At 65.1% G+C, this 57,671-nt stretch carries 45 protein-coding genes; 14 read left to right on the forward strand and 31 right to left on the reverse strand.

Annotated features, from left to right (window positions below):
- The coding region (locus F6X51_RS21380; protein WP_191970200.1) for a transposase at window positions 1–254 on the forward strand (254 nt) is incomplete at its 5' end.
- A gap of 351 nt (window positions 255–605) precedes the next feature.
- Here the strand turns inward: F6X51_RS21380 and F6X51_RS21385 are convergent.
- The 6 genes from F6X51_RS21385 to F6X51_RS21410 form a co-directional block, all read right to left on the reverse strand.
- Window positions 606–2,204 (reverse strand): nuclease domain-containing protein, encoded by a 1,599-nt coding sequence (locus tag F6X51_RS21385; protein WP_150965708.1) that lies wholly within the window; start codon window positions 2,202–2,204, stop codon window positions 606–608.
- Window positions 2,201–4,510: an McrB family protein gene (locus tag F6X51_RS21390; RefSeq protein ID WP_150965709.1), complete on the reverse strand. Its 2,310-nt coding sequence runs from the start codon at window positions 4,508–4,510 to the stop codon at window positions 2,201–2,203. Before F6X51_RS21390 ends, F6X51_RS21385 begins: the two co-directional genes overlap by 4 nt.
- Before the next feature lie 24 nt (window positions 4,511–4,534).
- Window positions 4,535–7,951, reverse strand: a complete 3,417-nt coding sequence (locus F6X51_RS21395; RefSeq protein ID WP_191970201.1) for a TM0106 family RecB-like putative nuclease — start codon at window positions 7,949–7,951, stop codon at window positions 4,535–4,537.
- A gap of 1,324 nt (window positions 7,952–9,275) precedes the next feature.
- Entirely contained in the window at window positions 9,276–10,511 is a 1,236-nt protein-coding gene (locus tag F6X51_RS21400) for an MBL fold metallo-hydrolase (RefSeq protein ID WP_150965711.1), read from the reverse strand.
- Complete coding sequence (locus F6X51_RS21405) at window positions 10,511–11,422, reverse strand: hypothetical protein (protein ID WP_150965712.1); 912 nt, start codon at window positions 11,420–11,422, stop codon at window positions 10,511–10,513. The genes F6X51_RS21400 and F6X51_RS21405 overlap by 1 nt, the downstream gene beginning before the upstream one ends.
- A gap of 54 nt (window positions 11,423–11,476) precedes the next feature.
- Window positions 11,477–12,919 carry an ADP-ribosylglycohydrolase family protein gene (locus F6X51_RS21410; RefSeq protein ID WP_150965713.1) on the reverse strand — a complete coding sequence of 481 codons (1,443 nt, stop codon included), beginning with the start codon at window positions 12,917–12,919 and terminating at the stop codon, window positions 11,477–11,479.
- Between the two features lie 100 nt (window positions 12,920–13,019).
- Between F6X51_RS21410 and F6X51_RS21415 the strand changes: the two genes are divergently transcribed.
- Window positions 13,020–13,670, forward strand: coding sequence for a hypothetical protein (locus F6X51_RS21415; RefSeq protein WP_150965714.1), 651 nt, complete (start codon window positions 13,020–13,022; stop codon window positions 13,668–13,670).
- A 125-nt stretch (window positions 13,671–13,795) separates the two neighbouring features.
- A complete protein-coding gene (locus F6X51_RS21420) occupies window positions 13,796–14,908 on the forward strand; it encodes an IS110 family RNA-guided transposase (RefSeq protein ID WP_150965715.1) in 1,113 nt (370 codons plus the stop codon).
- A 763-nt stretch (window positions 14,909–15,671) separates the two neighbouring features.
- Here F6X51_RS21420 and F6X51_RS29075 read toward each other — a convergent pair.
- Genes F6X51_RS29075 through F6X51_RS21435 form a run of 3 tightly spaced genes read right to left on the reverse strand, consistent with a single transcriptional unit; the run spans window position 15,672 to window position 17,951 of the window.
- Entirely contained in the window at window positions 15,672–16,130 is a 459-nt protein-coding gene (locus tag F6X51_RS29075) for a DUF6527 family protein (protein ID WP_407658660.1), read from the reverse strand.
- A complete protein-coding gene (locus tag F6X51_RS21430) occupies window positions 16,127–17,308 on the reverse strand; it encodes a ThiF family adenylyltransferase (protein WP_150965716.1) in 1,182 nt (393 codons plus the stop codon). The genes F6X51_RS29075 and F6X51_RS21430 overlap by 4 nt, the downstream gene beginning before the upstream one ends.
- The gene (locus F6X51_RS21435) at window positions 17,283–17,951 is read right to left on the reverse strand and encodes a multiubiquitin domain-containing protein (protein ID WP_150965717.1); all 669 of its coding nucleotides are present in this window, start codon (window positions 17,949–17,951) and stop codon (window positions 17,283–17,285) included. Before F6X51_RS21435 ends, F6X51_RS21430 begins: the two co-directional genes overlap by 26 nt.
- Before the next feature lie 157 nt (window positions 17,952–18,108).
- Between F6X51_RS21435 and F6X51_RS21440 the strand changes: the two genes are divergently transcribed.
- Window positions 18,109–18,498: an antitoxin Xre-like helix-turn-helix domain-containing protein gene (locus F6X51_RS21440; RefSeq protein ID WP_210250330.1), complete on the forward strand. Its 390-nt coding sequence runs from the start codon at window positions 18,109–18,111 to the stop codon at window positions 18,496–18,498.
- Window positions 18,479–19,192 carry an RES family NAD+ phosphorylase gene (locus tag F6X51_RS21445; protein ID WP_150965718.1) on the forward strand — a complete coding sequence of 238 codons (714 nt, stop codon included), beginning with the start codon at window positions 18,479–18,481 and terminating at the stop codon, window positions 19,190–19,192. The genes F6X51_RS21440 and F6X51_RS21445 overlap by 20 nt, the downstream gene beginning before the upstream one ends.
- Window positions 19,193–20,097: 905 nt before the next feature.
- Here the strand turns inward: F6X51_RS21445 and F6X51_RS21450 are convergent.
- From F6X51_RS21450 to F6X51_RS21480, 8 genes are all read right to left on the reverse strand, one after another.
- Window positions 20,098–21,306, reverse strand: coding sequence for an endo alpha-1,4 polygalactosaminidase (locus F6X51_RS21450; protein WP_150965719.1), 1,209 nt, complete (start codon window positions 21,304–21,306; stop codon window positions 20,098–20,100).
- A gap of 390 nt (window positions 21,307–21,696) precedes the next feature.
- Window positions 21,697–22,698 carry a hypothetical protein gene (locus F6X51_RS21455; RefSeq protein ID WP_150965720.1) on the reverse strand — a complete coding sequence of 334 codons (1,002 nt, stop codon included), beginning with the start codon at window positions 22,696–22,698 and terminating at the stop codon, window positions 21,697–21,699.
- A gap of 246 nt (window positions 22,699–22,944) precedes the next feature.
- Window positions 22,945–23,277: a hypothetical protein gene (locus F6X51_RS21460; RefSeq protein ID WP_246696936.1), complete on the reverse strand. Its 333-nt coding sequence runs from the start codon at window positions 23,275–23,277 to the stop codon at window positions 22,945–22,947.
- The gene (locus tag F6X51_RS21465; RefSeq protein ID WP_150965721.1) at window positions 23,225–23,953 is read right to left on the reverse strand and encodes a hypothetical protein; all 729 of its coding nucleotides are present in this window, start codon (window positions 23,951–23,953) and stop codon (window positions 23,225–23,227) included. The genes F6X51_RS21460 and F6X51_RS21465 overlap by 53 nt, the downstream gene beginning before the upstream one ends.
- Before the next feature lie 7 nt (window positions 23,954–23,960).
- A complete protein-coding gene (locus F6X51_RS21470) occupies window positions 23,961–25,418 on the reverse strand; it encodes an APC family permease (protein WP_246696937.1) in 1,458 nt (485 codons plus the stop codon).
- A complete protein-coding gene (locus tag F6X51_RS28100; protein WP_191970202.1) occupies window positions 25,418–25,588 on the reverse strand; it encodes a hypothetical protein in 171 nt (56 codons plus the stop codon). Before F6X51_RS28100 ends, F6X51_RS21470 begins: the two co-directional genes overlap by 1 nt.
- Before the next feature lie 115 nt (window positions 25,589–25,703).
- A complete protein-coding gene (locus tag F6X51_RS21475) occupies window positions 25,704–26,039 on the reverse strand; it encodes a hypothetical protein (RefSeq protein WP_246696940.1) in 336 nt (111 codons plus the stop codon).
- A gap of 62 nt (window positions 26,040–26,101) precedes the next feature.
- A complete protein-coding gene (locus F6X51_RS21480; RefSeq protein WP_150965723.1) occupies window positions 26,102–26,407 on the reverse strand; it encodes a hypothetical protein in 306 nt (101 codons plus the stop codon).
- A 728-nt stretch (window positions 26,408–27,135) separates the two neighbouring features.
- On the opposite strand from F6X51_RS21480, the gene F6X51_RS21485 reads away from it, so the two are divergent.
- The 4 genes from F6X51_RS21485 to glnT all read left to right on the forward strand — a co-directional run bounded on the left by F6X51_RS21485 (window position 27,136) and on the right by glnT (window position 31,457).
- Entirely contained in the window at window positions 27,136–28,029 is an 894-nt protein-coding gene (locus tag F6X51_RS21485; RefSeq protein ID WP_150965724.1) for a class II glutamine amidotransferase, read from the forward strand.
- The gene (locus F6X51_RS21490) at window positions 28,029–28,718 is read left to right on the forward strand and encodes a GltB/FmdC/FwdC-like GXGXG domain-containing protein (RefSeq protein WP_150965725.1); all 690 of its coding nucleotides are present in this window, start codon (window positions 28,029–28,031) and stop codon (window positions 28,716–28,718) included. The genes F6X51_RS21485 and F6X51_RS21490 overlap by 1 nt, the downstream gene beginning before the upstream one ends.
- Entirely contained in the window at window positions 28,718–30,064 is a 1,347-nt protein-coding gene (locus F6X51_RS21495) for an FMN-binding glutamate synthase family protein (protein ID WP_150965726.1), read from the forward strand. The genes F6X51_RS21490 and F6X51_RS21495 overlap by 1 nt, the downstream gene beginning before the upstream one ends.
- A gap of 94 nt (window positions 30,065–30,158) precedes the next feature.
- Entirely contained in the window at window positions 30,159–31,457 is a 1,299-nt protein-coding gene (gene glnT / locus F6X51_RS21500) for a type III glutamate--ammonia ligase (RefSeq protein ID WP_150965727.1), read from the forward strand.
- 347 nt (window positions 31,458–31,804) lie between these two features.
- On the opposite strand, the gene F6X51_RS21505 is transcribed toward glnT, so the two are convergent.
- Genes F6X51_RS21505 through F6X51_RS21520 form a run of 4 tightly spaced genes read right to left on the reverse strand, consistent with a single transcriptional unit; the run spans window position 31,805 to window position 37,003 of the window.
- The gene (locus F6X51_RS21505) at window positions 31,805–32,413 is read right to left on the reverse strand and encodes a sarcosine oxidase subunit gamma (protein ID WP_407658661.1); all 609 of its coding nucleotides are present in this window, start codon (window positions 32,411–32,413) and stop codon (window positions 31,805–31,807) included.
- A 7-nt stretch (window positions 32,414–32,420) separates the two neighbouring features.
- Entirely contained in the window at window positions 32,421–35,456 is a 3,036-nt protein-coding gene (locus F6X51_RS21510; protein ID WP_150965729.1) for a sarcosine oxidase subunit alpha family protein, read from the reverse strand.
- Window positions 35,453–35,740 carry a sarcosine oxidase subunit delta gene (locus F6X51_RS21515; RefSeq protein ID WP_150965730.1) on the reverse strand — a complete coding sequence of 96 codons (288 nt, stop codon included), beginning with the start codon at window positions 35,738–35,740 and terminating at the stop codon, window positions 35,453–35,455. The genes F6X51_RS21510 and F6X51_RS21515 overlap by 4 nt, the downstream gene beginning before the upstream one ends.
- Before the next feature lie 12 nt (window positions 35,741–35,752).
- Window positions 35,753–37,003, reverse strand: a complete 1,251-nt coding sequence (locus F6X51_RS21520) for a sarcosine oxidase subunit beta family protein (RefSeq protein ID WP_150965731.1) — start codon at window positions 37,001–37,003, stop codon at window positions 35,753–35,755.
- Window positions 37,004–37,110: 107 nt separating this feature from the next.
- Between F6X51_RS21520 and F6X51_RS21525 the strand changes: the two genes are divergently transcribed.
- The 4 genes from F6X51_RS21525 to F6X51_RS21540 all read left to right on the forward strand — a co-directional run bounded on the left by F6X51_RS21525 (window position 37,111) and on the right by F6X51_RS21540 (window position 43,446).
- Window positions 37,111–38,115 (forward strand): GlxA family transcriptional regulator, encoded by a 1,005-nt coding sequence (locus F6X51_RS21525; RefSeq protein ID WP_150965732.1) that lies wholly within the window; start codon window positions 37,111–37,113, stop codon window positions 38,113–38,115.
- 959 nt (window positions 38,116–39,074) lie between these two features.
- Entirely contained in the window at window positions 39,075–40,355 is a 1,281-nt protein-coding gene (locus F6X51_RS21530) for a polysaccharide biosynthesis/export family protein (protein ID WP_150965733.1), read from the forward strand.
- Between the two features lie 58 nt (window positions 40,356–40,413).
- Complete coding sequence (locus F6X51_RS21535; protein WP_150965734.1) at window positions 40,414–42,699, forward strand: nucleotide-binding protein; 2,286 nt, start codon at window positions 40,414–40,416, stop codon at window positions 42,697–42,699.
- Between the two features lie 27 nt (window positions 42,700–42,726).
- Window positions 42,727–43,446, forward strand: coding sequence for a class I SAM-dependent methyltransferase (locus F6X51_RS21540; protein WP_150965735.1), 720 nt, complete (start codon window positions 42,727–42,729; stop codon window positions 43,444–43,446).
- On the opposite strand, the gene asnB is transcribed toward F6X51_RS21540, so the two are convergent.
- The 8 genes from asnB to F6X51_RS21580 all read right to left on the reverse strand — a co-directional run bounded on the left by asnB (window position 43,443) and on the right by F6X51_RS21580 (window position 53,084).
- The gene (asnB, locus tag F6X51_RS21545; RefSeq protein WP_150965736.1) at window positions 43,443–45,365 is read right to left on the reverse strand and encodes an asparagine synthase (glutamine-hydrolyzing); all 1,923 of its coding nucleotides are present in this window, start codon (window positions 45,363–45,365) and stop codon (window positions 43,443–43,445) included. The genes F6X51_RS21540 and asnB overlap by 4 nt on opposite strands.
- Complete coding sequence (locus F6X51_RS21550; RefSeq protein WP_150965737.1) at window positions 45,365–46,537, reverse strand: glycosyltransferase; 1,173 nt, start codon at window positions 46,535–46,537, stop codon at window positions 45,365–45,367. Before F6X51_RS21550 ends, asnB begins: the two co-directional genes overlap by 1 nt.
- Window positions 46,534–47,772: an O-antigen ligase family protein gene (locus F6X51_RS21555; protein ID WP_191970203.1), complete on the reverse strand. Its 1,239-nt coding sequence runs from the start codon at window positions 47,770–47,772 to the stop codon at window positions 46,534–46,536. The genes F6X51_RS21550 and F6X51_RS21555 overlap by 4 nt, the downstream gene beginning before the upstream one ends.
- Entirely contained in the window at window positions 47,769–48,866 is a 1,098-nt protein-coding gene (locus tag F6X51_RS21560) for a glycosyltransferase (RefSeq protein ID WP_150965739.1), read from the reverse strand. Before F6X51_RS21560 ends, F6X51_RS21555 begins: the two co-directional genes overlap by 4 nt.
- Window positions 48,863–49,987, reverse strand: coding sequence for a glycosyltransferase family 4 protein (locus F6X51_RS21565; protein WP_150965740.1), 1,125 nt, complete (start codon window positions 49,985–49,987; stop codon window positions 48,863–48,865). The genes F6X51_RS21560 and F6X51_RS21565 overlap by 4 nt, the downstream gene beginning before the upstream one ends.
- A gap of 3 nt (window positions 49,988–49,990) precedes the next feature.
- A complete protein-coding gene (locus F6X51_RS21570; RefSeq protein ID WP_150965741.1) occupies window positions 49,991–50,683 on the reverse strand; it encodes a lipopolysaccharide biosynthesis protein in 693 nt (230 codons plus the stop codon).
- A gap of 224 nt (window positions 50,684–50,907) precedes the next feature.
- Window positions 50,908–51,648, reverse strand: coding sequence for a sugar phosphate nucleotidyltransferase (locus tag F6X51_RS21575; RefSeq protein WP_150965742.1), 741 nt, complete (start codon window positions 51,646–51,648; stop codon window positions 50,908–50,910).
- A gap of 350 nt (window positions 51,649–51,998) precedes the next feature.
- Window positions 51,999–53,084, reverse strand: coding sequence for a hypothetical protein (locus F6X51_RS21580; protein ID WP_150965743.1), 1,086 nt, complete (start codon window positions 53,082–53,084; stop codon window positions 51,999–52,001).
- Window positions 53,085–53,750: 666 nt separating this feature from the next.
- On the opposite strand from F6X51_RS21580, the gene F6X51_RS28105 reads away from it, so the two are divergent.
- A complete protein-coding gene (locus F6X51_RS28105) occupies window positions 53,751–54,464 on the forward strand; it encodes a metallophosphoesterase family protein (protein WP_191970204.1) in 714 nt (237 codons plus the stop codon).
- Between the two features lie 289 nt (window positions 54,465–54,753).
- On the opposite strand, the gene F6X51_RS21590 is transcribed toward F6X51_RS28105, so the two are convergent.
- Complete coding sequence (locus F6X51_RS21590; RefSeq protein WP_150965745.1) at window positions 54,754–56,082, reverse strand: oligosaccharide flippase family protein; 1,329 nt, start codon at window positions 56,080–56,082, stop codon at window positions 54,754–54,756.
- 441 nt (window positions 56,083–56,523) lie between these two features.
- Entirely contained in the window at window positions 56,524–57,342 is an 819-nt protein-coding gene (locus tag F6X51_RS21595; RefSeq protein ID WP_150965746.1) for a class I SAM-dependent methyltransferase, read from the reverse strand.
- Window positions 57,343–57,671: the final 329 nt, after the last annotated feature.

Consider the following 57,671-nt stretch of genomic DNA (forward strand, 5'->3'; position numbering starts at 1 on the left):
AGGCCGGCTGGCACATGACCAGGAAGCTCGTGATCCCGGCCAACATCACCCTGCTGCCGCTGCCAGCGGGCTCTCCCGAACTGAACCCGGTCGAGAACCTCTGGCAATTCCTGCGCGAGAACTGGCTCGGCAACCGGATCTTCGCCTCATACGAGGCCATTCTCGACCAAAGCTGCGATGCCTGGAACAGACTCATCGACCAGCCCTGGCGCATCATGTCCATCGGCCTACGCGCATGGGCTCATGAGTTCTGATCAGTGAGAGTTGGTATCAGAAGGGCGATCGCAAAGCCCATGAGCAGGGTTCAGCTTGTGGACCGGCGTCGAAGCATGTTCCTATGAGAAGCTTCGCAAAGCCTTTGACAAATCTACAAGATCCGAGATTCAGGTGGGGTTACGATCGGCGCCGATCGTGTCCCCACCTCATGTGAAGCTCACCTGATATAGCAATGACCTAGACAGAGTTGTAGGAAAGGTAATGCTTCAACGCTGATCCACGATTATAGAGATCGGGAGTCTTTCCGGTTGCGCTCTATGGGAGGACGCAGCGGTTAACTGAAGGCACCTTGTGATTTGTTTTGCTAAAAAAGTCATTTGGGCATGCGGCTATGAAGATGTGGCCCGAAACCAGCTAAAAACTGGCGCAGCCCAATCGTCCGCGTACAAGACAAGGGCGCCAAATTGATGAGCTGCAAGGTAATAAGCCTCGCTATATAAGGCAGCATCGTCCTGTAGATGGGGAACGATGATGTAGGCACCAGCCGCTGGCGTTCCGCCCATCCGCAAGCTATCCCGGTAACGGTGGATATCGCCAAGAGCGTCGTGCACAGGCTTCCGCCCTGACCGGTACTTGGCGTCAAGGATGAGCCAGGACACGATATTGTCGCCCTTCCAGAGGGCAAGCACGTAATCGGGAACGGCTTGTGCACTGAGGCTCGTTTGGGGAAACGATGCGTTCGCAGACTTGGCAGAATGGAATAGAGCTTGGTATGTGAGCTCCAGACGCTGGTCATGTGGTCCCTGCCATACCCATCTCGTCCGATCTTCCGGGCGGTCTTCGAGATCGTATTCCTTGATGGTGGCCACTTTGCAGGGAGCCCAGTCCGCTGAAAGATGGCTGCCAAGCTGAGCTGCGAGACGATAGAGAACGATGATTTCAAATAAATCGTAGCTGTTTTTTAGAGCGGCGTAAATGGTTTGTCCTGGCGCATAAGCCAAACCGGGATTCAGAAGGCGCTGTCCGCATCGATGGATTGCCAGAAATAGAGGCTGGTCTGGCAATGCCTGCAGGACAGCGTCACTCATTGGTTCCGGAGGCACCGAACGAAACAGTGGCACCTTTAGAACCACCCCGATCCTGGTGTTCGCCTGCTCGACGCGCAACGCCAGCTCTTTCGCGTAGGCTTTGACGGCATCGTCAGGAATGCCGTGCTGGCGCGGTGATGCAAGCGTTCTGGCAGTTGCGCCCAAGCGTGCCTGCACCCGACGGAGCAGATGCACGATGTAGCGGGTGAGGGGGTGATCGGTGATGGTCAGAGTTTCTGGCTGGTCAGCCATCGCGCGGGGATTGGGTAACGCGTCAGCAGGGGCTTCGCCTCTCACGCCTGCCAGCTCAAGCGGACGCCGCGCCAGCCAGCGAACGGTCCTGAGATCAGCGCCACGGCTGAGATTCAGGGGGCCCACTGTCCTGACGCGTCTTACGAGCGTCGGGGGAACGGCCAGCAGCCGCATCAGCAGCCTTTCCAGCAGCGGTAGCTGATGTTCGATGATAGCCGGGTGTACCGCGACCAAGCCATCATCAACCAGCCTGCCGGCGGCCGCTCCCGGTGACATGCCCCAGGGTAGCGCCTGTGAGATGTCACTGAGCTCCCTGATCAGCGCGTCCCAACCGCCCGGCGCTAACTTCTCTTGATGCGGACCGACGTCGAGCGTGATGTCGTGACGCACCAGCCCGTCAGATAGAGAAAACGATGTGCGCCCAGCCCAGCTGTCGATCCAATAAACGAATCGGGCTTCGAAGTCTCCGTCCGCCTGCTGTAAGCTCTCCGGTACGAGACGCTTGCCGCGGAGCTGAAGCTGCGGCAGGGCGGCCGTGCGGCTCGCCACAACCACGCAGTCCCCTTCCGAACAAAGAAAACCCTCGGGACCTTCATCCAGAGGCACCTCGACCCCGCCGACCAGCCGGGAGAGGCTGGGCGCACTCAATACCAAAACCTCACTGCACCCATCTCCTGCAGCGTCGCCCGCATCTGGGTGAGCTTGTCGGTGCAGCGCGTTAGATTGGCAGCCTTGGTCACCTCGAGCACCTTATCGATCGCCTTGGGTAGCTCGCCGCCGCTGTCGCCGCGCACCTTGGGAAGCACCTTCGCTAGGATGGCGACATCGAGCGCGATATCTCGCTCGGCTTCCGCATAAGTCATGACAAAGCCGAGCACCTCGTCGCAGGTGCGGTAGCCGAAGTGACGACGGGCTGGCTTAAGGGCCTCCGCCAGCTGCTTCAGCACGGGCTGCACGAAGTCAACTGCGGTCTTTGCGTTCTCTCTCGCTGCCGCAACCTGGGACCAGCGCTCCAGATCAACGTCCCAAAACTCGAAGGTGAATGCCCGATCCAGAACCTTGTCCGAGAACGGATACGTCGTCTCGTCCATGTTGACTGTGCCCATGACGAAGAGGTTGCTCGGCCACGCGATCGAAGATGGAATGGCATCAACAGCATCGCGATTGGCGTGGATAGTCAGACGGCCGTTGCGGCCTTCCATAGCGGATAGGAATGGCGCGAAATAATGCTCGACGCGCGCTAGGTTCATCTCATCGAGGCAGAGAAAGTACGGCTTGTCGGGATTGGTGTGGGCAGCGAGCAGAAGCTGCAGGGCTGGCGTTTCCTGGAAGATTGGCGGATTTGCTAGCGGATTGACGAAGCCGAGCAGGCCTGTGGGGTCGGTCCAATCCGGCCATACGGCGACCTGAGCGTAATGTGCCCTCAGCTGCAGGCCACGCGCTTCGCAGTAAGCCTGGGCGTATCCACGCGCGATCGACGTCTTGCCTGTACCAGAGAGACCCGCCAGCAGGACGAAACGCTTGCCTTCCGCTGAATGAAGCGCGGCATGCAGCATGCAGATCTGGGCATCGGTAAAGATCAGCGATCTTAGGTGATCATCATGATGGAAGCGTACTAGGATTTCGTCAGCCGACGGTGCGACGAAGTCGGGAACCAGAGATGTCGTTTCTCCCTGGACGGCTTCTTCTGTCGCTTTCTCATCCGGCAGTTCATTGCTGAGCAGCAGGGACGGTATTTTCAGTTCATTTGGCAGGCCGCTTCGCCAGTACTCGCCTGTCTCGGTGAGGTTGATAATTGCTTGTTTGCCTACGCCTTTGATCTCGACGAGGTTAAGGTCGCGCATCCAAGCTACCAGCTGATTCGGCGCAAAGTCTGTCGTCCAGCGCGGGTAGTAGCTACGACACTTCTGCGAGACGTCGAGTCGGGTTAGTGTTCCTGCTTCGCCGAGATCGTCGAGTACATGTGCAAAACCGAAGACTGTGCGGACCATGATAGGTGTGAGAACGTCGGCGGGAGTTTCGCCATCCAAGAGGGCTTTGCCGGCCAACGTTGGACGGTATGAACCGCTTTCGACTGCTAAGAGGCCTAATGACGGGGCCTGGGACAGCACATTAACGCGCGAAGCACTGCTAAGTGTCGGGGCTTCTTCGGAAATTAGCTGCAACAAGGACTCCCGATCGTTCCCATTCTCTGCTCCTCGGATAATAGAAAGAAGCAGATCAAGATTACGTGAAACGTAGCTTATACCTTTGCGCTGCATTTTAGCTGGTAGAACCGCAAGCTGCGGGGTATCGATGGCCTTAGCGCCCGTCACCTCGGGTTTGGCGATAGCATCTGGCGGTTTTGGGCTAATTTGCTTCCATACGTGCCAGGAGAACTGGCTATACAGGACGTGATCGGTCAGGGATGTCTCAGCTCCCAACGCTTCACGCAAAGCTTGCCTGGCAATGACATGCTGCCCAATGAAATCAAGGTCGTGCGATGGTTGCTCTAGCCAAACCCTGAAACGATTGGTTCGTGATCTGTCTACCAGACATAACATCTCGCCTGGCCGCATCCCCCAGAGCAATCGCGCCAATCTGGCGAATGGCCTCTTCGAATTATATTTCGGCGACACTAAGCCAATTATTTTATTGTACTCAGCATTCAGGTAGCTAGCACGGGCAATCAAATCTGGGGGCGCCGCCCACTGCTTTAACTGCCAGAGTGCTTCGACGACTTCAGCGTCGCTGTACGCACCTTGCACGCCAACGGCGTTACCAGGTCCAATACTGGCGATGTCTTCTAGCTCCCATAAATATCGCTGAAAATCCAGCGTGCGAAATTCCTGTTCGGAAACAGAAGATATTTTTTCGAAGGCTAATACACAAGAGGCCTCCCAATCATGGTCGTGATTAGGAAGAAAGGCATCATAATAGCTTGATTTTACTTCTATAGCCTTCTCGGGCCGCATGCCATTTCCTCAATATTGACTATTTTAATCACCGGCTGCATAGGCTTCCGCCCAGCAGAATACATTCGCCAACCGCATCTCGTCGACACTGCGCGCGACGAGGTCGAGCAGTCCGGGCGAGGCAATCAGGACAGCAAGACAGCGTGCGCGGCTGATCGCGACGTTGAAGCGGTTGCGCGACAGCAAAAAAGCGGCGTCGCGCGGCATGTCTTCTGCGCCGGAGGTTGCCATCGAGACCAGCACCACTTCCGCCTCCTGGCCCTGGAAGCGGTCAACGGTGCCGACTCGGGCGCCTTCGGGCAGATTCGCGCGAAGGAGGTTGACCTGCATGTTGTAGGGCGCGACCACAAGAATGTCGGCGAGTTTGAGCTGGCGCTCTTTCCCGTCGCGTTCAATGACACGCTGGCCAAGGAGGCTCTCGAAAAGCGCAACTACTTTGACTGCTTCTACCTTGGATTTCTGCCGGCAGCCGGTGTGCATTACCGGGTGAAAGGCGAGGCCGGTTGCTTTGAGCGCAGAATGGGCATCGCGGTCCAGCACTAGCCGCTGCACGGCGCAGCCAACTTCTGAATGGAGCTGTCCGTCATAAACCGCGGCGGAGACGAAGCGGCAGAGATCGGGGTGCATCCGCCACGTCTGGGAGAGGAAGATGCCCCGATCGGGTGGCACCACCGCGTGTCCCTCGAGCAGGTAGTCGAGGGCGGACAGACCGCTTTCGCGTGGATGCGCGCCCTGAATGGGTTGGGAGAGCTGCATCTGATCGCCGATGAGCACGACCGACTTCGCGGCCTGCGCCATCGCCACGAGATTTCCGAGTGAAACCTGCCCTGCTTCATCTACGAATAGCACGTCGCGACTAACCTGCAACTCCTCGCGCGCGAACAGCCAAGCCGTGCCGGCCAAGATAGGCATGGCCGGATCAATCTTCTTGTTGTCGGTCACGCTCTGGATGAAGCCAGCGCCCTCATAGCCGTCGCCCTCGCCATCCTTCTTCTGGCCGCGGATCGCGGGCCGCCGCCCCTCTTCGATCAGCCGGGCCTCAACTGCGTGCAGAACGTTGTCGATGGCCTTGTGGCTGTTGGAGGCGATACCGACGGTCTTGCCGTCGGCAATCAGGGCCGCAATCAGGTGTGAAGTTGTGTATGTCTTGCCGGCACCTGGCGGCCCCTGGATAACCAGCCAGGAGCGGTCTAGGCCGCGTACGGCGGCGATGGCGGCCGTCAGCAATCGGCGTGGGTCGTCCCGCGCATCTAGCGCGATAATGGGCAGTCCCGCTTCTCGGCCTGAAATGCGCGGCGGCTCGCGGCGAAGGAGGGCGGCGACATGGGGGAAGGCAGCCCCGCCCTTGGCGACGTCCGCAGCCACCCGCCATACCGCATCCCGCAGCACGTCAGTGCCGATCGGTCCGCCGGGGATGAGACAGGCGGCTTCGGGCAGCGGGCCGGCCTTGCTGCCGCGTTTGACGGTCACCCTGCGCGTGGCCTCGTCAATCGCGACGATGGTACCAGCAGGTTCCCCCGTCGCAGCGAGATGTATGGCACTGCCCTTGCGCAGCTTGGTCTCCTGCTCGGGATAGCGGAAGCGGAAGGTCAGGCTGCGCTTATCGGCGCCGATCCAGTCATCCCCGTCGCGAATGCAGCCACCGAGGCACTCCTCGTCATCCTGCAGCTCATCCGCGCCGCGGTCCTGGCGATCGAAGAAGGACCACCAGGCCGGCTTGGCCTCGCGGCGGTGGAAACCTACTAGATCTGCCATGAGCTGCCGGGCGGCGAAATCCGGCGCGGTTGCATCGCCTGCAATCGAAGTTTCTAGCTCGGACTGGGCCCGCTCATGCGCCTCTCGGTTCAGGCGCTTCTCGCGCTCCTCAATGGTTTCGACGACGACCGCTTCCGGCGGGGCGACGATGCCTGCGACTTCCGCCAGCTGCGCGAGCCAGTTCCGCAGCAACAGCGTCGAGAGGCAGTCATCGCGGTTGTAGTCGCGAATAGCATCGAGGCTCCGTTGCTCGCCGGTCTGCCGCCAGTGATCGTAGATGACGAGACTGTCCCCACCGGAGACAACCTCGGTGGCGCGCTTGGGCATGTAGAATCGCTCAAGGCTCTTGATCGAGTAGCTGGCCTCGCCCACGCGCACGCCTTCGCGCACAACCTGGTAGAGATCGATCATGCGCTCGGCGCGCAGCAGCTTGTCGACGGCTTCCTCGGCAACAGCATGCATCGAAGCTAGGCGTCGCAGCGCGGTTTTCTCGTAGGGCGCGTAGTGATAGAGATGCGCTCCGGGCGCCCGCTCCAGACGCCGCGTCAGAAACGCCATCAGCTCGGCGAGAGCGACCTTTTCTTGTGCGCGGTCATGCGCCCAGATGGCAAGGAACCGGCAGGCTGGATGCCCGGGCACGGGCTCACCTTCGGTATCGCCGGGCTGCGCCTGCCAGAGGATGCCGCAGAGATATTCGAGACCACCCGGATGCATGGGGTCGCCTTCGAAGTCGAAGAAGAGATCGTCGGGATCGGAAGGCGGCAGGCGCGCCAGCCCCTGGCCGCCAACGGGCGGCAGGAGCTCGTAGATACCCCGTTTCTCGGCTGCGCTTTGTTTTTGCAGACGGGCCTGCTGGATAAGACGAGCGAGTGTCTCGCTGCCGATGCCAGCAATGCGGTTCTCAGCGCATGAACCCAGCAGCGCGGCAGTCGCTACCCCAGCGGTCAACAGATGCTGGCGTTGCTTGCGCGTGATGCCGGCGACGCGGCTCACATGGTCGGCGGCTTCCCAGGCGGTTTCGCAACTGGGCGCCCAATCACACTTGCCGCAGTAGGCGCAGGGCTCAGGCAGCAGGCCCGTCGGCAGGTCATCGGCAAAGCGTTCGAGACGGGTCGCGGCACGGCGGACGTAGTGGCGGACCTCTGCCAGCCGGAAGCGCTCGACGACGTATGGCGTGGCGGGGTCGCGGCTACCGAGCATCAGCGCGCCGAACTCGACGACGCGTCCTTGCACTTTTTCGAGCAAATCGCCGTAGAGCGCGATCTGCATCACGTGTTCGGGTTTGGCGTGGTGCGCCAGTTTGGCGTCCCAGGGTTCGTAGGACCATTGCCAGCGTTGCGAGGGCTGATCGACGCGCACGAGATAGTCGGCGTAGCCGATCCAGTTGCGATCAGCTAAGGCCGCCTGCGTGATCAGCCGCGCGCCTTCATTCATAGCCCGGTCGGTTTCGGCCATCCGGCTTACCAGAGAGCCGGAAGAGATCTGCACAGGCGGCCCATGATCGCGAGCGAGCGCGGCCGTGCAATACGCTTCGTGCTCGTGTCCCTTGCGCTGGATCAGCTCGGCCTGCGGATCAGCCGCACTCACCGCTGCTTCACGCAAGCCGCGCCGATGCTCCAGCGTCCAGGCGGCGGATGCGGAGCAGCCGAGAAACGTTGCCAGAAAAGTGGGTGAGAGGCGGCTCATCGCCGGCCGTGTCGTTCCCGTCATAGACCCCTGCCCGGCAATCTGATGTTGCTTGGGGTCAATGGTGCCGACGAAACGGCGCGGTGGCAAGTTGCAAAAACGCCCTGACCCAGGAAAATTAGAAGGATATAGCCGCGCACTCCTGGCCTTCGCTGAGAACTGGGTCGAGCATCCGCCACGTCAAACAGCGTCATCCTCGGCCCTCCATTAGAGCCACACCGCTGACGTCGCATTTGAGACACTGGAAGACTAAACGATTTCACCGTTTTCTTGAAGATAATCGAGGCACGGCGCCACGATACCTGGCCACTGTTTAGCTAAGCAATTTCGAGACGGGTGATGATGAAAGAAAGCCAGAGTTCCCAACTTTAAGATCTCTATGGCCAAGCCCGGCATGATTTGTGGAATTGGAAGGTTACTCCATTGGAGACCCTCGGTTGTCAGCGCACGGAGAAATGGCGCCTTCAGCCTCGCCCCATGGAATATAGCTAGCCGGGGTCTCATAAGGCGAAGCTCCGCCAGAAGATGGTGTGCGCAATTCCTCAGCATGGGAAGCGTAGCTCTCGAAGTCGCACTATCGACGTCGGTCCGAACACATTTCACAAGGTTTGGTTGCACAATCATATTAAGAATGCAGTTAGGCGTGCTTGGGTTAGCCGCTTTTCTGCATTTCTTTTGTTGCAAACATACTTTGCAAGCGGTTCCTTGCTGACCGAGGAACGCGACCGCCGTTCTTACAACACCTTGGTAATGCTGATTGAACCCGTTCCCTGGCCTTGATAGTGATTACTTATCCCGAGCGTCCGCTGATGATAGTCGTTAGAAATATGATCTCGATGATCGATGCCAATGCACGCTATCTTTGGATGCACATTGACGTATTTAGATCCTACGAAGCTCATTGAGCAACCTGATCCGCCACCCATGTTACCATTAGTGGATGCGTTACATTGATTGAACAATGTACAGGCAAACGCAACAGGTATTATATTGCGACTTGCAGCCAAGATCGTGAGATCATCAATTAGTGGCATGTGCTCCCTCTAACGCATTCGTCGAACGGCGCGTACCTACAACGCGCAAGTCTACTCCGCGGCTAAGTTCCAGCACCTTCAGGCAGCCACCCGTCCGATACCATTGCCTCATGATCTCGGGCGTAATGTTTTGCTTTGAGGATCAAAGTTCTGTATTATTTCAACCATAGGTAGATATTGTTCCGATCGAAGTTGAAGTGCGTCGTTCAGGTCGCATGGGCCTACGCAGGTCCTGAGCTCATCCGCATGGTCCCGTGATAGGTGCCGGGTTTGAAGGAGGCACCGAAGGGTCACTGCACGGCCCACCTCTCTCCGTCGATGAGCCTTCGGACGACGCCGAACCCCTTCCTCTCGACGTCCCAATTCTCACCGTGCACCGGAACGACCGCCTTCGCCGCCACCGCCGCGGCGAAGGCACGTAGGTCAGTTGGGCCGGCATGCCCGCTCGTGTGGAGACATTCGACTGCTGCGCCGGCCGTCCTGCACCATTCAAGGGGCTCCGCATGGTGCGGCGTACCGAGATAGCCGCGCCACATCGAGTGGACGAAGGCGTCGTCCGACGTCGGGGTCAGCCCGGCTCGGGTGTAATCTCGGATAAGCGATCGGCGCAGCATTACGACGGCGTCGGAAGGCACCGCACGGGCGGCAACGCCGTAGCGGGCCATGCGGGCGACGAACGAATCACAGCCGCGTTTGGCGTAGAGGCCACGGAGGCCAGCCGTCACGACCACCTGCAACCCTGGGAAGCCGGGACGGGGCAGCCGCGTACCTTCCGCGATGCGGTCCATCACGTCCGCCACATACAGGTCGACGACCAGGGTACGTCCGGTTCGCTTGGCGGCTCGATAGAGCGTCACGGTCCTGTCGACGTTCTGGCCGGACCACGCAACGAAGACCCGGCCGGCGGTGCGTTCAAACAGGGCGGTAAAGTCGTGTTCCAACGCGTCCTCGGTGATCACCGACTTGTCGGTGCCGAGATTGGTCCCCTCAATGACCAGGACGTCAACGTCCGAGGGTGGCCTCGCCATGAGGGCGTCGACGAGCTTGCCCTTTCGCCCGTGCCTACGGAAATCGCCGGTGTAGAGGATGCGGCGTCCCGCACCCTCGACGAGCAGCATGTGCGCGTCGAAGGCGCTGTGATCCGTTAATATCCGCGTCACCGTGAACGGTCCTATGGATATGGGTCCGGTCCGGCTGGCCCATGTCGATAGCGAACGGTCGAGGGGCGACCCGGAAACCTCACCCGTGATCGCGATGAGTTCGGCCGAGGCGGCGCCGGTCCAGACCGGCCAGTCCGATGGCAGCTCAGCGACCAAGCCGTGATGGTCCTGGTGGGGATGGCCGATGAGCACGGTCGCGGGGCGCGAAAGGTCGAGGCTGGCCGGCAGAAGCCCCTGAGCGCCCGCCGGGGCGTCGAGGGGGCGTCCCGCATCGAGGACGAGGCGTGCGCCGTCTGGGTGGGCGATCTCGATGCAGCTGCCTCCGATCTGCTGCGTCCCGCGGTGGACGGTGAGCGTGAGGGACATTAGAGTCGGACCTTCGCGGGATCCCCGACGTACTTCGTTCGGCCGATGTTGATCTCCAGCTTGGAGCGGTGCGCGATCCATCGCGTCTCGTCGCGCTGCCCGGCGTCGAAGCCGAACACAACGAGCCCGACCGCCGGATCGTCGCTAAGGTGCAGCCGGGCCTCACCCTTGCCGACGGCCTGGATGAGCGGGGATAGCGGGCGGGTCCATCCCATCGCCTTGAACGCGACGAGGTTTGCAGCGACCTTGGTGTAGCTGGCCTCGACCACGTCGCGGTGCTGCGTGAGAATCGTGCGATAGCGCGCGACCTGGGCGCAGACCGGGGCGGTCACCTTCTCGCTTTTCGCACGCAACTCGCCGTTGTCGTAGGTCTTCGCCTCCCAGAAGACGAGACGGGCGTCGGCTCTGTCGGTCTCGACAGCGGCCAGGTCGACGCGCGGTGCGGCCGTTTCCTTCCCCTCGAAGACGTACTTGCCAGGGAAGGCGATCTCGACGTCGATGACGTTGGGATTGCGGACCGCGATTTCGTGGCAGCCGGCCTTTTCCGCGTCGGCGAACACCCCGGCCGCGGACTTCATCTTTTTCAGCGTTTCGGGTCCCTCGTACCGCCCGAGGAAACCCTTCTGGAGCAGGGCGGCGATGTCGAAGGTCCCATCGCTCAGCAGCGGCACCTGTGCCGCGAGAGCGGGATCGAGCAGAAATTTTTCGTGAGTCGTGACGCGCAGGGCGTCCTGAACGAACGATGCTTTGAAGAGGGACTGGCCTTTCCAGTAGACGTTCAGGGAACGTCCCCGGGTGGCGACCACGAGGGTCGGGTCGCCGAGGACATCACGCCACCAACCTTCGCGATCCACCTCCTTACGAAGGGCGTCGACGAAGGGCTGCGAGAGTGCGTGATCGAATATCGTCATGGGCGTGCTCCTGAAATGGATCGATGCGGCGATGCGATGCGAGATCGTCCCGCGTCAGGCGGCGAGCCGAGCGATGCCGGCGTCGAAGAGGTCACCGGCCATTTGCTCGATCCGGCCGCGCCAAGCCAGCCGGGCGAGCCACTCCTCAGGGATGGCGCTGGCGCCATACAAGGCCCCGGCGATCTGTCCGGCTACCGCGGCGGTGGTGTCAGCGTCCTCACCGAGGTTGGCTGCAAGCAGCACGGCACCCCGGAAGGTCGTGGTTCGCGAGACCGCCCAGAGCGCCGCATGCAGGGAGGCGACCACGTACCCCGACCCACGGACCTCGCTGCGAGGCTGACCGATCCGGAAGCCGCGCACCCGTCCGGCGGCCGGGGAGGAGACGAGGTCCGACAGGCTGGTCCCCTGGATGGCCACCGCGATTAGGTCGGCGAGGGCCTCGCATCCGTCGACCGCCTCCGGTGCGGCATGGGTGGTACGGGACTGATCTCGGGCGATGCGCCGCATCTCCTCCCGATCCCGCCAGTGCCTTACCGCGATGGGTGCCAGACGCATGATGGAGCCGTTCCCGGCCGTGTCGGGGGCGTTCGACCCGGCGAAAGGGTCACCGGTCCGTTGGAAACACCGGAGCGCCGAAGCCGTGGTAACGCCGATGTCGAAGCAATCGCCGGTGCAGGAGTAGGCGCCGTCACGGCGCCAGGACACGAAGCGACGCATCAGGTCGGACGGATCGAGGTCGGGGTGGGCGATGAGGCTATCGGCGAGCGCGAGAGCCATGGCGGTATCGTCGGTCCACTGCCCGGGCTTCAGGCCGAAAGGGCCACCGCCGACCATGTCGTTGAGAACGGCGTGGGTGGGCTTGGCGGAGAACTCGATGGTGGTGCCGACCGCGTCGCCGACCGCTAAGCCGAGCAGCGCGCCCAAGCCCCGGTCGCGGGTCCCAGCCTCATTCGGGCGGTCGTGATCCCGAGCGTAACCCTTTCGCACCCATGCTTCCTGAGCCATCGTCTCGATGGCCCGCGGGTCGCGGACGCGACGGACGGTATCGATGGCATCCGCCGGTGCGGCGCCCATCTCGACCAGCAACCGGGCGGCGACCATACCGGCGCGACCGAGCCCGCCGCGGCAATGGACGAGCACGCGGTTGCCCGCGGAGAGAAGGGAACGCAGCCGGACGGACTGTTCGGGCCACTCGGCTTCGAAGGAGGCATTCGGGACGTCGACATCCCGGATGGGCAGATGATGCCATTCCATGAAGCGCTCGCGTACCGCCTTCCCGATGCCGGCGATACCATGGAGGGCAAGCTCCTCGGTTCCCATCAGGGTAATCACCGCTGAGGCACCCCAATCGGCAACGACATCGAGGTCTGCGTCCAGGTCACGGTCGTGGCTGCCGGTCAAACCGGTCGCCTGCTTCTTGCCCGGGGCGAAAGTCACGCCGATCATGCCGCCGAGGGTCCCGGTGGGCAGTTCGGCGATGCGGAGTTCGTTCGACATGGTGTGCTCCCATCGGTTGATGACGAGTTCACGGTAGCTTGGGACCGTCATCCGGACGGGTCGCGTCGGAATTTTCCGGATTCTAGCTGTTGGTGTTCACATGGGTGCGTTCGTCGGGTTCTACTGGACCTTCCCGGTCCGCTGGGCCGGCTTCCTTAATCTTCCCGACGACGCGGCCCGGGCGGCCGAGGCGAGCCGCACGATCGCCTATCAGCGCGCCGTCGTGCGGAAACAGGTGGACTGGGAGAACGGCGCCCTGATCGGAGAGGTCGTGGCCATGGAGGTCAGCCCGGACCGTGGCACCTCGGCCATCGAGGGGGATGTCGCCAGGGCTGGCCGGCTCTGCAGGGAGGCCAAGGCGACCTTGCTGCACGTGGACTTCCATCAAAACGGTGGCTGGCGCCCTCACCCGATCCTCTCCGAAGCGCTGTCAGCCCTAAGTCGGATCGCCGTCCCGGTCCTCGGGCTGCCGGCGGACGAGATCATGCTGGATAGGCGCAGGTTCGACCCTGCGGAGCACTTTTCCATGTGGCGCGTCCAGGAGGCCGAGGAGCGCGAACGCAGGCGAAGGGATGTGCCAGTGGCGCTGGCGGTGGCTCTATCCGAGGTCCCGAACGAGCGCGGCCGGTGGAAGGCCGTTGCCTCTCTTCTCAACGAACGGAAAGTTCCGACCCTTGGTGGGGGGGCGCACTGGACGGCGGAGAACGTACGGAAGGCCACCAAGGCAGCCGAACGAGTTGCGGACACTTGAGACAGCTGCAGCAACGGACGTAGACCAGATGTTCGCCCGAGAGGGGGCGACCCGTCTCACATGATGCAGATTGACGAGGGTTGTGCCGGATTCCGGTGCCGGGCCTCATGCATAGGAGACGGGTCGTGGAGCAGGTTATCACGTATGTCGGACTGGACGTGCACAAGGACACGATTGCGGTCGCCCTTGCTGAAGCGGACCAGCGCGGCGCGGTGCGGGAGTTCGGTAAAATCGCCAATACGCCCACGGCCGTGAAGACACTCGCGGGCAAGCTGGCGCGGACCGACCGGGAGCTGCAGTTCTGTTACGAGGCGGGCCCGTGCGGCTACGGCATACAACGCCAGCTGACGCTGGCCGGGCACGGCTGCGCGGTGGTCGCCCCCTCCTTGATCCCGCGCAAACCCGGCGAGCGGATCAAGACGGACCGGCGGGATGCGATCAACCTGGCCAAGCTTCATCGTGCCGGCGAGTTGACCGCGGTCTGGGTCCCCGATCCCAAGCATGAGGCCATTCGCGACCTCGTGCGAGCGCGGCAAGCCGCAGTGCGCGCCCTGCGCCAGGCTCGTCAGCAACTCAGCGGCTTCCTGCTGCGACAGGGTCGTCATTACAATCGACCAGCTTGGACGCTGATGCACCGCCGCTGGCTGGCAGGTCTGCGCTTCGAGCAGGCGGTTCATCACATCGTGCTGGAGGATGGCATCGCGGCGGTTGAAGCGGCCACAGCCCGGCGTGACCGTTTGGAGACCCAGATTGCGGCGGCGCTGTCGGACTGGTCCCTTGCCCCGGTCGTGCGCGCACTGCAGGCGCTGCGCGGCATGGCGCTGATTGCGGCGACAACGCTCGTTGCCGAACTCGGCGACATCAGCCGCTTTGCCAATCCGCGTCAGCTGATGGCCTATCTCGGCCTGGTCCCGTCTGAGCATTCCAGCGGCAGCACGCGGCGTCAGGGCGGCATTACCAAGGCCGGCAACGGTGCGGCCCGTCGCACCTTGATCGAGGCAGCCTGGAGCTACCGGTTTCCAGCCCGGATCAGCCGCGAGCAACTCCTGAGACAGGAGGGACTGGCCCAGTCGATCCGCGATACAGCCTGGAAGGCGCAGGAGCGGCTATGCCGCCGCTACCGCACGCTGTCCCGGTCGGGAAAGCCCCCGACCGTCGTCGTCACCGCGATTGCACGCGAGTTGGCGGGCTTCGTCTGGGCCATCGTCCGCTTGGAGCCGCCGATCGGCGCGCGTTGAGATGAACCCTGCCGCCCGCCAGAACCCAAGGAGGTCATCGCCGGCACTGCACCATCCAACGCTGAGCAAGGCCGGAGGCACGGTCCCGGTCAGGAGAACCCTCGCCACCACTATCAGACGGGTCTCATCCGACGCTGGCTTCTAGACAGAGGACGCTCCGCGACGCATCCGGTCCGGCGGTACCCAACCCGCGCAACAGAGCAGGATCAACCGTCGTCTCAGGATCGTGCCTCCAGCCCTGCTCAGCCGCGGCCACAAGGATCAGCTCGACAGCGAGCAACGATTTGGCGTGCCCGCATCTTGAAATGGCGAACATGAGAGTGGTCAAAATCTAACGGATGGAACCCGGCACGAACGTCCGCGATGGGTGGATGAACGAACCCGCTTACGCGGGATGGGTGGCAGCTTGGAGTTTTGCGGATTGAGACGAGCGCCCTTTGCTGATTGAGCGTCGCCCGACCCGGGCGGACGATCGTGGCTCCCTTCATCCGATTGGAGCCGTCCCATGACCTCCTTGCCGTTCCCGCCGCTGCCACGGGCTCGCTGCACCAGCTCCTCGTCGACGACATGACCCCGCATCGGTTCTCCTGTGAGACGCAGCGCCACTACAGTCGAACATTGTGGTTGAGAGAAGCAAGATTGCTAGTATGATTTTAGGTGCGTAGGTCGCAGTTTGCTTAATTAAATTGGGTCGGAGGCCGACTAGGGGCACGAATTCCATTCGCCAGATTCGACCACCAGGGACGCGATGAGGGGCCGTGTCTCACCTGCTTTTGATCCGCTTCACCAATCGGGTCCACCACCTGTTTGCCGGCTGCTCGGTCAATTTGGACGAACCTTCTTTCGCTACCTCGGCCACAAACGGGTGAAGATCGACTGGCTTGGTTTGCTTCGCCTGTTGGGCTTTAAGAGAACGGTCGGCGCGCCGTCCGGCTTCGACTTCTTCTTCCGACCAATCGCCCGCCCAATGGATACGGTTGTTTTTGATGACGTAGTGCGAGCGACAGGGGAAGCTCCAGTTCCCGACGGAGGGCCATAAGGACACTGTCTCGCCGTTATACGTAAGACTCCAATCCGTTCGGCCCAGAGGGGTGTTGACCTCGTGGCCGCACCCGCATGCACACCGATGTAGAATGGTGTCGTATGCAATTGATATGTATAGTATGCCGTCTTCCAATTTGGACGGCATACCTTCTACGAAACGATGATTGAGTGACCTCATGTGGCATCCTCGTTGACGAGGTGATTGCCATCGATGGTATAAGCGGAGAAATGCTCACCTTCAAAGTCCTTATAGAAGCCAAGAAGCTTCTTCCATCGAATAACTGCCAATGAAGCGTTGAGAGCGTTCAAGTCCGCGATCTGAATATTCCGCTCGTACATGTTCTCCATGCCGTCGCCCCCTAAGGGAATTCGGTTCTTATCCCGCACGTGCTTGCGCATGTCCGGCGTGCTGCTTGTGATCCTAACGATGCCGAGGAGGCTTTCATCGACCACATCCACGCCCATGCCGACATCAATGAAGGGAATATCAAAACCTTCGAGCGCGGCGATGATCGCCGCCTTGTCGGCACCCGCGTCGAAACTCAGGAAGACGCAATCCATTCCCTGAAGCAGATGGGCATTGGCTTTGGTAAGGCGCACACGGTGCGCTACGATTCCCCGCTTCATTAGCGAATAGGTCCGCTGATGCCTTTCCACCTTCGGCTCGTGGGCGCGAAGCTCGTCCAATGTGGGGGCGCCCGGCGCTCGGAATCCGTTGTGTTGCAAGAAAACGTCATCGTCAAAAAGGTGTATCTCTGCGACTGGAGTTTTAGCGACGAGATCGAGGATGTACGAGCCAGTACCGCCCAGGCCAATGATGGCGATCTTCTGGCCACGTAGCTTCGCGGTCACCCCGACGACGCCCGCCCGGCTGGAGGCGGTGTCGATGTACATAAATGGGGCGTCTGGGTTGCTGCTCTCGACCACCCTGTGTGTCCGGGCCGTCGTTCCCGGATCGATTGCGGCCGCGTGACTGGCGATGAGCGCCACGTATGCGCTCATCTTCTCATGGTAGTCCGGGTAGCCTGTCGACGGCTTGCTCGACAGCATGTGTGCCGGCATCGGTCCGGACCCGACGTCGAACGGCTGTGACCCGATCACCACTTTGCTGAGCGGGGCGCCGTTCGCATCACATGGATATTCGCCAATGAAGAAGGCGACGTGGTTACTCGGCATCAACGTGATGTCATTGGCGAGGGTAAGCTCAGAGACGAGCTTTCCCTGCCTGATCGTACGCTGTGCATCGACGTACGGCACGTTGTGGAGGAAGAGGTAGCCGCCGATGACGGCCACCTCGTAACCATCCGCCCGGAGGCGGGCGAGATCGGGACTACGACTTATCAGTTGCGCGGACATTGAAGACCATCCCGTTCTTGACCTGCACGGACTGACCCGCGGTGAGCGAACCGTCGGAGTGGCTGTCGTCGCCCTTCCGGAAGGTCACGGTGAAGCTGACGGCTTGGCCGACTGGCGGGATCTCGAATGCCAGGGCGATCAGCGCCTCAAAGGTGATCCGACCGGGCTGCACGACCCTCTCACGGCCGTTGACGATGATGGTCACCTGCGAGACTTTGCGGCGGGTGCGGATCTGCTCCACTTCCTTGCCGCTGAGGTTGATTGCCTCGCCTTGTTCAATGACAGCGTCGCGATCCGCATCGAGGATTAGGTCGTGGTCGTTATCGATGCCGCCGTAACGGCGCACATCTGCCTCGGCAACCGTGGCCGCCCCCCATTCCCAACCGCGCTCATCGACGGTGAAGCTGTAGGTTCGGTCCCCCTCGAACGTCCGGAAGATACTCCGCTCGTCGGGCTCAAGGTGGATGGTTTCTTCCAGACCGACGGATCGCGTCGCGTGGCCCTTAGCCTCGATGAGAATGAAGCCGCTGGGTGGTGACCGGTCAGCCGCCAGCCTGATCTGGCGGCCATCCAGAATGCCGTCGTGGGTGTGATGGACCCTGCCGTCGACCTCGAACTCGTACGTGAACGTTTTGTCAGCCATGTCAGCTACCGATCCCTATGTCGCGCCTGCGGCCCCTTGTGGGCGTCCGCCGGCCGGACTAAGCTCAAGCCGTAGTCCCGATATGGACTATCTTGAACTGGATCGTTTCGCCACACAAGTCCCGATTTGGACTTTTCTCATCGAAAGGAGATTCTCGATGACCCACGGAGAGGCCGCCGCCCATGAGGGCGACGAGCGGCCGACGGATCGCGTCGCGATGACGGCATTCCAAAAGCTGTCGGAAGCTTGGCAGCTATCGACCGACCAGCAGCTTCAGCTTCTGGGGTCGCCAGGACGGTCAACCTTCTTCAAGTGGAAGAAGGACGGTGGATCGCTTCCGCGAGATACAGTGGAGCGAGTTTCCCACCTGCTCGCGATTTACAAGGCCTTACAGATCCTTGTACCCGATCCTCCCCAGGCTGACTCTTGGATCAAGAAGAAGAGCTCTTACTTCAAGGGTAACAGCGCTCTCGACGTCATGCTCAACGGCCAGGTCGTCGACATCCTAAAGGTGAGGCAGTACCTCGATGTCCAACGCGGCGGCTGATTTCGAAGAGATTGACGTGGATGGCAACTATCACGTGCTGATCCCGTCCCGGTTCCCCCCCATCGATATCTTTGCACGCATCGCCAATGGGCAGGACGACGCATTTTTTGAGCTGGAGTCTCTCACCAACCCGCGGTTGAAGGAGAAGCGCCAGATCCTCAACGGGGCCGATGCGGTGGATGGTAACTCCCCGCTCGTACAGAACTGGAACCACGCGCCGTTCGCGTATCCCAATCCGGACGGCACTTACTTTTTCGGCCCAGACCTGTCTGCACTTGAGCTCGCCAGCGATTTGGCAACAGCGCTCGCTATCTCAGTCGCGAGGCGAGAGCGCTTCCTCGGGGACACAAGCGAACCAGCGACAGGGCTCGATATGAGAGCCCTGTCGCGTACCGTGCGCGGCCGGTTCGCCGATCTCCGCAGCCTCGACCCTACCACTCCGGGGGAACAGCGACGTAGGCTGGGACAGCGGGTCTTCGAAGCGGGCCTAGACGGAATCGTCTTCCGTTCGGCTGATCGCGGAGCGGGGCTTTGCGTATCGATCTTGCGCATCGAGACGCTTGGGAAGGCAGTCCAAGGCGAGCATTTCCGGTTCAATTGGAACGGTACCTGCATCGACGTCATCTACGATTTTCGGACTGGCAAGAAGATCTATCCCGATGAGTTGAGGGCGAACCCTGAACTTGCCGCCTAACGCCTTTCCATGCCGGCACGCGGTAAAAGCTTCATGCCACCGCCCTCAAGACGGCCAGGGCCTTTCGGTCAGTCGTCATCTTGATCGGGTATAGCGCCACGGAATTTAACTCCGACACCTGTTCCAGCATCGCCAGACGACCATACCGCCCGGGCTCATCGGGATAAGAGTAGGCAAGGCTGTCACACGCATGGGTAGCGCGCCTGAAATCGCTTGCGCATGCAGTCGGAAGTGCATAACACTCGGCCGTCGATGAGCAGTTAAGTCATTAATTTTGCTGCAGTTTTTTCGCTAAAAATCGAGTCCTGCCGGGCCCACCGACCGCGCGCGACGTTCCTGGCTCGATCGGACGGCCCGCTCGGACAGGCCCGGCGCCTCGCCCGGGGCCGGATGCCGGCGCCCGCGCGAGGAGGCCGCGGGGCTCCGCCGAGCCTGCGGCGCGCGCGACGCATGTCGGGCGATGGCCGAAAGTCCCCGAAGGGAGCAATTTCGTGCTAGCGTCCCGCATCATTAATCCCCGCCGGCCTGCAGTCTTTCCTTGATATGATCTCGCATCCCATCGCGTGAGCAGGTCGAGATCATGGCGGATCAACGTTTCAGGGCCGATGGCCACGAGCCGAGCGGGTGGGCGACCAGCGCCGGCGGCTTCTCCGATGTTCCGGGTCCCCGGAAGGAGAGCCAGACGAAGACGGTCTTCTTCAGCCCCTACTTCCCCGCGCGGCCGAGGGACACCGCGACCGATCGGCCGCTTGTGCGGACCGGCACGCCGTCGAAGGGGTGAGGAGGCCGTGATGTCGGACGCGGGCTGATCGGGCGCCGCGCTCGGCCGGCCGAACGCGCGATCATGTCCGCGGGACGCCGGGCCGGACGAGCCGGTCGACGGCCCGATCCGGCCCCGAGCCCCGTCAGCCCGCGTGCGCCGCGTGGTCCGAGCCGCAGCTGTGCTGCAGGTACAGGCTCATCGGATCGGTCTCGACCCCATCGTGCCCGCCCCCGTGGCCCGCGCCATGCCAGGCGCCGCCCTGGTGGTGCGCGTGAGCCGTCCCGTCGGAGAGGCCCGCGTGGAAATGGAAGCTGTCGTGGTGACCGCCCGCGTGGTGGCCGGCATGTCCACCCGCGTTTCCACCCGCTTGGGCGTCCGTGTCCGGGTCGGCTGAGGTCTCGGGCGCGCTGCCCGTCGACGGGCCGGGCGTCTGCGCCGGGCTCTCCTTGTCGGGCGCGGACGGCGCCGGCTGGGCGCCGCCCGCCGCCGCGTCGGTGGTCCCGCCGCCACCGGTCTCGACGGGCTCAGCGGGCGGCGTCACGGTGCCCGCGCCGCTGTCCTGCCCGGCGCGCACGCCGTCGTAGTCGATCCCGTCGAGGTCGAGATGGGCGACGTAACTGCCGAGGCCGTCGCGGTCGGCCTGGGCGTGCACGTCCGCGATCTTGTCGGATCCGCTGACGTACTCGATCGCGATCACGTCCTTGCCGGCGGCAACCATCTTGTTCAGGAACTCGAGGCTCGACTTCGTCTCTCCGGCGGACTGCTTCTCGCCGTTATCGTTGTAGTAGAGGTTCTCCTTGAACATGCCGTCGACGGCATTGAAATAGGTGTCGTTCTGGAGAAGCTCCTCCGCGTTGTTGACCCAAATTTTGAAATTCGGGTTCTGCGCATGGGCATAGTCGGCGAGGGATTTCACCAGGTCGGCCATGGCTTTCGCCGGGTCGGCGATCTGGCTCTGCGCCCACTTGGTCTGGTACTCGTCGACGACATCGAAATAGGCGCCGTCGTACCCGGCCTTGATCAGGTTATCGACGTATTGGGTCGCGACGGCCTTCCATTCGCTCGTCCAGAAGGCGACCTCGAAGTTTCCCTCCCACTGGGGGTTCTCCGGTCCGATCGCGGCCTTCGGGATCGTGTCGTAGTAATCCCGGTAGGTCTCGGCCTCGCCGATGCTGAAATACCCGAGCAGGAGATGCGGGTCGGCGCTGCCGCCGCCCATCTTGGCGACCTGCTGGCTTGTCCACAGGCTGCCGTTCTCGTCGTAGGCATCGATCACGCGCACATCGAACGGGGACGTCGCAACCTGGTCGGGCGAGATGCCCTGAAGGAGATACAAGCCAGTCTTCGGCATTCGGCCCTCGCCTTATCGATTGTTAATATGTTTTTATACGTTTCGATAATGCGGCGAAAATGTGTCAACCAAGATATATATCGGAAATGTACCGACGAGTACACTCGTGAAACCGGCAAAAGACTGGATCAATCAGGGAGCGAATTCGCATTGTATTCGAGAGTTTTGCGTTGACCTGCTCCCGCGCGACCTCAACCGCGGACGAGATCAAGGTATTCACCTGTTCCGATCGCGCGGAGTCCGGGATTACGGGGCTCTGCGGCGGATCCGGGCGGCGTGCGGCCGGGCCGGGAGCGCGAACGACCACGCCGGCGCGCGGCGCCGGCGTGGTCGTCGGACGGCCGCGGGACGGCTGACGCCGTCGCCCGCGTCAGCCTCGCGCCGCTGGTGCTATTGCGCGCTCACGCACATCGTCGGCAGCCCGCCCTGGAGATGGGCGGAGCCGTAGCCGTAGGTGCAGAGCGCGTATGGCTGCCGGTTCCGACGGGCCGGCGGGTGGCCTCGGTCGCGGGCGTCGAACCCGGTGCCGCCGAGAACGACGAAGCGCCGCCGGATGCTGGCGACCTTGGGGGCCCGTGCGAGGACGCGGCGGGCGCGCCACGCCTGACCGGCGTACCGGAGCCGCGCGCGAGCCAGGCGGCGATGGCCCGAAGCGTGGAGGAGGGCGTGCTGGGAGCGCCGGTGGATGCGCCCGATCGGTCGCGCCTGGCTGAGAAGCTGGCGCCTGAGCCGCGCGTAGCGCGGGGTGAGCCGGGCGCGCTGGCGGAGGCCGGCGACCGGGCGGGACTGGCCCAGGATCTGGCGCCGCAGCTTCGCGTAGCGCAACCGGCGCTGCGGTGCGGCCGCAACCGGCCCGCTGCCCGAGGCCTGCGCCGTCTCGGAGGGCTGGGACACGGGATCCCGCGTGGGGGGCGAGGGGCGGCGCGCCAGCACGTCCCCGGGCGTCACGGGGGCGGTCCTCACCGGCGGTGAGGACGTCCCGCAGGCTACGCAGATCGAGTGGGTGAGCTGCTTCCACCTCCGCTCGTCGTCGTCGAGCTTCCTCTGCGCCCGCGCCTGGAGGTCCTGCGTCCGCACCTCGTCGTTCAGCACCCCGGGCTTCGGATCCGGCCGGCGCAGCGACGCCAGATCGTCCCTCGGGGCGGGCTCTGTCCCGGCGCCCTGGGTCCGGCGCGGCGCGGCGTAGGCCGGGGGATCGTCCTTGAGGCGCGAACGGTACGAGGTCAGCTCGTCCCTGAGGCGGTCGCGAGCGAGCGACAGCGCCTCGTCCGTCGGCTTCAGCGCGACGTCCGTTGTTCCCTCGGCGCCTTCCGCCGCCCTGGCGGGGGGAAACGACACCGCATTCGTCAGCATCAGGACCGCCGAGAGGATGACCCAGCCGCTCGCTCTCATTGGAACCCTCGCGTGTTCGTTGTGCTTCGAGACGGACGGCACAACACCCGAACAGGACGAGAGTACTAGCAAGTGCGCGCGATCACGACTCCGCCACGACAATCTTACGAGGTAGCGCGAAATGGCTAGACCAGTCATGCGCGGGTTTGAGACCGATGAATACCGCCGATTCCCCTTGCCTGGCTCAGGGCTCGCCCGGGTGCGCCGCGACCCGGCGCGCGGCGGCCGGCCAGGCGCGGGCGGACCTTAGGGGGCCGACGTCCGGAGACCGGATTCCAAGCCCGCGGGCGGGGCGCTCGCCGCCCTCAGGCGCGCGCCCCGATAGGCGTCGGGGATCGAGAGGGCCCAGACGAACAGGCCGGCCGCGTGGCGTCCGAGGGCGCCGGCATCCGGGCTCGCGAACTTCGTGGTGAGCCACGCGCCCGCCAGGACGAAGAGCGCGAAGCCGAGGCCGCGCCCGGCCCGGCCGATCAGCACGTGTCCCATGCCGGGCAGCACGATCGCGGCCGCGAGGACCGCGTAGGGGTCAGGCAGCCGCGCGCGCGGGCTCGTCACGGGGTTCGCCACTGGGCTCGTCATGGGGTTCGTCATGGGGTTCGTCATGGGGCACGTCCTCGGTGATCAGGCGGGCGAGGGTTACGGCCCGCGCGAGGGCGGAATGCAGGGCCTCGCGGTCGACGGCCCCGAGGGGGAACCGGTTCTCGCGCAGGAGCAGGTAGGCGCCGCGCTCGCCCTCGCAGAGTTGGCTGACGATCCGGACGCCCCGCGCGGTGACGAGGACCTCCTTCGCGCGCGGATCCGCCAGGATCGTTCCGACGACCGGCGCGGCCCGGGCGAGGAGGGCCCCGGCCCCATGCGATCCCCGCACCAGCGTCCCGCCCGGCCAGGCGTGCGGCAGGTCGTAGCGCGCCGGGAGGTCGTCCGCGGGCGCATAGAACTCGGCCCCGGCCACCCGGCGGAGGATGTCGATCGTGCCGCGGGCGCCCGTCGGATGATGCACCGAGACGCTGAGCCAGAGCTGCGGCAGGCGCCGGAAGGCCACCGCCTCGGGGATGAGCCGGATGACGACGGGCAGTCCCGCGAAGCGGCCGGACAGCGTCCCGAAGCCGGTCGGGTCGCGCCCCTCGGCCGGGTCCGCTAAAAGGTCGGCGCAGGGCCGGAGCATCCCGGCCCGCTCCGCCGAGGCCGCCCGGCCGCGCCGGTGGAGCGCGTAGCCGGCGGCGGCGAGGATCGGAAGGGCGAGGAGGTCGATCATGCCGGCCTCAATAGCCCCTCGGCTTCGGCCAGTGCATCGTGAACTGGTCGCCGCGCCGGACATACTTGTAGCGGTGCAGGACGAACCAGGCGGAGGCGATGATGTAGAAGCTCATCATCGCCACGAGTTGCGTCCCGTATCCGAGGAACACCGCGAGGTACGTCACGCTGCACAGGAGCAGCAGCAGCAGGCAGGGCAGGGGATGGAGCGGGTGGACGTAGCCCCGCTGGATGGTGCCGAGGGGCCATTTGCGGCGGAACAGGATGATGGACAGCGCCATCAGCGTGTAGCCGAGGAGCCCCGACAGGATCGAGAAGGTGATGGTCTGGTCGAGCGGCGTCGAGACCGCGAACAGGATCGCCACCGGGACGAAGAAGACGATCGCCCGGTAGGGGGTGTGGTAGATCGGGTGCACGGCACCGAACCAGGCCGGCATGTAGCGGTCGCGCCCCATGGCGAACCAGGCCCGCGAGGCGTCGTTGATGCAGCCATTGGCCGAGGCGACGGTGGCGAACAGGGTGCCGAAGAACAGGAACACCTCGAGCCAGCGGTTCCCCGTCAGGCGCCCGGCGTCGTAGAGCGGCGTCACGGCCTGCCCGAGATATTCCCAGGGCATCAGCCCCGAGCAGACGTACCACGTGGCGGTGGCGGCGATGAGCAGGGTCATCATGCCCGTCATGGTGCCGAGGGGGAGGGCGCGGGCGGGGGAGCGCACCTCCTCGGCGGCCTGGGTCGTGCCCTCGATGCCGAGGTAGAACCACAGGCCGAAATGCATGGCGGCGAGGATGCCGAGGCTGCCGTAGGGCAGGCCGACGAGGAGCGCGTCGTGCCGCAGCACCGCGCCCGGGGCCCAGGGCTGCGTCGCCACGAACAGCACCACGATGGCGGCGAAGGCCGCGGCCGTGATCAGGAGGTTCATGGTCAGCGAGGCGAGGACGCCGCGATAATTCAGGAAGGCCAGCGCCACGATGGTGAGCACCATGAAGGCGCGCTTGTCGACGGTGCCCGGGACGCCGAGATTCGCCATGAACGCCTCGAGGAGGTCGCCGGTCACGATGGCGTTCGAGACCTCCAGCATGGTGTAGGCCATGACGAGGTAGAGGCCGACATTGAAGGCCGCGAGCGGGCCGATGATGTGCTTGGCCTGCGCGTACTGGCCGCCCGCGGCGGCCACCGTGGAGGTGATCTCGGAATCGATCATCGCCACGCAGGTGTAGAGGATGCCGGCGAGCCAGCAGGCGGTCAGCGCCGCGACCGGCCCGCCCTTGCCGACGGCGAAGTTCCAGCCCATGAACTCGCCGACCAGCACGATCCCGACGCCGAGCGCCCAGACATGGCCCGGGCCGAGCACGCGCAGGAGCGCGATCTTCCTGGCCGGCGCGGCTGCCGCCACCGGCGGGGCTTCCGCCAGGGAGATCTTCGGGGCCTGGATCCCCGGCGGAGAGGCAACCTGAACGTTCTGCATCACGACCTCGCTGCCTGCTCGCCGACATCGGCGTCGACGATCTCGCCCTCCTCGGAGGAGAGGAGGTAATCCTCCCCGAAGGCTCGGTTGGTGCGCAGCAGGTCGAAGCTCATCCAGAGCGCGAGGGCTCCGGCGATCGCCCAGGCGCTCCAGTTCATGATCTCCACCATGACGGACTTCCTTGCGGTTCGATGGAAGGCGGAATCTCGGATCCGGCACGTTCTCGGATCCGGCAAGTTCGCGCACCCGGCAAGTTCGCGGACCCGGACAGCGTGAGCCGCGCGATCAGCGGGCCCGCGGCGCGTCGTCCGAGCCGAAGCGCTCGGCGATGACGTCCCGGTATTCGCGATCCGAGTACCGGAACAGGAAAACGAAGTATCCGACGATGATGACCACCGTCAGCGCCAGGGCGCTCCAGTTGAGGGCGTAATCGAAGCGGGTCCCGATGATCGTCGCGGCCTTCTCGGGCGCGATCCCGAGCTTCTCCCATTGCGCCGCCATGACGGCGTTCTGGCCGAGCGCCTCCCAGGTCGGGTTCGGGTACTCGGTCGTCGTCGTGCCGCCGCCCGCCAGCTTGAACAGCAGCGGCAGGTAGAGCGTGAAGAAGACGAGCACCAGCATCAGGAAGGCATCGAAGATCTGCCCGGCGACCGATTGCTTGGGCGGCTCGTAGGGGGTTTTCTTCACTTCACCGCTCCCTTGTCCTGCCGCATCCGGCGAAGCTGATCGAGATAGTAGATGTCGATCCCGTAGATCGCGGCCCGATCCTCGCCGTAGTGCCGGATCATCGCGACGATCGCCGCCGTGTTGAGAAACAGGACGCTGACACCGAGCAGAGCCATCGGGATGGTCAGGTTGGCGGCATCGAACACGTGCCGCATCGTCCAGAAGGTGAAGGCGTAGATCAGCCAGACCACGACGACCGCGAAGATGGCGGCCGCGCAGTCTCGCCGGAACATGGCCGAGATGCGGGGGTCCTGGTGCGACATGGCACGCTCCCTCCCAGGGAAGTTATTCTTTTCGGGAATGCGTCGTTCTTTTCGGGAAAGAAACTGCCGAGCGCGCGCCGTTGTCAATGTCAAAAATGTTGTGCAGCGCGTCAAACCGGAACTGTCCTGCCGGCCTGCGGCGGCCGGCCGGATCCGCCGCGTCGGCGCGTCGCCGAGCGGGTCGAGGAGGCCCCGCGAGCCATCCATTTCGGCCCCGTCCGTCCGAAGGCCTCGCGCGGTCGAGCACGCGACCGGCGCGGTCTGCCTGGGCGCTCGGCACGGTCGTCTCGCAACGCCGGGTGAGCTTAACGCCCGCTCGCTTATGGAGAAACTTTCGTACCTGGGGAGAACAAATCGCGGTTTCGGGCGAACGGACCGCGGGAATCGTCGTCCCGGAGCTCGGGAGGCGGCATCCCGGATGCGGTCGGGCATGATTGGTTTTCGATGTCAGCGTCCCGGATTCGTCCCGTACCGGGATCGTATCGGCGCATCGGGAACGCCCTGGAACCGGTGACGCGGCGCGGCGACGCCGGGCGGGGGCGATCGCCGGGGTTCTCGGAACTCCACGCCCGCGAGGCGACGCCGGGGCGGCACCGGGCCGGCCCGCATGCCGGTCCGTTCGGCACCGCAGCACTTTCTTGCCAAGAAAAATTTGTGACCATTGGTTGACCAAGGGTCCGGCCTGTGCGAGCTGTATCGTGCAGACTCGATGAGACGGGGAACTTGCGATGTGCGGCATAGTCGGGTTGTTCTTGAAGAATCCCAAGCTTGAGCCACAGCTCGGCACGCTTTTGTCCAACATGCTCGAGACGATGACGGGCCGCGGTCCCGACAGCGCGGGCTTCGCCGTCTACGGCGCCGACGGCGAGGGCGTGAAGCTGACTCTCCGGGGTCCCGACCAGGCCGCCCTCTCCGTCGCGGTGTCCGGGCTCGAGGCCGGCCTCGGCGCCCGCTTCGAGACGGTCGAGCGCGACACCCACACGGTCCTCTCGGTTCCCGCCGGGCGCGAGGACGCGGTGCGGGCCTGGCTGCAGGCGAACACGCGCGGGATCGACGTGGTCAGCGCCGGCCGGCGGATGGAGATCTACAAGGAGGTCGGCCTGCCGGCCCAGGTCGCCGGGCGCTTCGACCTCGCCGGCATGACCGGGACGCACGGCATCGGCCACACCCGCATGGCGACCGAGAGCGCCGTCACCACGAACGGCGCCCACCCGTTCTCGACGGGCATCGACGAGTGCCTCGTCCACAACGGCTCGCTCTCGAACCACAACGACATGCGCCGCCGCCTCGAGCGCGAGGGCCTGACCTTCGCCACCCGGAACGACACCGAGGTCGCCGCCGGCTACCTGAGCTGGCGCATGCGCGAGGGCGCCTCGCTCAAGGAGGCGCTCGAATCGAGCCTGCGGGATCTCGACGGCTTCTTCACCTTCGTGGTCGGCACCGAGACGGGGTTCGCGGTGGTGCGCGACCCCATCGCCTGCAAGCCCGCCGTCATGGCCGAGACCGACGACTACGTCGCCTTCGGCTCCGAATACAGGGCGCTCGTCGGCCTGCCCGGCATCGACAAGGCGCGCGTCTTCGAGCCCGAGCCCGCCCGCGTCTACGCCTGGGAGCGCCACTGATGCCGAACTTCGACCTGAACCGCGCGCCCCTGCGCGAGCTGAACCGCACCCTGCACGCCCTGCGCCCCGACACCAACGAGAGCCACTGGACCGTCACCGGGCCGGACGGGCGCCACGCCATCGCGGCGGGGCTCGACGCGCCGATCAGCGTCGAGATCGACGGAAACGTCGGCTATTACTGCGCCGGCATGAACAAGCACGCCAGCGTCGTGATCAACGGCAATGCGGGCGTGGGCGTCGCCGAGAACATGATGTCGGGCTTCGTCCACGTGCGGGGCGATGCCAGCCAGGCGGCGGGCGCCACCGCGCATGGCGGCCTCCTCGTCGTGGACGGCAATGCGGGGGCGCGCTGCGGCATCTCGATGAAGGGCATCGACATCGTGGTGAAGGGCTCGATCGGCCACATGTCGGCCTTCATGGCCCAGGCCGGGACCCTGACGGTGCTGGGCGACGCCGGCGAGGCGCTCGGCGACTCACTCTACGAGGCCAGGCTGTTCGTGCGCGGCTCGGTCAGGAGCCTCGGCGCCGACTGCATCGAGAAGGAGATGCGCGACGAGCACCGCGAGCAGCTCCACGGCAAGCTGAAGGCCGCCGGGCTCGCGGGCGAGATCGATCCGTCCGAGTTCAAGCGCTACGGCTCGGCGCGCCGCCTCTACCATTTCCACGTCGACAACGCCGGAGCCTACTGATGGCCGAGACCCCGAAGGATCCGCGCGACCTGCCGCGCACGAAGCCGCGCTTCTCCGCGACCTACACCCCCGACGTGATGTCCGAGATCCGCCGCGCCGCGGCGACCGGCATCTACGACATCCGGGGCGCCGGCGCGAAGCGTCCGCTGCCCCATTTCGACGACCTCCTGTTCCTCGGCGCCTCGATCAGCCGCTACCCGCTCGAGGGCTACCGCGAGCGCTGCGGCACGGAGGTGGTGCTCGGCAACCGCTTCGCCTCGAAGCCGATCACGCTGAAGACCCCGGTGACGATCGCCGGCATGAGCTTCGGCTCGCTCTCCGGCCAGGCCAAGGAAGCCCTCGGGCGCGGCGCGACGCTCGCCGGCACCTCCACCACCACGGGCGACGGCGGCATGACGCAGGAGGAGCGGGGTCACTCGCAGACCCTCGTCTACCAGTACCTGCCCTCGCGCTACGGCATGAACCCGGACGATTTGCGCCGGGCCGACGCCATCGAGGTGGTGATCGGCCAGGGCGCCAAGCCCGGCGGCGGCGGCATGCTGCTCGGCCAGAAGATCACCGAGCGCGTCGCCGGGATGCGCTGCCTGCCCCCCGGCATCGACCAGCGCTCCGCCTGCCGCCACCCGGACTGGACCGGCCCGGACGACCTCGAGATCAAGATCGAGGAGCTGCGCGAGATCACGGACGGCGAGAAGCCGATCTACGTCAAGGTCGGGGCGTCGCGGCCTTATTACGACACCGCGCTCGCGGCGAAGTCGGGGGCCGACGTGGTGGTGCTCGACGGGATGCAGGGCGGCACCGCCGCCACCCAGGACGTCTTCATCGAGCATGTCGGGATCCCGACGCTCGCGGCGATCCGGCCCGCCGTGCAGGCGCTGCGCGACCTCGGGCTGCACCGCAAGGTCCAGCTCGTGGTCTCGGGCGGCATCCGCTCGGGCGCCGACGTCGCCAAGGTCCTGGCCCTCGGGGCGGATGCGGTGGCGATCGGCACCGCGGCGCTGATCGCGCTCGGCGACAACGATCCGCGCTGGGAGGCGGAGTACCAGGCCCTCGGCACCACGGCCGGCGCCTACGACGACTGGCACGAGGGCAACGACCCCGCCGGCATCACGACGCAGCGGCCCGAGCTCGCGAGCCGCCTCGACCCCGTCCTCGCCGGTCGGCGGCTCGCCAACTACCTCGCGGTGATGACGCTGGAAGCCCAGACCATCGCCCGGGCCTGCGGCAAGAGCCACCTGCACAACCTCGAACCGGAGGATCTGGTGGCGCTGACGATCGAGGCCGCCGCCATGGCGGGCGTGCCCCTCGCCGGCACCGAATGGGTGCCGGGCAAGACCGGTTTCTGAGCTTCCTGGAGGGCCGCTCCCGCGCAGCGGGGGCGGCCCTCTCGACGTACGCAGGCCCACCACGCAGCCGATCGACCCACGGGAGTGTTTCGCGATGACGCTCGATCTCGAGATTGCCGCCAAGGAACGCGGTATCAAGTACTTCCTCGTGTCCTACACCGATCTGTTCGGCACGCAGCGCGCCAAGCTGGTGCCGGCCGCGGCCATCAGGAGCACCTGCAAGAACGGCGCGGGCTTCGCGGGCTTCGCGACCTGGCTCGACATGAGCCCGGCCGATGCCGACCTCCTGGCGGTGCCCGATCCCGACGGCCTGATCCAGCTGCCTTGGAAGCCCGAGGTCGGCTGGCTGCCGGCGGATCTCGTCATGAACGGGGTGCCCGTCGCGCAGGGCCCGCGCAACATCCTCAAGCGCCTGATCAAGGACGCGGCCCGGGACGGGCTGCAGATGAAGACCGGCGTCGAGTGCGAGTTCTTCCTGATCACCCCCTGCGGCTCGGAGCCCGCCGACACCGCCGACCGGCAGATGAAGCCCTGCTACGATCAGTCGGCCCTGATGCGGCGCTACGACGTCATCACGGAGATCTGCGACGCCATGCTGAGCCTCGGCTGGCGGCCCTACCAGAACGACCACGAGGACGCCAACGGCCAGTTCGAGATGAACTGGGACTACGACGACGCCCTCGTCACCGCCGACCGGCACGCCTTCTTCAAGTACATGACGCGCTCCATCGCCGAGAAGCACGGCCTGCGCGCGACCTTCATGCCCAAGCCCTTCATGGACCTGACGGGCTCGGGCTGCCACGCCCACGTCTCGGTCTGGCGGGACGAGCGCAACGTCTTCAGCGACCCCGCGGATGAGATCGGCCTGTCGCGGGAGGGCTACCACTTCATCGGGGGCCTGATCCACTCGGCCGACGCGCTCGCGGCCATCACCAACCCGTGCGTGAACTCCTATAAGCGCATCAACGCGCCGCGCACCACCTCGGGGGCGACCTGGGCGCCCAACACCGTGACCTACACGGGCAACAACCGCACCCACATGATCCGCATCCCCGATGGCGGGCGCTTCGAGTTCCGCCTCGCGGACGGGGCGGCCAACCCCTACCTGCTGCAGGCCGGCATCCTGGCGGCGGGGCTCGACGGGCTGCGCAACCGGCGCGATCCGGGCCAGCGCCTCGACATCAACATGTACACGGACGGCCACACGGTCGAGGGCGTCAAGCGGCTGCCCCTCAACATGCTCGACGCGATGCGGGCGCTCGAGGGCTGCGACGTGCTCAACGAGGCCCTCGGGGCCTTCGTGCCGAGCTACCTCAAGCTCAAGACCGAGGAATGGAACGCCTATTGTCGCCACCTGACCCAGTGGGAGCGCGACACCACCCTCGATTGCTGAGCCGAGCGCGTCCGCCGCGGGATCAAAGCGCACCGGGCCTCAGCCCCGCCGGCCTCGCCGGCGGGGTTTTTCGAGCGCGAGGCGTCCCGGCGATCGCGCGTCCGGCCCCCCAGGCGTCCCGTCCGGGATCAGGCGTCGCGGGGTTGGCCGGAGGGGACCGGACCGTCCGCGCCGAACCGGCCGGCTCCGCACGCGCGGGACCGGCAGGCCCCCCGGCGCATTCCGGGGGAGGGGGCGGACCGCTCCCGCGGGAGAGGGGCGCCGGCGCTTCCCACGCCTTCCGGGCTTCGTGCCGACGCTTCGGGGCTGGTGCTTCGGGGCTGGCGCTTGGGGGCTGCCCCCAGGGTTCAGTGTTCCGCTTCGCGATCCACCTCGTATCCGAACTCCGCCGCGGCGTGGCTCAGCCAGGACCAGAAGCTGCCCGCGAAGCTGCGGGCGACGGCGAGGTCGTAGGTCGGCGCCTCGTCCCGCTGCCAGATCTGGGCGCCGATATGCGCGATGCTGGTGACGGCGGCCTGCCCGGCCGCGAAGGCGCGCGGGTGCAGGTCGACCGCCACCCCCTTCGACAGGAGCCCGCGCGCGCGCGGGCCGGAGACCCGCACGATCGCGCGCGCGTCGCTCTGGTCCGTGACGGCCGCGACCCCGCGCAAGGCCTCGGCGAGGCCCTGCAGCCCGGCGCGCGCCTCGGCGACCGCCAGCCACTGGCCGGGCGCGGACCAGACGAGGCCCCGCTCGCCCACGAGTGTCGCCGCGCCGCTCCCGGGCAGCGACCAGCCGAACCGGTCCGCCAGGATGCGCCCCAGGGCGTCCTCCTGCCCGTCGGCCGCGATCACGGTGGCGAGGCCGACGCCGTCCCGCAGGGTCAGCCGGACGCCCGGCTCCCCCTGCGGACGTCCATGCCGGCCGGCCCGCGCGAACCCGGCCCAGGCGCTGCGGGGGGTCCACGCGCTCGTCATCACGCCCTCAGACACGCAGCTTCTCCTCTTTCGGATCGACGAAGACGGGCGAGCAGATCTCGACCTCGATGTCGGCGTCGCGCACCGGGTCGTAGGCGCGCACCCGCTCCCCGTGGCGCTCGGGGCCGCGCCGGAGCAAGCCGAGCCCGATCCAGTGCCCGAGGCTCGGGGAGTGGGCGACCGAGGTCATGAAGCCCTCGTCGGCCGCGAGGCTCGGGCCGGCGCCGAGCGCGAGGAAGTGGGCGCCCGCGCGCAGGCGCTGCGCCCGGTCGACGGGGCGGAAGCCCACCAGGATCGGGCGGTCGGGATCGGTGAGCGCGGGCCGCTCCTTCATCAGGCGCCCGACATAGTCCTTCTTCTTGGCGAGCATGCCGCCGAGACCGAGGTCGCGCGCGGTGGCCTGCCCGTTGATCTCCGCGCCGGCCGCGTGCCCCTTCTCGATGCGCATCACCGAGAGCGCCTCGGAGCCGTAGGCCGTGATGCCGTGAGGCGAGCCCGCCTGCATGATCGCCCGCCAGGCGGCGTCGCCGTAGGCCGCCGGAACCGCGAGCTCGTAGGCGAGCTCGCCCGAGAACGAGATGCGGAACAGCCGCGCCGGGATCCCGCCGCCGACCGTGACCTCGGCGCAGGCCAGGAACGGGAAGGCCTCGTTGCCGATGTCGAAGCCGGGATCGATGACGCCCCGCAGCGTGTCGCGCGCGCGGGGGCCCGCCACCGCGTACTGGGCCCATTGCTCGCTGACCGAGACCATCTGCACGTCGAGGTCCGGCCAGAGCCATTGGTGGCAGAACTCGAGGTGCTGCATGACCTTCGCGGCGTTCGCCGTCGAGGCCGTCATGACGAAGTGGCGCTCGCCCATCCGCGCGACGGTGCCGTCGTCCAGGACGAAGCCGTCCTCGCGCAGGAGCACCGCGTAGCGGGCCTTGCCGACCGGCAGCGTGCCGAAGGGGTTGGCGCAGACCCGCTCGATCAAGGCCAGCGCGTCCCGGCCCTGGATGTCGATCTTGCCGAGCGTGGTGACGTCGCAGATTCCGACCCTGCTCCGGACCGTGTCCACCTCGCGGTTGACGCTCTCGAGCCAGTCGGCCTCGCCGGCCTTCGGGAAGTAAGCGGGGCGAAGCCACAGGCCGGTCTCGACGAAGACCGCGCCCTGCTCCTCGCACCAGGCGTGGGAGGGCACCTGCCGGATCGCCCGGAAGTCCTTGCCGCGGTGATGGCCCGCGAAGGCGCCGATCGCAACCGGCGTGAAGGGCGGGCGGAAGACCGTGGTGCCGACGCTCGGGATCGCCTGGCCGGTCAGCTCGGCCATGAGGCTGAGCCCCGCGAGGTTCGAGGTCTTGCCCTGATCGGTCGCCATCCCGAGGGTGGTGTAGCGCTTCAGGTGCTCGACCGCCCGGAAGCCCTCGCGGTGGGCGAGCTCCACGTCCGCGGCCGCGACGTCGTTCTGGAAATCGACGAAGGCCTTGCCCTTCGGCTTCGCCACCCGCCAGAGCGGCGTGTGCGCTATGCTCTCGGGATCGGTCCCGAGGGTGTCGCGGGGCGCCGCCGCGAAGCCGCAGGCGGTGGCGGCCTCGCCGCCGACCTGCGCACCGGTCTCCAGGCACTCGGCCAGCGTCAGGCGTCCGCCGGCCGCGCCGGCCGCGACCATGCCCGAGGGCAGCGTGCCCGGCACGAAGGCGTGGATCGCCGCGTCCCAGGCCGGCCGGCGCGACAGGTGCGAGTCGAGGTGGACGATCGGATTCCAGCCATTGGCCATCGCCAGGCAGTCGCAGGCGATGGTCTCGGAACTCCCGTCGGCGTCGACGACCACGATGGCCTTGAGGGCGAGGCTTCCCTTCGTGCCCGCGACGTAGCCGCCGGAGACGACACGCGCGCCGGCGGCCTCGGCCTCCCGGCGCAGGGCCGGCGACACGGAGGGCCGCGAATCGATCACCGCCACCACCTGCCCGCCGGCGGCCGCGACGTCGGCGAGCGTCCGCCAGCCGTCGTCGCCCGAGGTGAAGATCGCGACGCGCCGCCCCGGCAGCACGCCGTAGCGGTTGAGGTAGGTCCGCACCGCGCCGGCCAGCATCACGCCGGGCCGGTCGTTGCCGCCGAAGATGTGCGGGCGCTCGATCGCCCCCGCCGCCAGCACGGCCCGCCGCGCAGTGATGCGCCACAACCGCTGGCGCGGCGCGTGCGCCGGGGGCACGGCCAGGTGGTCGCTGACGCGCTCGACCGCCCCGTAGGCGCCGTGATCGTAGACGCCGAACAGGGTGGTGCGGCTGAGGATGCGCACCTCCGGCATGCTCTCGAGCTCGGCGATCGTCGCCGCCGCCCAGTCCACGCCGGACCGGGAGCCGACCGCGCGCCGCTCCGCCAGAAGGCGCCCGCCGAGGCGATGATCCTCGTCCACCAGGATCACCCGGGCACCGGAGCGCCCGGCGGCCAGGGCCGCCGACAATCCGGCCGGCCCGCCGCCGATGACGAGCACGTCGCAGAAGGCGTGGGCCCTGTCGTAGGTGTCGGGGTCGGGGGCCTCCGCCGCGCGGCCGAGGCCGGCGGCCCGGCGGATCAGCGGCTCGTACAGCCTCTCCCAGAAGGCCGCCGGCCACATGAAGGTCTTGTAGTAGAACCCGGCCGCGAAGATCGGCGCCGCGAGCGCGTTGACCGCAAGCGCGTCGTATCGCAGCGACGGCCAGCGGTTCTGGCTCCGCGCCTCCAGCCCCTCGTAGAGCTCCGCGACGGTGGCGCGGGTGTTCGGCTCCCGGCGCGCGCCCGAGCGCAGCTCGACGATCGCGTTCGGCTCCTCGGAGCCCGCCGAGAGGATGCCGCGGGGCCGGTGATACTTGAACGAGCGGCCGACGAGGCGCACGCCGTTGGCGAGCAGCGCCGAGGCCAGGGTGTCGCCCTCGAACCCCGACAGGCGGGTTCCGTCGAAGCGGAATTCGAGCGGCCGGCGCCGGTCGATCAGCCCGCCCGACGCGGTGCGGAAGGCTTCGTGGCGACCGGTCGGGAGGGGCGCGCTGTCCGCCTCCGAGCGCCGCAGCGTGATGGTGCTCATGCGGCCTCTCCCGGGCGGCGGCTGCGGGCGACGTCGCGCGCGGGCGAGACGTCGCTGATCGTATGGGTGCGGGTGTCGCGGGTGACGACGAGCCAGCTGCGGCAGCCGGCGCCGTGGTACCAGAGCTCCCGGTGCTCGCCGGCTGGATTGTCGCGCAGGTACACGTAGTCGTGCATGGCGGAGGCCTGCGCCTCCAGGCCGTCCGGCCGCCTCGGCGCGGCATCGCCGAGATAGCTGAACTCGCCGTTGTCCCGCTCGCCGCAATAGGGGCATCGAATGCGCATGACGGGTGACCCTCAGTGCAGGTTCGGCTGGGCGCCCATGCCCTTCTCGTCGATGAGATGGCCGGTGGCGAAACGGTCGAGGCGATAGGCTGCGGCGTCCGGATGGGGCGCGTCGCGGGCGATCAGGTGGGCGAAGCAGAAGCCCGCCGCGGGCGTCGCCTTGAAGCCGCCGTAGCACCAGCCCGCGTTGAGGTAGAGCCCGTCGATGCCGGTGCGGTCGATGATGGGCGAGCCGTCCATCGACATGTCCATCACGCCGCCCCAGTGACGCAGCAGGCGCAGGCGCCCGAGGCCGGGCCAGAGGGCCATGCCGCCCTCCATCACGTCCTCGATGGTCGCGAGGTTGCCGCGCTGCGCGTAGGAATTGTAGCCGTCGATGTCGCCCCCGAAGACGAGGCCGCCCTTGTCCGACTGGCTGACGTAGAAGTGGCCGGCCCCGAAGGTCATCACGCAGTCGATCAGGGGCTTCACGCCCTCGCTGACGAAGGCCTGCAGCACGTGGCTCTCGATCGGCAGGCGCATGTCGACCATGGCGGCGAGGAGCGAGGTGGAGCCCGCCACCGACAGGGCCACCTTCCTGGCGCGGATGAGGCCGCGGCTGGTCTCGACGCCGGTGACCCGGCCGTTCTCGCGCCGGATCCCCGTGACGGCGCAGTTCTGCACGATGTCGACGCCGCGCTGGTCGGCGGCGCGGGCGTAGCCCCAGGCCACCGCGTCGTGCCGCACGGTGCCGCCGCGCCGCTGCAGCAGGCCGCCCTTCACGGGGAACCGGGCATTCTCGAAATCGATGAACGGCACCATCGCCCGCACGCCCTCGCGGTCGAGGAGCTCGGCGTCGATGCCGGCCATCCGCATGGCGTTGCCGCGGCGGGCATAGGCGTCGCGCTGCGCGTCCGAATGGTAGAGGTTGAGCACGCCGCGCTGGCTCACCATCGCGTTGTAGTTGATGTCCTGCTCGAGCCCCTCCCAGAGCTTCATCGACTGCTCGTAGAACGGGATGTTGCCGGGCAGGCCGTAATTCGAGCGGACGATCGTGGTGTTGCGCCCGACATTGCCCGAGCCGATGTGGCTCCGCTCGAGCACGGCGATGTTGGTCAGGCCGTGCTCCTTGGCGAGGTAATAGGCGGTCGCGAGCCCGTGCCCGCCGCCGCCCACGATGACGACGTCGTACTCCGTGCGCGGCGCCGCATCGCGCCACTGGGGCTTCCAGCCGCGTTGGCCGCGCAGGGCTTGGCCGAGGACGCTGAAGACGGAGTAGTGCATGGAGGATGCCGTCCTTCGAGGAAGCCGCGTGGGCCTGCCCCTTGATAGCAGGCGGTTTCGTGGGCAGGCTTGCATTTCGCGACACATCTCCGGCAAATCGCGCAGAAATGAGCAGCACCGAGGACACGAACCGTTCGAGACCGGGCCGCAAGCCGCCGCGGGTCGCGGCGCCCGCGACCCTGACGATCGGGTTCGTGCTCGTGCCCGAGTTTCCGCTGATGGCCTACACGGCCGCGGTCGAGCCGTTGCGGGCCGCCAATACCCTGTCGGGCTGCGAGCTCTACCGCTGGTGGCACGCCACCCCGGGGGGCGGGGTCGTGCGCGCCTCCAACGGCATCTCGATCCTGACCGATGTCGAGGTCGGCGCCGTGGAGCCCGACGCCGACCGGGTCTTCGTCTGCGCGGGCGGCAACCCCGCCTCGTTCGACGATCCGGCCCTGTCCGCCTGGCTCCGGGACCTCGCACGCCGCGGCGTGACCGTCGGCGGCATCTCCGGGGGCCCCTACCTGCTCGCGCGCGCCGGCCTGCTGGCGGGGCGCCGCTGCACGCTCCACTGGGAGCATGTCCCGGCCTTCGAGGAGCGCTATCCCGACATCGCGGTGGTCCGCTCGCTCTTCGAGGCGCAGGGGGACCGGATCACCTGCTCGGGCGGGATCGCGGCACTCGACCTCATGCTCAACCTGATCGAGCGCGACCACGGGCCCGGCCTCGCGGCGGGCGTCAGCGACTGGTTCCTGCACAACCAGATCCGCGAGGGCCTGAGCCCCCAGCGCATGGACCTGCGGCTCCGCTTCGGCATCCGCGATCCCCGGGTCCTGCGCGTCCTCGCCGCCATGGAGGCGAACCTGGAGACGCCGCTGCCGCGGGAGGTCTTGGCGGCGCTGGCTCACGTGTCGGTGCGCCAGCTCGAGCGGCTCTTTCGGGACCTCCTCGGCACCGGGCTCCACCGGCGCTACCTCGACCTGCGCCTCGACAGGGCCCATCAGCTTCGTCGCGAGAGCTCGATGAGCGCCTCGGAGATCGCGGCCGCGACCGGCTTTTCCAACGCCGGCGAACTCTCGCGAGCCGAGCGCCGGGGGCGCTTGCAAGCGGCGATGCCACATCAAGCGTGAACGTCGTGCTGCCCCGACCGCCTGGATGCGAGGGCTGCGTGACCCGCGCGACGACTTGGACGGCCCTGCGCAACGCGCGTGGACCGAACGGGTCGACGCCTCTCGTTCACCAGCGCCGGCGTGGCAGCCGGTCGCTCGCGCAGGACCATGCCGGGCGAGCGATCCTTCGGGACAGTCGGCCGTGGCCGCGATCGGCGTGGTCGAGGCCCGAGACCACCGTCTCAGGATCCTGGCGGCTGGAGATGGCGATGCCCGGCACATGCCGGAGTACCCGCCCGTCACGGCTGAGCAGCGCTGGACACCGTAGGCTCCGTATCCGATCAGGCGGCGGAGGATCGTCGAGGACCCTCCGAACGGCGCCCGTCTCGCCCTCGGGTGGGGGGTGTCTCCCATCGTCGCGGCCCATCCACTCGAGCGTCGACGCGTCCGACAGACCCGACGCCGATTCGGCAAGGTTCCTGTCCTGCTCCAGCAGGGGCTCGATGTTTCCGTAGTACCTATGGGCGAAAGTTCGCATAATACTTACGGACGAGAACTCCGGACATGGCACGTCGTACCCATTTATCTTCCTAGTTCGAGCGGGCTCTCTTTCCGTATAAGGTTGCTGGCCTCTTGAGCGAGTCGCGGTCATGGCGGATGCGTGCAGCAAGATCGATGTGTCCTCGGCAGTCAGTCGAGACTCGACCTCGGCGCTTTCTCCCTACTTCTGCGCCGTTCGCCGGCATCGCGAGAGTCCGCCCAAGACGATCTTCTTCAGCCCGTACTTCCCCATCCGAACGGCCGATCCGGGGGGCGAACGCCAGCCCGACCGCTTGGCGGCGTCGTCGCCCGAGTAGTGCCCACGTGTTCGCGCGCCTTGCTGCCAGCGATCGCCTGAGGATCTGCATGCGCCATCGTCGTTCGTCAGGAGCGATGGTGGCCCCCACCGTCCAGACGATCTGTTCCCCGCGGGCGCATTGATGAGCCGTGACCGTCGCAAAACCCGCAGCTTGGCGTCTCGCCTTCTCCTCGCGTTGATCTTCGGCGCTGCGCCCGGCCATGCCTTCGCGGAGTATGTGGTCGACAGCGGAGACGTGCTCGAAGTGTCCGTGTTCGGCATCAACGAGTTGCGTCAGCGTGGCGCCGTCAACGTGGACGGAGAGCTGTCGGTACCCATGGTCGGACATCTCAAGGTCGCCGGCCGGACATTGTCGGACATTCGATCGACCGTTCAGAAGCTCCTCGGCAGCAAGGAGTTCAGACATCGCGCGGCCGACGGACGCGAGGACATCGCGCTTCGTCCGGATCAGATATCCGTTGACATCGTCGAATACAGGCCGCTGTTCATAAACGGCGACGTCTCCCGTCCGGGGGTACAGACCTATCGTCCAAAGATGACGGTACGAGCCGCCTTGGCGCTTGCTGGCGGCTTCGACGTGATGCGCTTCCGCATCAAGGATCCCTTTCTCGAAGCCGTCGACTTGCGAGGCGAGTACCAATCGCTCTGGACGGAGTTCGCTCGGGAACGGGCCCAACGCTGGCGGGTTCAGGCGGAACTGGACGGCAAGTCACAGGACGAGCTGAACCTCTCGATTCAGCCCGTCCCGAAGGACGTTCTCGACGAGATTGGCCGCTCGACCCTGAACCAGAAGAAGAGCGACGACATGACCTATCAGAACGAGATGTCGTTCCTCAAGCGCATGCAGCAGGAGGCCGACAAGCACCTCGTTCTGTCCATCGAGCAGCAGATTCGGGATCAGGAAGCCGAGCGTATCGAGAACGATAATATGGAGAAGACGAAAGATCTGTACCAGAAGAGCATCGTTCCGGCGAACCGGCTCGTTGAGCAGCAGCGTCTGTCCATTCTCGCAGCGACCCGGGTTTTGCAGACCTCGACGCAAGTCGCCCAGTCCCGAAAGGATCGCGAGGACGCGAACCGCAAGATCGGGCGATTGGATGATGAACGGCGCACCGCCCTATTGGCGAAGCTTCAGGATTCCGCCGTCAAGCTCGATGCACTCCGTAACAGGATCCAGGCCGTCGGTGAGAAGTTGGTCTATACCGGGGCCGTACGCTCACAACTCGTCCAAGGGGCCGGCAGCAAACCTGAAATAACAATCTATCGAAAGAACGATCAGGGCATCTCGCAAAAGATTCCGGCGGACGAGGACACCGAGTTGATGCCAGGAGATGTCGTCGACGTTCGTCTGCAAGCAGCTTCCGATATCGACAAGCTCGTCCGAGGTGCCACCGGGCAGTAGCTCGCCACCGAGGGGATCGATCTGCAAATTCCTGAAATGAGGCGCATCGGCGGAACTTATGCTCAAGCGAACACCCACCCTGCATTATCAAGGCGCGCCTGCGCCACACGTGCGGTCGGACGATGCCGGCGGTGTGTTCCATCCCCTCAGCATCTTGCGATTCATGCGCCGGCAGGTGGTCGTGATCGCGATGGTGCTGCTCGCCGCTCTCGGAATTGCGTTGACCTACGTCCTGCTGGCTTCTCCCGTCTATCTCGGGAGGTCGAGCCTCCTGCTCGATACCCGGCGACTGCAAATATTCCAGCAGTCATCGTTCGTGAGCGAAGTCAATTTCGATCAACCGGTCGTCGACAGTCAGATCGAGATCGTGAAATCCGAGGCGGTCGCCCGAAACGTCGTCGAGAACCTCAGACTCGACGACGATCCCGAATTCACCGGCCAAGCCTCCCGTCTTTCCGGATTCATCAAAGACATGTTGCCGCACTGGCTTCTGGTGAGGCTTGCGGAGCGCAACACGCCGAGCGCGACCAACGCCGCGGAAGAGCGGACGCAAACCGCCATCCGGCACCTCCGGGCGAACCTCGTCGTGCAACGCGTCCGATTGACGTATGTCATCGATATCGGGTTCACTTCGCGGGATGCGGCGAAAGCGGTCGCGGTCGCGAATGCGGTCGCCGACGCATTCATCGCCGACCAGACTCAGATCAAGCAGAGCACCACCAAACGGGCAGCAGCTTGGCTGCAGGAGCGGATGATCGAGCTTCGCGAGCAAGCTGTCGCGGCGGATAGAGCCGTCCAGGAATTCAAGACCAAAAACAACATCGTGCAGATCGGCGGGACCTCCCTCGACGAGCAGAAGCTCACGCAGCTGACGACCCAGCTCATCACCGCTCGGGAGCAGACGGCGGAGACCCGCGCGAAGGTCGAGCGCGTGACCGAGATGTTGGCGAGCCGGGCCCCCGATGCGATCCTCTCGGCGACCCTGCAGAACGACGTCATGAACCGTCTGAGGCAGCAGTTCGTCGATCTTTCGCGCCAGGAAGCCTACTACCTGCCACGACTCGGCGCCGATCATGAAGTTCTGGTCAATCTGCACAAGGAGATGCGGCAGATCGAAGAGGCGACGAGAACCGAGTTGAAGCGCATCGCCGAAGGATACCAGAGCGATCTCCGTCTCGCCAAGGCGCGCGAGGAAGCGGCCGAGGTCCGATTGAGCGAGCAGACGAAACATGAAGCCGGCATGAGGCAGGAGCACGGCGCCCTCAAGGTGCTCGAGAGTACGGCGAAATCCTATCAGGCCCTTCACGACACGTTCCTGCAGCGCTTCATGGAGGCGACGCAGCAGCAAAACTTCGCGAGCACGGAGGCCCGCGTGATCACGACGGCCTCGCGCGCCGAGAAGGTCGCGCCCAAACCCACCCTCGTGCTGGCGTTGGCGACCGTGCTCGGATTGGGCGTCGGCTTCGGCCTCGGCTACCTGCGCGAGCGTCTCGAGAGCGTGGTTCGCACGCCGCGCGAACTGGAGGATGCCCTCGGCATCGCGTGCCTCGGAACGCTGCCCGTCATCAAGACCAAACGCATTCGTGCGAGCCGCGCGAAGGCGCTGTCCCCGCCGCTCGAGGAGGGCGGGGACCGGGTTCTCTGTCAGGATCCGGGCGTGACGCGCCAGGTGCTCCTGACGCCGTTCTCCCGGTTCGCCGAAACCATCCGTCGCATCAAGGTCGCCGCCGACACGACCAGCGTGAGCCGAGACGTGCTGGTGCTCGGCGTGGTTTCCGCCGTCTCGCGGGAAGGCAAGACCACGCTGTCGGCCAACCTTGCGCAATTGCTGTCGAATGTCGGAGCCTCGACGTTGCTGATCGACGGCGACCTGCGCAATCCCTCGCTGACCAAGGCTCTGGCACCGACCGCGCAGGCGGGCCTGATCGAAGCGCTTCGCGGCGTCCCGGTCGAAACCCTCCTGTGGCATGACGCGACCACGGGGCTCGACTTCCTCCCCGCCGCACTCGAAACCCCGATCGCTCACACGAGCGATCTGCTCGCGTCTCCCGCGATGGCCAATCTGGTGAAGGCGGCAAGGTCCCGCTACGAGTACATCGTCATCGATTTTCCGCCCCTTGCACCGGTCGTCGACGCGATGGCGGCGAGCCACCTCGTGGATTATTTCGTTCTCGTCGTCGAATGGAGACGCACCTCGACCGATGTCGTGATCGAGGCTCTCGAATCCGCCGAGCCGGTCCAGAGTCGCATCCTCGGCGCCGTCCTCAACAAGGTCGATTCCCGGGCGCTGAAGAAAATCGACGAAAGTACTGAGAGATACTACAGGAAATACGACAATATTTGATTGCATGACCAGCAAGATGCCTGCCGCATGTCGGACTCGAGTGAGTACCACCATCTGGAACTGGAGATCGCGCTGAATCCAGCCGATCAGCGGCATATCCTGCCGCCGGTACGACCGGACCAGCTGCGCATACTCGATATCGGGTGCGGGATGGGGCAGACCCTGCGGGCGCTGCGGCTCGGCATGTCGGCCGAGGGCTGGGGCATCGACGTCGATTTCGAGGCCATCGCGCTCGGCAACAGACTGGCGGCGGAGAATATTCACCTCCTGGTGGGCGCGGGCGAGACTCTCCCGTTTCCGAACGGGTATTTCGATCTCGTCTTCTCACGGGTTGCTCTGCCGTACATGGTCCTACCGACAGCATTTTCGGAGATCGCGCGCGTTCTCCGCACCGGCGGCGAGGTCTGGTGCGTGCTGCACCCGCCGCGGATGCTGCTCGATCGATGCCGCGAGAAATTCTGGAAACTGGATCTGCCAGGGTTGGCCTATTGTGTATTCATTGCATTGAATAGCCTCCTGCTCTACGCCCTCGGCCGACAGATGCGCGTGATGGGCCTGTGCGAGACGGTGCAGACCCCGGGCCGGGTCTGGCGCCTGATGACGGCCGTCGGCCTTCGGAGCATACCGGTCGATCGATCGCCGTTCATGGTCGTGCGAGCGATCAAGATGCAGGGTTCTCCGGGGCCGGCTCCCGGTCGCACGACGTCGACCGGGGACGAGCATCGTCCCGGGGACCCCTGCGGCTAGGCGTGACTGTCCAGCCAGGCTTCGAACATCAGCACGTCCCAGAGGAGGTAATGCCAACGCCGGCGGCCCTGCTTGTGCTCGCTCCACAGGGCACGGATGGGTGCCGGGTCGAGAAAGCCCTCGCGGCGAAGGCGCTCTTCGGACAGCAGGTCCTCCGCCCAGTCCCTCAGGGGGCCGCTGAGCCAGTGTTCGATCGGAACGCCAAATCCCATCTTGGGCCGGTCTATGAGGGCGCGCGGCACGTAACGATCCAAAAGCGACCTCAGGACGCGCTTGCCCACGTTGTCGCGCAACTTCCATTCGGGCGGCAGCCTCCACGATTCCTCGACCACCCGATGGTCCAGGAACGGCACCCGCGCTTCCAGGCTGACCGCCATGCTCGCGCGATCGACCTTCACGAGGATGTCGTCCGGAAGGTAGGTCCGCATGTCGGTGAGCATCATCCGATCGATCATCGTCGCGCCCTGAGCGCAGAAGTCCATGGAGTTCCCGCCCGATTGCTGACGCGTGCCGAGCACGACGGAGTCGGATTCACGCCAGTGCGAGACGAGATTGCGGTAATATTCCTGTTCGGAGGCAACCCGCATCACGTGGGCCAGCTTCGGCAGCCGGTCGGCCAGATGCGCCACCTGCAGCCTCGCGGGCAGCACGCATTCGGCGACTGCCGAGATTGGCTTGGGATACCGCGATATCGCTTCCGCCAGCACCCGGCGTGCGGGCAGAGGCAGCCGGGAGAGCAGCTGCCAAGTGCGCAGCCCGTCGACGTAGCGGGTATAGCCGCCGAACAGCTCGTCGCCGCCATCGCCGGATAAGCTGACCGTGACGTGTTCCCGCGTGAGCTTCGAGAGCAGGAAGGTGGGGATCTGGGACGAGTCGGCGAACGGCTCGTCCCAGATCGCGGGCAATTGAGGCACCAGCGCCAGGGCGTCCGCGGGCGTGACCGTCAGTTCCGTGTGATCGGTGCCGAGATGGGAGGCGACCGCACGGGCATGCTCGGCCTCATTGTAGGCCGTCTCGGCGAACCCGACCGTGAAGGTCCGGACCGGGGAATTGCTCTGCGCCTGCATGAGTGCCGCGATCAAGGTCGAGTCGATCCCCCCGGACAGGAAGGCGCCGAGCGGTACGTCGGCGGCCATGCGGATCCGTACGGAATCCCGTAGGAGGTCGTGCAGCCGATGTTCGATGTCGTCCGGCTGCTCATGGCGAACGGCCAGTCCGGCCCGCGCCGCCGAAGAGATGTCCCAATACGCGACGCTGTTCGGCAGGGGTGCGTAGGGATCCGAGATCTCGACGAAATGCGCCGGGTCAAGTTTGGCGACGCCGCGATAGATCGACCGCGGGGCCGGTACGTAATTGTACTGCAGGAAGCGGGCGACGGACTCGCGGTCGATCTCCGGACGCCAGTCCGGATGGGCTCCGAAGGCCTTCAGTTCCGACCCGAAGAACAGGGTCGAGCCGCAGTGACCGTAGTAGAGCGGCTTCTCGCCCATTCGGTCCCGCGCGAGCGTGAGCGTTCGCGTCGACCGGCGCCAGATCGCCAACGCGAACATCCCGTTCGCGCGCTCGAGGGCACCGCGGATGCCCCACAGGCCGAGCGCGGCCGCGAATGTCTCCGTGTCCGAGTGACCGCGCCAGCGCGGCGCCCGGTCGCCCTGCTCCATCTCGCGGCGGATGTCGAGGTGATTGTAGATTTCCCCGTTGAAGATGACAACGTAATCGCCGCAGGGCGACAACATCGGCTGATCACCGGCGGAAGACAGATCCAGGATCGCGAGGCGCCGATGACCGAGAGCGATGCCCGCGCAGGCATCGGTCCAGCTGCCCGAACCGTCGGGGCCCCGGTGCGCGATCCGAGCGGCCATCCGTTCGACGAGCCCCTTCTCAACCGACCGTCCCCAATATCCGACAATGCCGCACATCACGCGTTACCTCGTTGGGGGATCAACTCGTCGTAGAGCGTGCCATAAGCGCTGACCGCGCGTTCGAGGCTGTAATGGTCGAGGACGCGCGCGCGCGCCGCCTCGCCGCGTCCCTGGCGATCGGCGGCGAGGCTCGCCGCGAGCATCGCGTCCACGAGCGCCACGGGATCTTCGCGGGGAACCATCCAGCCGGTGCCCCCGAGGATCTCGGCCGCATCTCCGACGTCGTTGGCCACCACTGGCACGCCGGCCGCCATCGCCTCGCCGACGCAGTTGGGAAAGGCCTCCGCCCGCGACGAGAGCACGTAGACATCGAACGCGTGCATGACGCGGCTGGCGTCGGGCCTGTCTCCGAGCGCGAGCGTACGGTCGCGCAGGGGAGCGGGAAGGTCGTGGACGAGCATTTCCGTGCCCGGTCCGCACAACACGAGGCGAAGATTCGGCGTGCGCGCCGCGACGGCAGCCGCAGCCGCGATGAGCAGGTCATAGCCCTTGACCCTGTGGTTGCGGGCGACGGCACCGAAGACCAGGTCGCCGTCTGCGAGGCCGAGCCCGCGACGGAGTTCGCGCCGCTCCGCCGGGTCCAGGGGTGTGAACAGCGAGGGCGGGAACCCATTCGGAATCACGGCGCTGCGGCGCCTGGAATATCCGTATGCCTCATGATGTTCGCAGGCGGTCCTGCTGTTGTAGAGAATGGCGGCCGGGTGCGCCGAGAGAAGCGCGTTCATCCGGATGACCCATCTCGTCGCGCGGGGCTGGTCCGACAGATCGTGCAGACTCTGACGGATGCCCCAGATGGTCGGAACCCCCGTGGCCAGCCCGGCGAGTGAGGCGGCTAGATTGCCGTGATACATCCAGCCGTGGACGAGGTTCGGCCGCCACCTGCGGGCTATGCGAGTCAGCTTCAGGGCCGCCCGCGACAGCCCTGCATGGTTCACGATCCTCAGCGTCTCGAGTTCCGCCCCGGCCGCCAGGAGCGCTGCGCCCTGCGTGCCTTCGTCACGCAGCGAGACGATCAGGTGCTGAAACCGCTCCCGGTCGCTCTGCGCGATCAGCCGGACCAGCGCGCGCTCCGCCCCGCCGGTGACCAGGCTGGTGATCACGTGCAGGATGTTCCGCTTCGCGCCGGGACCGATTCTGTTGGCAACGAGCGGCACCGATTCCGAATTCATGACCAGGATCTCAGGTTTGCCGGCCGGCCAGCCACGCGCGACCCGATCGCGACCTGCCAGCGGGAGGCCTCGCCGGGAGCGGTCACGGCGAGCACCAGCACCAGCGCGATGCCCGGCACGTCCAGCATGTTGTGGGAGAAGAAGCTCGCGAACGCGAACAGGAGGACAAGAAGCCGCCCGCTGCCCGTCGCGGCGGACAGGGCCACGGCGAGGAGCGCGCAGTAGATCCCGAAACCGACGAGCCCCATCTCGGCGAGGAACATCGCGTACGCGTTGTGCGTGCTGACCCGAAAGTCCCACTCGAAGGTATATCCGATCCCGCGGCCCAGGATCGGAGCTGAGTAGAACGTCTGCAGTCCGAGCTCGAGGGCCGCTTGCCGCTCCAGAGCGGAGGCATCATCGAGGTTGGCGCCGTAGGCACCGAGCCGGACGACCGTATTGGGATCGAGATACGAAGCCAAGCTGGTTGTCGCCACGAACTCGTAGAGGCCGCCGGTGGCGTAGAGCACGGACAGGAAAGCCAGAACCACGCCGATCGCGCCGACGAAGATGAAGCGGCCGCGACCGCCGCCGAAATGGCCCAACAGAGCCTGCCCGCTCAGGCCGATGATGAGCATCAGCCACGCGCCGCGCGAGAACGTCGCGAACACGCCGGGCGTGACGACCGCCCAGAGCAGGCAATTCCTCCCCACCCGGGATTGCGAGGATGCGACGATCGCCAGAGCGACCAGCATGAAGCCGGCGTCATTGGGATTGAGGTAGAAGCCGGCCCCCCGACCGGGAACGGTCGAGAACGTCGGAACGAAGAAGTCGTATATCGCCAGACCGGATCCGAGCAGAGCCGTGACGAGGCAGGCGAACCGCAGGGACTCGGCCGCACCTCGGCGACGAAACAACGGTACGCACACGACCATGAACGCGACCGGCTTCCACAGCGTGACGAGCCTCTCGATCGTGATCTCACTCTGGCTGGAATAGAGGAACGAGGCCGCGACCCACACCGCGTAGACACCCAGAAGCGCGATGAACCGCGCCTGCCAGCGCGTCAGCACGAACGAGCGCCCGTCGCCGAACGCCAGGTCCGCGAACGCGCAGGCGAACAGAGCCGCGAGGCAGACGACCTGCCCGTAGAGTGGTGGAACCCCATAGACAAAGTCGATGGCTTGGTCGCAGTAACTGGCGAGGTAGGCCAATACGATGCCGACGATCAGATTGATGGGCTGAGTGACGGTCATGCGGCCACGCCTCTCAGGCAGGAGAGCCATTGGTCCGCAATCCGCGCGATGGCGTGCCGCTCGCGCGCCTCGACCGCGGTCGAGGCGGCACCGGGCCAGCTTCCGCCGAGCAACGTGCGGAGTGCCGAGGCGAAGCAGGCCGCGTCGGTATTGCGCGGAGCCAGCACGCCGTTGACGCCTCGGGCGACGAGATGCCGAACGCCCGTCGGGCAATCGATCGCCGCGACCGGCACCCCGCTCGCGACGGCTTCCAGGAGGGCGTTCGGATAGCCTTCGAAGGAGGAGGTGAGCGCGAAGGCCTCGGCCAGCCCGAACCACTCGGCCATATTTCCGATCTGACCCGGCAGCGACACCCGGTCCTCGATCCCGAGCCGTCTCGTATCGGCTTCGAGCATGGCCCGCGACGGGCCTTCGCCGGCGATGACAAGGTGCCAGCCGCGCGCCACGTCCCCCGCGCGAGCGAACGCTTCGAGGAGCAGGTCGAAGCGCTTCTCCGGCGACAATCGGCCGACCGACAGGAGCAGGCGTCTGTCCGCAGGCACGATCGCCGTGGGCGAAACGACCGGCATCGCCGACGGAATGGGCCAGAGCACGGGATTGGGGATCACACACCCGCGGGCAGACGGGAGCTGCTCGGCGAGCCACCGCGCCCCGTCATCGGTTTGCATGACAACGACATCGGCGAAGCGGTAGAGGCCGCGTCGTGCGAACTCGAATGTCGGCGTGAGCGGGCAGGCCGGCGGGTAGGTCCGCTCGCTCACCACCAGCGGGATCGCGAGGCCGATTCGCGCCAGGATGGCCGCGAGGTTCACGTTGCTGAGGAAGGCGATCGCCCCATCGAAGTCGCTGTCGAGCATGATCTGCCGAAGCGCGAGCAGACGCCGGATGCGGCCGCGCTCCACCTCGCCGGGCCCTCCATCAAGCGAACGCACCGTCACCTCGGGGCTGAGCGCGAATGCCGGTTCGACGTAGCGTCCGAAGGTCGTGACCAGCGTAACGAGATGGCCTTCTGCCACCCAGTGGTTGGCGAGCAGCGTCATCACGCGCTCGGCGCCACCGCTGCCCAAGGTGCTCAGGAGCAGGAGAAGTTTCATGGGTGCGCGGCTAGATCGGTGAAAAGCGCTTCCCAGCGCGCCGCAATTGCCGCGATCTCGAACCGTCCGGCCCCCGCGAGCGCGCGAGCGCCCAGGGCCTCGCGTGCCACGGGCCGATCCATCATGGTCCCGAGCGCATCGGTCAGCGCGGCGAAATCGTTCGGCGCGACGAGGATCCCGTCCTCGTCGTGCGTCAGGATCGTGGAGGGACCGGTCGGGCAGTCGAACGCGACGCAGGCTGCACCGGCACAATACGCCTCGAGGAGAGCGTTGGGAAAACCCTCGAAACTCGACGCCAGGACGAACAGGTCGGCGCGCCCGATCCAGGTCTCCACATTGGCTATGCGCCCCAGGAGGTGGATGCGTTCAGCGCAGGCACTGGCCCTGCGGCGGGCCTCGAGCAGGTCACGCTCCTCGCCGTGCCCAAGGATGACCAGATGCCAGTCCGGCCGGGTACGCGCGAGCGCGTCGAAGGTTCGCAGCAGTTCGGCGAACTGCTTCTGCGGCGCCAGCCGTCCGACGGAGAGCAACAGGCGGCTCTGCGGCGGAAGCAGCGATGGCGGCGAAACCTCAGGGCCGGACCGGCCGCCCTCAAGGATTGGATTGTGGATGACCTCGACGCGCCGGGCGAAACTCCGGGTGCGGAGCCAGTCGGCAGCCTGCTCCGTCTGTGCGACCACGGCGTCGAGGCGCGCGTAAGCGAGGGGCCGCGCGGCTCGCCAAAGGGGAGACAAATCCGAGAATGGAGGATAGATCCGCTCGGTACCGATCCGGAGAGCGCTACGAGGCGCGCGCGCCAAAGCGAGCAGGATCGACGGCGTGCTCATCATGCCGACCACGACGTCCGGTCGTCGCGATCGGAGAACCGAGCCGATGGCGGCGATGCGCCGCCGGTTGGCGACCAGGGCCGCGGCGACAGACGACGAGCGCGTGTCCAAGCCCAACGGCTCGATGGAGACCCTGTCATCGACGGCGTAGGCTTGCCCATCGTCTCCGTCAGCGGCACTCAGAAGGACGATCGTCACCTCGTGCCGCGCGTCGACCCAATGGTTCGCCAACGCCACGGTGACACGCTCGGCGCCTCCTCCGGACAGCGAGTATATGATGAACATGATCCGCATGCGTCAGAGCTCGACGGAGGGCCGGGCGTAGACACGCATCAGCAGGTGATCACCGGCCACGCTCAGGGCTGTCGCCACGATCCCGCCCGTGACGCCGCCGGAGGGGCCGCGCGCGGACGCGGCGCCGATCGGGGCGATCGCGGTCGTCCCCGTGAGCCGCGACGGGGCCTCCCGGTGCCCCGTCATCGACAGCAGCGTGCCGATCGGACCGCTGGCCGCGCTCACCCAATAGCCGGTGGAGACGATCACGAGGATGGGTCGGGCCTGACCGTCGGCGTCACCGGACAGGAGAGCCAACAGCCGGCGGCCAGCGGCGGCGAAACAGATCGTGATGGCGAGCGAATTCGTGGTGACCGGCTGCACGGTCCGACAGAGCTGTCGCGGGCGTCCGAATGCACGCTCCCGGGAGAGCCGCGCGATGGGCGGCGAGGTGACATTCGGGAATACGTGAAGTGCGCAGGTGAGCAGAATCGCGCCCGCGGTTCCGATCCGGTCGTGGGCGACGTCCTGTGGGAGCCCGATCATCCCGACGATGACGGCGTCGACCTGCGCATTCAAGAGCAGCGCGGCGTTGGCGATCAGCACGAACGTGGCGCCCGCGAGCAGGATGACGGGCGCGGCAAGGAGCTCGATGCGTTGCGCACGGAAGAGTTCGCGCCTCCCGACCAGGACGGTCGCTGTCGAACGGCTGATCACGACGCACCCTGCCGTGTCGGGAGAGGGATCGGGCCGCTCCGAGCCATGACCGCCGCCGGACTTGGACAGCGGATCGAGATCCCGGAGCGGGCGGCCTCCGGAAGGATCGCTTCCTCCGCGTCTTCGGGTCTGCGATCGGATGCACGCAGCATGGCCTTGTTCCTTCCGTTCGTCGCGAGGCAAGCGGATTTCAGGGTCCCGGGACGGCGGCGCGCCGAACCGGATCACGCGACGCTCGTCCCCTCCAACTCACCCATGGTCTCGAAAGCAGGCGGCAGGTCGTTACAGGAAAGCTCCTGGGCTTTGCGGAAATCGTCGGTGTGCCCGATGTCGAGCCAGAAGCCGTCGTGCTGGAAGGAGAACACCGGCGCCCGGTGAGCGAGGAGCCGCAGGATCAGATCGTCGAAGCCGTAGGGAACTTCGCGGGGAATGTAGCGGATCACGCTCGGCTGCAGACAATAGATGCCCATGCTGACGAAATGCGTGAGGTGCGGTTTCTCTCGAAACCCCTGGATACACGCGTTGGGGAGGCCGTCCAGCACTCCGAAATCGAGCTTCGTCTGCCGCGCAACGGTCGCGATCGTGACGGCCGCTTCCATCCGATGGTGGAAGCCGATCATCCGGGAGAGATTCAGATCCGTCAGGACATCTCCGTTCAGGACGATGAAGGGTTCATCGAGGATGTCGCGCAGGAGCGATAATTGCCCGATCGTGCCGAGCGGTTCGGTCTCCTCCGTGTAGGAGATGCTGATGCCCCAGGCTGAACCGTCGCCGAAAAGCGTCTTGATGAGGCAGCCGAGGTATCCAGTCGTGATGATGACCTCGGAGATGCCGTTCCGACGAAGCCAGCCGATCAGCAGTTCCAGCACCGGACGCGAGCCGACCGGCATCAGCGGCTTCGGGAGGACCATTGCGTACGGCATGAGACGACGAACACGTCCGCCGCACTGGATGATCGCTTTCATAGATCGGCTCCACCCCCGCGGCGGCACACCGGAGGTCTGACAACTGGCAATATAACCCACAGGATCAAATCACCATAATCCCACGGCATGTCACTTAAGGACTAAACCCATTGCCTCAATGTTTCCAGCAAGATTGGGAAAGATCGTCATCCTCAAGTCTAGGGAGACTGAATGACATAAAGTTTCTGTAGCAGTGGATCGTGCTATCGACCCCCTGGCGACGTCCCTCTCCGCAGTCCCATGCGGCATGCCGTCGTTGAGCCGGGATGCGCCGTCATCGAGGGCCCGGAGGGCGCCGGACGACGGTGTGCACGTTCAACGGAGAGGTCCCGACCGAGACCGATCTCGCCTCATTCCGCTTGGGTATCGAAGATGGGCACGACCTTTCGCCCCCCGATCCCGATCCCCGTCGCACGCACATCTCGCCACTGCGCAGGAGATGTCTTGAGCGGTTGGTCGCCGCGGCGGTCGTACACGATGAAAGAGGCGTCGCGGCCGTCGACCAAGTCTATCGCCGCGGGATCCACCGCGAGGCTGACGGATACGCCGCTGACCAATCCCGTGACGCCGGCGGGTGGGCTCTGGGCGAAATGGACGAGGTTGCCCCATCTGAGCTCACCCGAGATCCGCGCGCCGATCCGCACGTCCGATGTGTCGCGCTCGTATCGGTGAACCACGATGCAGCCATCGGATCCTACGCTGTTGGCATCGCCGCGGATCGAGAGGTCGGCGCGGTGGCCTGTCACTCCGTAGCAAAAGTAGGCGCGGCGGCAGTTGGATGCCTGCATCGTGCAATCGACGTCATCTCCGTTCTCTTGGAAACAGGCGCCGTAGTAGCAATCGTTCGCGACGACGTCGGTCAGGCCGATCCTGCTCACTCTGCCTCTGGGATGGGTACCGCTGCAGATGAAGAGGGCAACCGCCGAATCCGCCTTGAGCTTGGTCAGCGCGATCTCGCCCGACGGGCCTGCGCTGCCGTCGACGTAGATCAGCACTGCACCCTGCCAATCGATCCGCGGGCGGAATCCGAAATCTTGAAGTTGCAGGTCCGAGACACGGATGCGATGGGAGTTCTGTATCAGGAAAATCGGCGCAATGCTGGCGACCGTGTCGCAAGAGAGCCGCGCGTTGTTCCCGATGATTGCGACGTCGGTCGCGTAATTCAGCACGAACGGCGGGGCGCCGGCTTCGATCGGCCCAAGCTTGTATGTTCTGTTGGCACCGAAGACGAAATTCCCTCCGCCGCGCTGGTCCCAAGCGGCGAACGCCTTCTGCAGCACCTGACGGTCGGTCATGTATTCACGGCGGAAGCTCTCGACCTCGACGGTGCGCAGAAGCGACGCAGGCGCTTCTGCAGAGCGCGCCGCGAACGGAGCGCTCAGGACGAGCGCACAGACCTCGCGGCGGAGAAACAGGGCGTGGCGCGGCCTCGTCATCTCGGCCCTCTATACAGGCTGTATAGGTATGCGGATTTGCAAATATTCGCACGCCGATTTCGCATTTTGTTTTCGCTATAATCTGGGCGAATTTAACGATTCTCTCCTCGCTGGCAAGCATGGAATCCTCTACACGCGGTAAAGGTCCGCTTCCATACGGTCGCCTTGCTTCCGAGCGCAGTGCGCGTGCATCCCGGACAATCTTCGGCCGTGCCGATGCTGCCGGCGGCTGAATCCGGTCTCCGTACCGGATCGCTCAAGCCGCTCAACGCGTCTCAGCCAATGGCCTGCAGCGCGTCGGTGATCCGACAGAGAGCTGCCCCCCCACTGAATTCCGGAAGGATCCGAGCCTGGGGATCGGCAGCGGCACTGGACCGCCTGCTTCGTTCAGACCAAGGTCACGAGACAGGTCGACCAAGGCAGGCAGACGTGGACGCGCAGGAATTACCTCGCGGAGCGTTTCTAGCAGGATGGTCGACGCGGGAGAGTCGAGAAGGCCTGCGCAGGCTGGGGTGCGGTTTGCCGAGGGGCGGGCGCGGGCCCGGGATATCCGACCGGCGGAATCAACGGAGAACAGGATCGGTGACAAACCTTCGTGCGAAATGGCTTCGTCGACTACGCCCTTCCGAGCGATCCCACTCTGTTCCGGACACGCGCCGGGTCTATGTGATCGGCGATATTCACGGCCGTGCGGACCTACTCGTTCAAGTCCTGAACTCCATCGCGGCGGATCTGACGGATCGACCGATCGAGGAGCCGGTCATCATTCCGCTCGGCGACTATGTCGATCGCGGGCTCGGTAGCCGGACCGTGCTCGACATCCTCACGGCAGGATCATTGCCGGCTCGCTGCATTGCTCTGCGCGGCAACCACGAACGCATGCTGCTCGATTTCCTTGCCGAGCCTGATCGCGGAATCGACTGGATCCGGAACGGGGGCCTCGAAACCCTCCATTCCTACGGGATCGATATCCGCGCCGTCCGTCGCGGACACGGGTACGGCGAGGCCGCGGCGGCTCTGCACGCGAAGCTGCAGCCGCTCCACCTGGGCTTCCTCGAACGCACGCTCGCGGGCTGTGAGATCGGAGACTATTTTTTTTGCCATGCAGGCGTCCGTCCCGGCATACCCCTCAGCGACCAAGAGGAAGATGATCTGCTGTGGATCAGGGAGCCTTTTCTTTCCGCAAAGCACGATTTCGGAAAGATGATCGTGCACGGCCATACGCCGGTCGATCGACCAGCGATCCTTCACAACCGGATCAATATCGATACGGGCGCGTATATCTCGGGAAAACTCACTTGCCTCGTCCTCGAAGGCTCTCGGCAGACGTTCCTCGACACGAGAGCAATTTCCGCTGAAGTTGCTGCTGGCTCGGCGTGAAAGAGGATGGTCGGTTCCCCCATCAACCGACCTGCGTCAGTGGACCGTGGCCTGCGTCCGAGCGGCCAGTTCACGCCGTATAGCCGGCGCTCTCCGCATCCTCGCTGAGCATGCGCTCGATGGTGCGCGGGGGCTCGGCCGTAGGCAGGGGGCATCAGCACCCGCTCGATCAGCTCCTCGCGGCTCAGCTGCCCGAGATCGCTCCGGCTCATCTCGCGAGAAGAATCAGCGAAATCCGCGTCGCGCGACAGAGTGGGCAGTCGCAATTGTTGAATACGATCCGCACGCCTTACAAGTCGAAGTACCAGCGTGCGTAGAAGCGCATCAGCAAATGGTATGCTGCAACACTCAGCGCTGTTGCTACGGAGATGCCGATGACACCAAAATAGAATCCCAATACAAATGCAGCCGCGATATTGACGATGGCTGTCATCCAAGTGATTCGCGATAGCGCCTTCTCATGTCCCGTCATGGAGAGAAGCATGCCGATCGGACCACATGCAGCGTTTAACAGATAACCTGTCGAGATGATGACCAAGATAGGCTGCGCAGCAGCGTAGGATTTACCGAACAACAGAGTCAATATCTCACCGCCGGCCAATGAGAACAAAATAGTTATTACAAGATTGAAAACAAAAGTTATAGCTTGAACAATCCTAAATATCTGCTTCACTCGAATAGAATTTCCATCCGCATGAAACTTCGCGATATAAGGTGACGCGACATTCTGAATTACCTGAAGTGCAAAAGTGCTTACAATCGCGCTTTGAGCGCCAATCCTGTAGAGGGCGACGTCCGCCGAAGTTCCGATGACCCCGACGACGACCGTGTCGATCTGCGCGTTCAACAGCAACGCGATATTGGCGATCAGAAATGGCAATCCCGCTCGTCCGAGCGTCAGCATGCTTGATCGAGAACAACTTCTGTGGGGCGCGCGTGCTTGCGAACCGCGTTTCAGCCATACCGCCGCGCAGAAAACCGCCAAGGCGTTTGCTGCAATCTGGAAAGCAAGAGCATTCTGGGATGTCGGCTGCGCCCAATGCAGGCTCAGAAATGCCGCGCCACCGAGCATGACGACAGGAGCGACGAAGAATTCGGCGAGTTGTGCTCGGAAAAGCTCGCGCTTACCGACGAGCGCAGCAGCCAGGATTCGGGAGAGTGTGCCCAGCGGAAGCAGAATAATCAACAACAGCAAGGAAGCATATTCACCTTCTCCGCCGAAAAGCGCTGAAACGTTCAGTACTAAACCAATTAGTGCAGCGACCAGAAGGCTACTTGCCATCACAAGCAAGACAGCGTCGCGGATGATGGCGCCCTGATCTGTGCTGATAGTATCTTGATCGACGCGAGCGACCTCTCGCACAAGCAGTGTGGGTAAGCCAAGTTCAACGAGTGTTCTAATGGCCAACGCAATTGCGATAACCAAGCTATAGATACCGAATTGTTCTATTCCGAGACACCGGGCAAGCAACGCCGTAGAGACCAACGTGATCACGCGATTAGCGGCCGACAAAATCAACCCAGACATTGAGCCGCTGATGAGGGCCCGTGCCGTGTCGCTCCGGACGACCCACATATGCAGAAGGCCTGCCACGGTCATTGTTGGTTTGCCGATCAAGGTGCGCGCAGTCCGAAATGAGGATATTGCAGCTCATCGCCGAGCGAGGTGGAAGCGTAAGCGAGTCCGAGAGACACGGCAAAGTCCTCTTCTTCGCCAATTACGCCCAACTTCAGGAGTCACCATAGCCCAACGGCATGGCAACAAGGTAGTAACCCAGATTTTCAGCACAGTTCGAGCATCAACGGTTTATCTCAGTCAATGCATCAAAGCCTAAGTATTTATCCGTCACTTCGGGTATTTTTGACTGTCACTTCCACAAGAGGACTCGCTCGGATCCATTCTGAGCGGGGCAAAAGAACCGGCGGTCATTGCCGGGCGCAAGCGGAGACCGCGACCCATCTCGGCGGCCGGCCTCGCTTCCGCGCTCGATCGTCTCGGACGATGCCGAAAGCCGAACGCAAAGACAGACGCATTCTCTTCGAAGCCGTTATCGTGACATCACATGCGTTTGAACAGGTATTCGTCGCAGCCTGAAGCAAGAAGGCCGTGGCGCTTGCCGGAAGCGAGATTTTGACGCACGTGGGCAAAGCCGAGCTTGGAAATGAATGATTGAATTTCCTCTGGAGTGGCTGACTCGTACGGGTATCCACCGAGCCAGTCGTGGATGTCGTGGCCTCGATCCATGCCGCGGGAGTTATATTGCTTGGCTAGCGTGAAGGGGTTGCGTCGTGTAGCCAGAGCGGTGATCGTAAAGTACCAGACATTATAAATCGCCCTGATACAGGCTTGTACGTAACTGGGCGCTCGGGAGTAGAAAGCCTTTTCGATGCGCCAAAAGCCGCACATGGATGTTTTTGCGTAGATTGCGATGGCAAAAAAGCCACCTGGCTTGACGCGCATCGCTGCTTCTCGAATGGCACGCCACATGTCGCCGGTGTGATGGAGCACCCCCCAACTGTACACCACGTCATACTGATCTTCGGTGGATTCGAAAACGCTCATCACTTTGGCGGACCAGGGTACGGCCCCACCCGACAATCTTTCCTCGAGCAACATTCTGGTCGCTGCAATGGAATTTGCATCGATGTCGACTGCCATGATCGACGCAGCGCCCAGTCGAGCAGCAGCTAGAGATGACAGACCTGATCCGCTTCCAATGTCGAGAAACGATTTTCCCGCCAATTCTTCGCGTCTGAGAAGACGTTGCATGTCTGCTTCCGCCGCTGCTATGCGCTGATGGTCAACGAGCTTGACAAAGGACTGCCAATTCTCGCCGAACGCGAAATGCGTCTCAGCCTGGAGCAAGTGACCCATCATTCCCTCGTCAGCGGCCTGCTTCGCAGAACTCCTACACCTGTTGCAGATTAATCAGTTTGAAGGCGCGTGATAGGTGTTCCTTGATTGGGTTTGCCTGCGTACCTAACGCGCATTGAGCGAGCATTCAGGGTGCCTCGGAAGATGTGGCCTGAGTGCTTCGGCGAGATCCCATGACAGCCAAAGCCTGCAGAGCGGCTTGGAGTCGGAACTCCTGCCCGCGACCGCCAATGAGGCTGCTCCGGGATGATTCCGTTGAGAAACTCGGTGGTGGTCATATCGGCGGCAAGCGGGACCGGCAATTGTCCTGTCGCAGGGGCGTTTCAAGCCGG

Source organism: Methylobacterium planeticum (genome assembly GCF_008806345.1).
In the GTDB taxonomy this organism is placed as follows: Bacteria; Pseudomonadota; Alphaproteobacteria; order Rhizobiales; family Beijerinckiaceae; genus Methylobacterium; species Methylobacterium planeticum.

Bases quoted from the DNA above. Each gene is read 5' to 3' on its own strand.
- F6X51_RS21535 (WP_150965734.1), top strand. From the start codon at position 40,414: ATGCTCAAGCGAACACCCACCCTGCATTATCAAGGCGCGCCTGCGCCA.
- F6X51_RS21450 (WP_150965719.1), bottom strand. From the start codon at position 21,306: ATGCCGAAGACTGGCTTGTATCTCCTTCAGGGCATCTCGCCCGACCAG.
- F6X51_RS21520 (WP_150965731.1), bottom strand. From the start codon at position 37,003: ATGCACTACTCCGTCTTCAGCGTCCTCGGCCAAGCCCTGCGCGGCCAA.
- F6X51_RS21485 (WP_150965724.1), top strand. From the start codon at position 27,136: ATGTGCGGCATAGTCGGGTTGTTCTTGAAGAATCCCAAGCTTGAGCCA.
- F6X51_RS21525 (WP_150965732.1), top strand. From the start codon at position 37,111: ATGAGCAGCACCGAGGACACGAACCGTTCGAGACCGGGCCGCAAGCCG.
- F6X51_RS21435 (WP_150965717.1), bottom strand. From the start codon at position 17,951: ATGGCTGACAAAACGTTCACGTACGAGTTCGAGGTCGACGGCAGGGTC.
- glnT (WP_150965727.1), top strand. From the start codon at position 30,159: ATGACGCTCGATCTCGAGATTGCCGCCAAGGAACGCGGTATCAAGTAC.
- F6X51_RS21475 (WP_246696940.1), bottom strand. From the start codon at position 26,039: ATGCTGGTGCTCGTCTTCTTCACGCTCTACCTGCCGCTGCTGTTCAAG.
- F6X51_RS21550 (WP_150965737.1), bottom strand. From the start codon at position 46,537: ATGAATTCGGAATCGGTGCCGCTCGTTGCCAACAGAATCGGTCCCGGC.
- F6X51_RS21410 (WP_150965713.1), bottom strand. From the start codon at position 12,919: ATGTCGAACGAACTCCGCATCGCCGAACTGCCCACCGGGACCCTCGGC.
- F6X51_RS21400 (WP_150965711.1), bottom strand. From the start codon at position 10,511: ATGTCCCTCACGCTCACCGTCCACCGCGGGACGCAGCAGATCGGAGGC.
- F6X51_RS21555 (WP_191970203.1), bottom strand. From the start codon at position 47,772: ATGACCGTCACTCAGCCCATCAATCTGATCGTCGGCATCGTATTGGCC.
- F6X51_RS21405 (WP_150965712.1), bottom strand. From the start codon at position 11,422: ATGACGATATTCGATCACGCACTCTCGCAGCCCTTCGTCGACGCCCTT.
- F6X51_RS21390 (WP_150965709.1), bottom strand. From the start codon at position 4,510: ATGCGGCCCGAGAAGGCTATAGAAGTAAAATCAAGCTATTATGATGCC.
- F6X51_RS21565 (WP_150965740.1), bottom strand. From the start codon at position 49,987: ATGCGGATCATGTTCATCATATACTCGCTGTCCGGAGGAGGCGCCGAG.
- F6X51_RS21510 (WP_150965729.1), bottom strand. From the start codon at position 35,456: ATGAGCACCATCACGCTGCGGCGCTCGGAGGCGGACAGCGCGCCCCTC.
- F6X51_RS21530 (WP_150965733.1), top strand. From the start codon at position 39,075: ATGAGCCGTGACCGTCGCAAAACCCGCAGCTTGGCGTCTCGCCTTCTC.
- F6X51_RS21415 (WP_150965714.1), top strand. From the start codon at position 13,020: ATGGGTGCGTTCGTCGGGTTCTACTGGACCTTCCCGGTCCGCTGGGCC.
- F6X51_RS21465 (WP_150965721.1), bottom strand. From the start codon at position 23,953: ATGATCGACCTCCTCGCCCTTCCGATCCTCGCCGCCGCCGGCTACGCG.
- F6X51_RS21575 (WP_150965742.1), bottom strand. From the start codon at position 51,648: ATGAAAGCGATCATCCAGTGCGGCGGACGTGTTCGTCGTCTCATGCCG.
- F6X51_RS21480 (WP_150965723.1), bottom strand. From the start codon at position 26,407: ATGTCGCACCAGGACCCCCGCATCTCGGCCATGTTCCGGCGAGACTGC.
- F6X51_RS21455 (WP_150965720.1), bottom strand. From the start codon at position 22,698: ATGAGAGCGAGCGGCTGGGTCATCCTCTCGGCGGTCCTGATGCTGACG.
- F6X51_RS21445 (WP_150965718.1), top strand. From the start codon at position 18,479: ATGTCCAACGCGGCGGCTGATTTCGAAGAGATTGACGTGGATGGCAAC.
- F6X51_RS21580 (WP_150965743.1), bottom strand. From the start codon at position 53,084: ATGACGAGGCCGCGCCACGCCCTGTTTCTCCGCCGCGAGGTCTGTGCG.
- F6X51_RS21430 (WP_150965716.1), bottom strand. From the start codon at position 17,308: ATGTCCGCGCAACTGATAAGTCGTAGTCCCGATCTCGCCCGCCTCCGG.
- F6X51_RS21460 (WP_246696936.1), bottom strand. From the start codon at position 23,277: ATGACGAGCCCAGTGGCGAACCCCGTGACGAGCCCGCGCGCGCGGCTG.
- F6X51_RS21595 (WP_150965746.1), bottom strand. From the start codon at position 57,342: ATGATGGGTCACTTGCTCCAGGCTGAGACGCATTTCGCGTTCGGCGAG.
- F6X51_RS21515 (WP_150965730.1), bottom strand. From the start codon at position 35,740: ATGCGCATTCGATGCCCCTATTGCGGCGAGCGGGACAACGGCGAGTTC.
- F6X51_RS21540 (WP_150965735.1), top strand. From the start codon at position 42,727: ATGTCGGACTCGAGTGAGTACCACCATCTGGAACTGGAGATCGCGCTG.
- F6X51_RS21490 (WP_150965725.1), top strand. From the start codon at position 28,029: ATGCCGAACTTCGACCTGAACCGCGCGCCCCTGCGCGAGCTGAACCGC.
- F6X51_RS21495 (WP_150965726.1), top strand. From the start codon at position 28,718: ATGGCCGAGACCCCGAAGGATCCGCGCGACCTGCCGCGCACGAAGCCG.
- F6X51_RS21560 (WP_150965739.1), bottom strand. From the start codon at position 48,866: ATGAAACTTCTCCTGCTCCTGAGCACCTTGGGCAGCGGTGGCGCCGAG.
- F6X51_RS28100 (WP_191970202.1), bottom strand. From the start codon at position 25,588: ATGGTGGAGATCATGAACTGGAGCGCCTGGGCGATCGCCGGAGCCCTC.
- F6X51_RS21470 (WP_246696937.1), bottom strand. From the start codon at position 25,418: ATGCAGAACGTTCAGGTTGCCTCTCCGCCGGGGATCCAGGCCCCGAAG.
- F6X51_RS21440 (WP_210250330.1), top strand. From the start codon at position 18,109: ATGACCCACGGAGAGGCCGCCGCCCATGAGGGCGACGAGCGGCCGACG.
- F6X51_RS21505 (WP_407658661.1), bottom strand. From the start codon at position 32,413: ATGACGAGCGCGTGGACCCCCCGCAGCGCCTGGGCCGGGTTCGCGCGG.
- F6X51_RS29075 (WP_407658660.1), bottom strand. From the start codon at position 16,130: ATGAGGTCACTCAATCATCGTTTCGTAGAAGGTATGCCGTCCAAATTG.
- asnB (WP_150965736.1), bottom strand. From the start codon at position 45,365: ATGTGCGGCATTGTCGGATATTGGGGACGGTCGGTTGAGAAGGGGCTC.
- F6X51_RS21395 (WP_191970201.1), bottom strand. From the start codon at position 7,951: ATGAGCCGCCTCTCACCCACTTTTCTGGCAACGTTTCTCGGCTGCTCC.